Origin of the sequence: Micromonospora sp. NBRC 110038 (genome assembly GCF_020884815.1) — a bacterium.
Taxonomy (GTDB): Bacteria; Actinomycetota; Actinomycetes; order Mycobacteriales; family Micromonosporaceae; genus Micromonospora; species Micromonospora haikouensis.
In genome coordinates this window covers 348,615-404,103 of the sequence record NZ_BBOL01000002.1, presented here as the reverse complement: position 1 = coordinate 404,103, position 55,489 = coordinate 348,615, and the positions used below count along the sequence as shown (strand labels likewise).

Genomic DNA, 55,489 nt, shown 5'->3' with positions numbered 1-55,489 from the left:
GCCGTGCACGACGGACGCAAGCACGTCCCGGTGTTCGTCACCGAGGCGATGGTCGGGCACAAGCTCGGCGAGTTCGCGCTGACCCGCACCTTCAAGGGTCACGAGAAGGACGACCGGAAGAGCCGCCGGCGCTGAGCCGCGGGCATACGGATAGAGGAACAAGGGGTTACAGCGATGCCAGGAAAGGGCGACGCTCCGGTGCTTCCGGGCGCGCGGGCGGTTGCGCGGCACGTGCGCATCTCGCCGATGAAGGCGCGCCGGGTGGTCAACCTCGTCCGCGGCCTGCCCGCGAAGGAGGCGCTCACGGTGCTGCAGTTCGCGCCGCAGGCTGCGAGCGAGCAGGTGTACAAGGTGCTCGCTAGCGCGATCGCCAACGCGGAGAACAACGAGCGGCTGGACCCCGACGCGCTGCTCGTCAGCGAGGCGTTCGTCGACGAGGGCCCGACGATGAAGCGGTTCCGGCCGCGGGCGCAGGGCCGGGCGTACCGGATCCGCAAGCGCACCTGCCACATCACCGTGGCGGTCGAGGCGGTCGCGCCGGCCGCGCCGAAGAAGTCCGCGGCGAAGAAGGCCGCCCCGGCGCAGCAGCCTGCGGCCGCTGAGACGGAGAGCAAGACGGAGGGCGCCGAGTAATGGGTCAGAAGGTTCACCCCACTGGGTTCCGGCTCGGCATCTCGACCGACTGGAAGTCCCGCTGGTTCGCGGACAAGCTCTACAAGGACTACATCGGCGAGGACGTCAAGATCCGCCGGATGATGTCCAAGGGGCTCGAGCGGGCCGGCATCTCCAAGGTCGACATCGAGCGCACCCGGGACCGGGTCCGCGTCGACATCCACACCGCCCGGCCGGGCATCGTCATCGGCCGTAAGGGTGCGGAGGCCGACCGGATCCGCGGCGAGCTGGAGAAGCTCACCGGCAAGCAGGTGCAGCTGAACATCATCGAGGTGAAGAACCCCGAGTCGGACGCGCAGCTGGTCGCCCAGGGCGTCGCCGAGCAGCTCTCCAGCCGGGTCAGCTTCCGTCGGGCGATGCGCAAGGCGATGCAGTCGGCGATGAAGAACCCGGTCTGCAAGGGCATCCGGGTGCAGGTCTCGGGTCGCCTCGGCGGCGCCGAGATGAGCCGGACCGAGTTCTACCGCGAGGGCCGGGTTCCGCTGCACACGCTGCGGGCCAACATCGAGTACGGCTTCTTCGAGGCCCGTACCACCTTCGGCCGGATCGGCGTGAAGGTCTGGATCTACAAGGGTGACGCGGTGCCGGGTCGGGAGGCTCCGGCCGAGGCTCCGTCGCGCCCGCGCCGTGAGCGCGGCGACCGCCCCGAGCGGCCGCGCCGTGGTCGGTCCGGTTCGTCCGGCACGACCGCCGGTGGCACCGAGGCCGGCCGGGCTGCCGCGACCACGATCGCGCAGCAGGCCGAGACGCCGAGTGGCGAGCCGGTGGACGCGTCCGCCGTCGCCGCCGCGGCAGAAACGCAGCAGGAGGGCTGACAGATGCTGATGCCGCGCAAGCCCCCGAAGGGCTTCCGCAAGCCGCACCACCCGGACCGCCACGGCGCGTCCAAGGGTGGCAACCGCGTGGTGTTCGGCGAGTTCGGGATCCAGGCTCTCGAGCCGGCGTACGTGACGAACCGGCAGATCGAGTCGGCGCGTATCGCGATGACCCGTCACATCAAGCGTGGCGGTAAGGTCTGGATCTCGATCTTCCCGGACCAGGCCCTGACCAAGAAGCCGGCCGAGACCCGGATGGGTTCCGGCAAGGGCTCGCCCGAGTGGTGGGTCGCCAACGTCAAGCCGGGGCGGATCCTGTTCGAGATGTCCTTCCCCAACGAGCAGATCGCGCGAGAGGCGATGCGTCGCGCGATCCACAAGCTCCCGATGAAGTGCCGCATTGTTACGCGCGAAGTGGGTGAATCCTGATGGCAGCGGGCGTTAAGGCCTCCGAGCTGCGTGAGCTCTCCGAGGAGGAGCTGGTCACGAAGCTGCGCGAGGCCAAGGCGGAGCTGTTCAACCTCCGCGTGCAGGCCGCAACCGGTCAGCTGGACAACAACCGGCGGCTGCAGGTCATCCGTCGGGAGATCGCCCGGATCTACACGATCATGCGTGAGCGCGAGCTGGGTCTCTCTGCCGCGCCGACTGAGGTGACTGCGTCATGAGTGAGAACACCGCCACCACCGCCGCCGCGCGGGCCCGCCGCAAGGTGCGCGAGGGCCTCGTGGTCAGCGACAAGATGGAAAAGACCGTCGTCGTCGAGGTCGAGGACCGGGTCAAGCACGCGCTGTACGGCAAGATCATGCGTCGTACCAGCAAGCTGAAGGTGCACGACGAGCAGAACGCCGCCGGCATCGGCGACCGGGTCCTGATCATGGAGACCCGGCCGCTGTCCGCCACCAAGCGGTGGCGGCTCGTGGAGATCCTGGAAAAGGCCAAGTAGCGAAGGCTCGAGCTCGCCCGGCGTCAGTCGGGCGCAGGTTCCGCCAGGCTCCGGCCGCGGCAGGCGGCCGGAGAACCGGCAGACATAGGAGATAGACGTGATTCAGCAGGAGTCGCGACTGCGCGTCGCCGACAACACGGGTGCCCGGGAGATCCTGTGCATCCGGGTTCTCGGTGGCTCCGGTCGGCGCTACGCGAGCATCGGCGACGTCATCGTGGCCACGGTCAAGGACGCGATCCCGGGTGCCGGTGTGAAGAAGGGCGACGTCGTCAAGGCCGTCGTCGTCCGCACCGCCAAGGAGAAGCGGCGGCCGGACGGCTCGTACATCCGCTTCGACGAGAACGCCGCCGTCATCATCAAGGACGGTGGGGACCCGCGCGGTACCCGTATCTTCGGCCCGGTGGGTCGGGAGCTGCGGGACAAGCGGTTCATGAAGATCATTTCCCTCGCGCCGGAGGTGTTGTGACCGTGAAGGTCAAGAAGGGCGACACGGTCGTCGTCATCGCCGGCAAGGACAAGGGTGCCAAGGGCAAGGTCATCGCGGCCTACCCGCGGCAGGACAAGGTCCTGGTCGAGGGCGTGAACCGGGTCAAGAAGCACACCCGCATCAGCACCACCCAGCGTGGCGCCAAGACCGGCGGCATCGTCACCCAGGAGGCGCCGATCCACGTCTCCAACGTGATGGTCGTGGACTCCGACGGTAACCCGACCCGCGTCGGGTACCGGATCGACGACAACGGCCAGAAGGTCCGCATCGCGCGTAGCACCGGTAAGGACCTGTGATGACCACGGCTACCGAAACCAAGACCATGCCGCGCCTCAAGGAGCGGTACCGCAACGAGATCGTGGCCAAGCTGCAGGAGCAGCACAACTTCGGCAACCCCATGCAGGTGCCGCGGTTGGTCAAGATCGTCGTGAACATGGGTGTCGGCGAGGCCGCCCGGGACGCCAAGCTGATCGACGGCGCCGTGCGGGACCTGGCCACCATCACCGGCCAGAAGCCGCAGGTGCGGCGGGCGACCAAGTCCATCGCGCAGTTCAAGCTCCGCGAGGGCATGCCGATCGGCGCGAAGGTCACCCTCCGCGGCGACCGGATGTGGGAGTTCCTGGACCGCCTGCTCTCCATCGCGCTGCCGCGTATCCGCGACTTCCGCGGGCTGGACGGGCGCAAGCTCGACGGGCACGGCAACTACACGTTCGGCCTGACCGAGCAGTCGGTGTTCCACGAGATCGACCAGGACAAGATCGATCGCCAGCGGGGCATGGACATCACGGTGGTCACGACCGCCACGACCGACGACGAGGGCCGGGCGCTGCTCAAGCTCCTGGGCTTCCCGTTCAAGGAGAACTGAGATGGCCAAGAAGGCGCTGATCCTCAAGGCGGCCGCGAAGCCGAAGTTCTCGGTTCGCGCGTACACCCGCTGCCAGCGGTGCGGGCGTCCGAAGGCGGTCTACCGCAAGTTCGGTCTCTGCCGGGTCTGCATCCGGGAGATGGCCCACCGCGGTGAGCTGCCGGGCGTGTCCAAGGCTTCCTGGTAAGGGCGACCGCGCCCCGGCTGCCGGCCGGGGCCCCCTTGCACCGATCATGTATTGCTCTTCGCCGTAGGCCCGGGGCTGACCGCCCCGGGAACCCCGGCGAGAAAGGCTGACGAAATCCATGACGATGACCGACCCGATCGCAGACATGCTCACGCGTCTGCGTAACGCCAACCAGGCGTACCACGACCGGGTGACGATGCCCTACTCCAAGATCAAGGCGAACATCGCCGAGGTCCTGATGTCCGAGGGCTACATCGCCACCTGGTCGGTCGAGGAGCCCGAGGAGGGCGCCGTCGGCAAGCGACTGGTCGTCGAGCTGAAGTACGGCCAGAACCGCGAGCGGAGCCTGGCCGGCATCAAGCGCGTGTCCAAGCCCGGTCTCCGGGTGTACGCCAAGTCGGACGGGCTCCCGCGGGTGCTCGGCGGGCTGGGCGTGGCGATCATTTCGACGTCCCAGGGGCTGCTCACCGACCGGCAGGCCCGCAAGCGGAGCGTTGGCGGGGAAGTCCTCGCCTTCGTCTGGTAACGGGAGACAGGTAGAAATGTCGCGTATTGGACGTAAGTCGATCCCGGTGCCTGCCGGCGTCGACATCACGATCGACGGCCAGGCCGTCAAGGTCAAGGGCCCGAAGGGCGAGCTCACGCACGTGCTCGCCGAGCCGATCACCGCGGAGCGGGCCGAGGACGGTCAGCTTCAGGTCAACCGGCCGAACGACGAGCGCAAGGCCAAGGAACTGCACGGCCTGAGCCGGACCCTGATCGCCAACATGATCGTCGGCGTGACCGAGGGCCACCGCAAGAGCCTGGAGATCGCCGGCACCGGTTACCGGGTCACGGCCAAGGGCAAGGACCTGGAGTTCGCGCTCGGGTTCTCGCACCCGGTGCTGGTCCCCGCGCCGGACGGCATCACCTTCACGGTGGAGAAGCCGACCGTCTTCCACGTGGCCGGCATCGACAAGCAGCTCGTCGGTGAGGTCGCCGCCAACATCCGGAAGATCCGCCCGCCGGAGCCCTACAAGGGCAAGGGCGTGAAGTACCAGGGCGAGGTCATCCGCCGCAAGGCCGGAAAGGCAGGTAAGAAGTGAGCGCCACGCTGCTCAAGCGTCGCCGCGGCGTCGCCGCCAAGCGCGCCGTCGGCCGTGCGCGTCGACACTTCCGGGTCCGCAAGAACGTCAGCGGCACCCCCGAGCGTCCCCGCCTGGTCGTCACCCGGTCGCTGCGTCACATCGTCGCGCAGGTCGTCGACGACACCAAGGGCCACACCCTGGCGTCGGCCTCGACCCTCGACGCGTCGGTGCGCGGCACCGAGGGCGACAAGAGCGCCCTGGCCGGCAAGGTCGGCGCCCTGCTCGCCGAGCGGGCCAAGGCCGCCGGCGTCTCGAAGGTCGTCTTCGACCGCGGTGGCAACCGGTACGCGGGGCGGGTCGCCGCGCTTGCCGACGCCGCCCGCGAAGCCGGGCTCGAGTTCTAGAAACCCCGTCACGAGAGAGAAGGAAGGCTGCTGATGCCAGGTCAACAGCGCCGTGGCGGCGGGTCCGGTGGCAACGAGGGTGGTCGCCGCGACAACCGCCGTGAGGGCGGCCGCGGAAACGCGCCCGTCGAGAAGACCCCGCACCTTGAGCGGGTCGTCGCGATCAACCGCGTCGCCAAGGTCGTGAAGGGTGGTCGTCGCTTCAGCTTCACCGCCCTGGTGATCGTCGGCGACGGCGACGGCACCGTCGGTGTGGGCTACGGAAAGGCCAAGGAGGTGCCCGCGGCGATCGCCAAGGGCGTCGAGGAGGCCAAGAAGCACTTCTTCAAGGTGCCGCGGATCGCTTCCTCGATCCCGCACCCGGTGACGGGTGAGGCCGCCGCCGGCGTGGTGCTGCTCAAGCCGGCCTCCGCCGGTACGGGCGTCATCGCCGGTGGTCCGGTGCGTGCCGTGCTGGAGTGCGCGGGCATCCACGACGTGCTCTCCAAGAGCCTCGGCTCGTCCAACCCGATCAACATCGTGCACGCCACGGTGGCGGCGCTGAAGGGGCTGGAGTCCCCGGAGGCCGTCGCGGCCCGTCGCGGCCTGCCGGTCGAGGACGTCGCGCCGGCCGCGATGCTCGCGTCGCGGGCGGGGGTGGCGTCCTGATGGCTCGCCTGAAGGTCACCCAGCTCCGGTCCGAGATCGGTGCCAAGCGCAACCAGCGTGAGTCGCTGCGTTCGCTCGGCCTGAAGCGGATCAACGACGTGGTGGTCAAGGAGGACCGTCCCGAGATCCGGGGCATGATCTTCGCGGTCAACCACCTCGTGAAGGTCGAGGAGGTCGAGTAATGACGATCAAGGTCCACCACCTGCGCCCGGCGCCCGGTGCCAAGACCGCGAAGACCCGCGTGGGTCGCGGTGAGGGCTCCAAGGGCAAGACCGCCGGCCGCGGTACCAAGGGTTCCAAGGCCCGCAAGAACATCTCGGCGGCGTTCGAGGGTGGGCAGATGCCCATCCACATGCGCCTGCCGAAGGTGAAGGGCTTCAAGAACAAGTTCAAGGTGGTCTTCCAGGTGGTCAACCTGGACAAGCTCGCCGAGCTGTTCCCGAACGGCGGTCAGGTCGGCCCGCAGGAGCTGGTCGAGGCCGGCGCGGTCCGCAAGGGTCACCCGGTCAAGGTGCTCGGCACCGGCGACCTGAACGGCGTGTCTCTCCAGGTGTCGGCGCAGGCGTTCAGCGCGTCGGCCAAGGAGAAGATCACCGCCGCCGGTGGCTCGGTCACCGAGCTGTAAGGCAGTGTCCGTGGCGCCCGCTCAGTTCTTCGTGACTGGGCGGGCGCCTCGGTCTACCCCGGGCGTCTCCACCGGGTAATATCGGATTCGATTTATGTAGCCGGGCACACCTGCCCGGACCGGGACGGGGCTGTTAGGCTCCCATCCCAGCTATGGATATCGGGCGCTCGCCCGGCACCCACCCCGATCCGCCAGGGACCACCACCGGCGGCCCGCCTCGCGCAGGAGGAAGAAGTTGCTGTCCGCCTTTCTCAGTGCGTTCCGTACGCCTGACCTGCGCAAGAAGCTGCTGTTCACGGTAGGCATCATTGCCGTCTACCGGCTCGGCGCCACCCTGCCCAGCCCTGGTGTCTCGTACGGCAACGTCCAGAAGTGCCTCGACACCATCGGCAGCGCGAACACCGGGGTGCTGAACCTGCTGGACCTCTTCTCCGGCGGGGCGCTGCTGCAGCTCTCGGTCTTCGCGCTGGGCATCATGCCCTACATCACAGCGTCGATCATCCTGCAGCTGCTCACCGTGGTCATCCCGCGGCTGGAGCAGCTCCGCAAGGAGGGCCAGGCCGGCCAGGCGAAGATCACGCAGTACACCCGCTACCTGACGCTCGGCCTGGGCATCCTCCAGTCGTCGGCGTTCGTGGCGCTGGCCCGCTCGGGGCAGCTGTTCAACAACCAGTGCGACCAGTTCCCGATCGTGCCCAAGGGCACCGGCATCCCGGACTGGCTGACGCTGACGATCCTGGTCATGACGATGACCGCCGGCACCGGCGTGGTGATGTGGCTCGGCGAGCTGATCACCGACCGGGGCGTCGGCAACGGCATGTCGGTGCTGATCTTCACCTCGATCGCGGCCCGCCTCCCCAGCGAGGGCTGGCGGATCAAGACCCAGCAGGGCTGGTGGAAGTTCTTCCTGGTGCTGGCGCTGGTCCTGGTGGTCATCACCGCGGTGACGTTCATCGAGCAGGCGCAGCGCCGGATCCCGGTGCAGTACGCCAAGCGGATGATCGGCCGGCGGATGTACGGCGGCACCTCGACCTACATCCCGCTGAAGGTCAACCAGGCGGGTGTCATCCCGGTCATCTTCGGCTCGTCGCTGCTCTACCTGCCGCAGCTGGCGCTCCAGTTCTTCGACCAGACGAACCCGGGCAAGACCCAGGCCTGGATCCAGAACAACGTGGTCGACCCGTCGAGCCCGCTGCACATCGCGATCTACTTCCTGCTGATCATCTTCTTCACGTACTTCTACGTGTCGATCACGTTCAACCCGACCGAGGTCGCGGACAACATGAAGAAGTACGGCGGCTTCGTGCCGGGCATCCGCCCCGGCAAGCCGACCGCCGACTACCTCGACTTCATCCTCAGCCGGATCACCCTGCCGGGCGCGCTCTACCTGGGCATCGTCTCGATCCTGCCGAACTTCTTCTTCATCTGGCTGAACAGCGAGCAGTTCCAGAACTTCCCGTTCGGCGGCACCGCTGTGCTCATCATGGTCGGCGTCGGTCTGGAGACCGTGAAGCAGATCGAGAGCCAACTCATGCAGCGGAACTACGAAGGGTTCCTGCGGTAGATGCGACTCGTTCTGGTTGGCCCGCCGGGGGCGGGCAAGGGCACACAGGCGGAGTTCATCGCCGCTCACCTCTCGGTGCCGAAGATCTCGACCGGTGACATCTTCCGGGCGAACGTCTCGCAGGGCACGCCGTTGGGTGTCGAGGCGAAGCGCTACATGGACGCGGGCAAGCTGGTCCCGGACGAGGTGACCATCAACATGGTCCGGGACCGGCTCGCCGAGCCGGACGCCTCGGAGGGCTTCCTGCTCGACGGCTTCCCGCGCACCACGCCGCAGGCCGCCGCGCTGGACAAGCTCCTCGCTGACCTGGGCACCGCACTGGACCTGGTGCTGGAGCTGGTCGTCGACGACGACGAGGTGATCCGGCGGCTGTCGGGCCGGCGCACCTGCCGGGGCTGCGGCAAGATCTGGCACGTCGAGTTCGACGCGACCACCCGGGACGGCATCTGCGACCGCTGCGGCGCCGAGCTGTTCCAGCGCGACGACGACAAGCCCGAGACCATCGCCGCCCGGCTGCGCGAGTACGCGGACAAGACCGCGCCGCTGGTCGACTACTACGGCGCCCAGGGCAAGCTGGTGGGCATCGACGCCACCGGCCCGGTGGAGGACGTCACCGTCCGCGCCATCGACGCCCTGCGCTCGTACGGCGGCTGACGAACGGTCGCACCGCGGCTGACGGAAGGTCGTCCGGCGACTGGCGGACGCCGGGGTCCCGGCGGATAGAGTGCGAACAGCGGGGTACGTGCGACGTGCCCCGCTGCTCCGCGCGACGAAAGGTAACGGCCCCATGCGTCGTCCCCAGCTGGACATCCAGCTGAAGACCCCCGACCAGATCGAGAAGATGCGCGCCGCCGGCCTCGTGGTGGCCGAGGCGCTGCGTCGGATGCGGGAGGCGGTGGCCCCCGGGGTCAGCACCGCCGACCTGGACGCGATCGCCGAGTCGACCATCCGGGAGGCGGGGGCGGTCCCGTCGTTCAAGGGCTACCACGGCTTCCCGGCCTCGATCTGCTCGTCGGTCAACGAGCAGGTGGTGCACGCGATCCCGTCGCCCGCCCAGGTGCTCCGGGAGGGCGACCTGATCTCGATCGACTGCGGCGCGGTGCTCGACGGCTGGCACGGCGACGCCGCGATCACGGTCGGCGTGGGGGAGGTCGACCCGGCGCTGCTGAAGATGGCCGCGGTGGCCGAGGACGCGATGTGGGCCGGGATCGCGGCGGCGGCGCGCGGGGCGGCCAACGGTCGCGGCCGGCTCACCGACATCTCGCACGCGGTGGAGAACGCGGTCCGCCGGGGCGGTCGGTACGGCATCGTCGACGGGTACGGCGGGCACGGCATCGGCACCGAGATGCACCAGGATCCGCACGTGCTCAACCACGGCCGGCCCGGCAAGGGCCCCCGACTGGTGCACGGCATGGCGCTGGCCATCGAGCCGATGATCACGATGGGCTCGCCCCGCACGGTCGAGCTGGCCGACGGCTGGACCGTCGTCACCCGGGACGGTTCGATGGCGGTGCACGTCGAGCACTCGATGGCGCTGCTCCCGGACGGGGTCTGGGTGCTGACCGCGTTCGACGGCGGCCGGGGGCGCCTGGGTGATCTGGTGACCGCCCGCCAGCCCGCCGACTCGCCGGCGATCTGACCGTCGGGTGGCCCCTCCGGTCGGCGAGAGGGGTGACCCCCGTCACTCCCGGCCCCGGGCGGGGCGGGAAGTAATCCGGCCGGGTGACCTGACGGGTGGCCGGTTTGGCGGCGGCGCGCAGGCGGGCGTACACTTTCTGATCGGCGCACAGCGTCCACTCCGGCATGCCCACCCTGCGCTTCGGTGGGGCCGGAGCCGCGGCTGGCGCGGGCACCCGACAACCGTCGGGGCCCGTGTAAGACGTTGTGGGCCGTCCGGAGTAACCGACGTCAGGACAGCGGAGGACATGCCGAAAAAAGACGGAGCCATCGAGATCGAGGGTCGGGTCATCGAGCCCCTGCCGAACGCCATGTTCCGGGTGGAGCTCGCGAACGGTCACAAGGTGCTGGCTCACATCAGTGGCAAGATGCGGCAGCACTACATCCGCATCCTGCCGGAGGACCGCGTCGTCGTCGAACTCTCGCCGTACGACCTGACCCGCGGGCGCATCGTCTACCGCTACAAGTAAGCGACCTGACGACGGCCGGGTAGTCCCCGTGTCCGTCCTCGACGTCCGGCGTCGCGCGTCGTCGCGCCTCCGGGCCAGATGGGAAGTAAGGCAACCGTGAAGGTCAAGCCGAGCGTCAAGAGGATCTGCAACAAGTGCCGGGTCATCCGCCGGCACGGCCGGGTCATGGTCATCTGCAGCGACCCGCGCCACAAGCAGCGCCAGGGCTGATCCAGCCCGACCGACCGTGAATCCACGGCCGGTCGGTCCGGTCCCGGCGTCGCAGATCCAGCCAACACATCATCAGCTCGTCCCAGCCGCGAGCGGTGCGCATCGCGTACCCCTGCGTGGTTGACCCCCGGTCGGAGGCCGGGGCCCGCTCGGGCAGCGGTCGTTCCTCCCGGCGCCACGGCGCCGGTCGGACGACCGGAGCGGGGTGGGGCGGGTGCAGACCTCCGCCAGGAAACCACAAGGAGTACGCCCGCACATGGCTCGTCTAGTCGGCGTGGACCTCCCCCGCGAGAAGCGGATGGAGATCGCGCTCACCTACATCTTCGGGGTCGGCCGCACCCGTGCCCTGGAGACGCTCGCCGCGACCGGTATCTCTCCGGACAAGCGCGCTCGGGACCTCACGGACGAGGAGCTGGTCCAGCTCCGCGACCACATCGAGGGCAACTACAAGGTTGAAGGCGACCTGCGCCGCGAGGTCGCCGCTGACATCCGCCGCAAGGTCGAGATCGGCTGCTACGCCGGTATCCGCCACCGCCGTGGTCTCCCGGTGCGTGGCCAGCGGACGCGGACCAACGCCCGCACCCGCAAGGGCCCGAAGCGGACCGTCGCCGGCAAGAAGAAGCCCGGCAAGAAGTAATTAGGAGCGCACAGACTTATGCCACCGAAGGCTCGTGCCGGAGCCGCCGTCAAGAAGGTCCGGCGCAAGGAACGCAAGAACGTCGCCCACGGGCAGGCGCACATCAAGAGCACCTTCAACAACACCATCGTGTCCATCACGGACCCGACCGGTGCGGTCATCTCCTGGGCCTCGGCCGGCCAGGTGGGCTTCAAGGGCTCCCGCAAGTCGACCCCGTTCGCCGCGCAGCTGGCCGCCGAGGCCGCCGCGCGTCGGGCGATGGAGCACGGCATGCGCAAGGTCGACGTGTTCGTCAAGGGCCCCGGCTCCGGCCGGGAGACCGCCATCCGTTCGCTGCAGGCCGTCGGGCTGGAGGTCGGTCAGATCTCCGACGTGACCCCGCAGCCGCACAACGGGTGCCGTCCGCCGAAGCGTCGCCGGGTCTGAGAGGTTAGAGAGAGATGGCTCGTTACACCGGTGCTGACTGCCGCCGTTGCCGGCGGGAGAAGATGAAGCTGTTCCTCAAGGGCAGCAAGTGCGATGGCCCGAAGTGCCCGTTCGAGTCCCGGCCGTTCCCGCCCGGGCAGCACGGCCGCGGCCGCACGAAGGAGACGGAGTACCTGCTCCAGCTCCGTGAGAAGCAGAAGGCCCGCCGCGTGTACGGCGTGCTGGAGAAGCAGTTCCGCGGTTACTACGAGGAGGCCGTGGCCAAGCAGGCCAAGACCGGTGAGGTCCTCCTGCAGATCCTCGAGTCGCGGCTGGACAACGTGGTCTACCGGGCCGGCTACGCCAAGTCCCGGGACATGGCCCGCCAGCTGGTCAAGCACGGTCACTTCACGGTGAACGGCAAGAAGGTCGACATCCCGTCGTACCGCGTCAAGGAGCACGACATCATCGAGGTCCGGGGCAAGAGCAAGGAGCTCACCCCGTTCATCGTGGCGCAGGCCGAGGCCGGCTCCAAGACGGTTCCGGCGTGGCTGGAGGCCATCCCGAGCCAGATGAAGGTGCTCGTGCACTCGCTCCCGGCCCGCCAGGTGATCGACACCCAGGTCCAGGAGCAGCTGATCGTCGAGCTCTACTCCAAGTAGTCGGGCTCGTTGCGGTGGTCCGCCCTGCGGGGCGGGCCACCGGAACGGTTTGTGTCGCGGACGTCAAATAGCGGGCGTCCCGGAAGAGAAGAGAAGACATGCTCATCAGCCAGCGACCGTCTCTGTCCGAAGAGTCGATCAACGAGACCCGCTCCCGGTTCACCATCGAGCCGCTGGAGCCGGGCTTCGGGTACACCCTGGGCAACTCGCTGCGGCGCACGCTGCTGTCGTCGATCCCGGGTGCGGCGGTCACCTCCATCAAGATCGACGGCGTGCTGCACGAGTTCACCACGATCCCCGGTGTCAAGGAGGACGTGGTCGAGCTCGTCATGAACATCAAGGAGCTGTGCGTCAGCTCCGAGCACGACGAGCCGGTCAGCATGTACCTGCGCAAGCAGGGCCCGGGCGACGTGACGGCGGGCGACATCCAGCCCCCGGCCGGCGTCTCGGTGCACAACCCGGACCTGAAGCTCGCCACCCTCAACGGCAAGGGCCGGCTCGACATGGAGCTGACCGTCGAGCGGGGTCGCGGCTACGTGACGGCGGCGCAGAACAAGCAGGCCGGCGCCGAGATCGGCCGGATCCCGGTCGACTCGATCTACTCGCCGGTGCTGAAGGTGACGTACCGCGTCGAGGCGACCCGGGTCGAGCAGCGGACCGACTTCGACCGGCTGATCATCGACGTCGAGACCAAGCCGTCGATGGGCCCGCGCACCGCGCTGGCCTCCGCCGGTTCGACGCTGGTGGAGCTCTTCGGGCTGGCCCGGGAGCTGGACGAGACCGCCGAGGGCATCGACATCGGGCCGTCCCCGCAGGACGCCCAGCTGGCGGCGGACCTGGCCCTGCCGATCGAGGAGCTGGACCTGACCGTCCGCTCCTACAACTGCCTCAAGCGCGAGGGCATCAACTCCGTCGGTGAGCTGATCGGGCGCACCGAGGCCGACCTCCTCGACATCCGCAACTTCGGCCAGAAGTCGATCGACGAGGTCAAGATGAAGCTGGCCGGGATGGGTCTGGGGCTGAAGGACTCGGCCCCGAACTTCGACCCGGCGCACGTCGTGGACGCCTTCGGTGAGGCCGACTACGACACCGACGACTACCGCGAGACCGAGCAGCTCTAGTCCCCGCTGCCGCCACACCTGAGGAGCACCAAGCATGCCCACGCCCACCAAGGGCCCCCGCCTCGGCGGCAGCCCCGCGCACGAGCGGCTGATGCTGGCCAACCTGGCCACCGCGCTGTTCCAGCACGGCAAGATCCAGACCACCGAGACGAAGGCCCGGCGGCTGCGTCCGCTGGCCGAGCAGCTCATCACCAAGGCCAAGCGGGGCGACCTCGCCTCCCGGCGGCGGGTGCTGGGCGTCGTCAAGGACAAGGACGTGGTCTACGCCCTGTTCGACCAGATCGCGCCCCGGTACGCGAACCGTCCGGGTGGCTACACCCGGATCGTGAAGACCGGCCCGCGCAAGGGTGACGCCGCTCCGATGGCGATCATCGAGCTGGTCGAGGAGCTTCAGGTCGCCGAGCCGAAGGCGAACAAGAAGACCGCGACCCGCAAGGCCGCGCAGCAGGACAAGGTCGAGGCGCTCGCCCCGGCCGAGGAGACCCCGGCGTCGGCCCAGGCCGACCAGGACTCCGAGGCGCCGGTGTCGGCGTCCGGTGACACCGCCGCCGCCCGCGAGGACAGCGACGAGGCCGCCGAGGGCACCGAGAACAAGGCCTGAGCAACGGCAGCACCGTCGGGCCCGGCATCCCTTCCTGGGGTGCCGGGCCCGACCCGTGAGGAGGTACGAGGTGGACGAGCGGGTCCGGCTGCGGCTGGCGGTCGCGTACGACGGGACCGGTTTCTCCGGTTGGGCGGCCCAGCCGACCCGGCGGACGGTGGCCGGCGTGCTCGCCGAGACCCTGGACCTGGTCCTCGGCGCGGGCGTGGCGACGGGGCTGACCGTGGCCGGGCGGACCGACGCCGGGGTGCACGCCACCGGCCAGGTCTGCCACCTCGACCTGCCGGCGGCCGTGTGGGCCGGGCACGAGGGGCGGCTGCTGCGCCGGCTGGCCCGGCTGCTCCCCACCGACGTGCGGGTGCGGGCGATGACGCCGGTGCCGGCGGACTTCGACGCCCGGTTCTCGGCGACCTTCCGGCGCTACGAGTACCGGGTGACCGACGCGCCCTTCGGCGCCGAGCCGCTGCGCCGGCACGAGGTGCTGGCCTGGCCGAGGCCGCTCGACCTCGACCTGCTCAACGCCGCGGCGGCGGGGCTGGTGGGGGAGCACGACTTCGCCGCGTACTGCCGGCGCAAGGAGCACGCCACCACCCTGCGCGAGGTGACCCGGCTGGACTGGCGGCGCGACCCGGACGGCCTGCTGGTCGCCACCGTCCAGGCCGACGCGTTCTGCCAGGCGATGGTGCGCAGCCTGGTCGGGGCGATGCTGGTGGCGGGGGACGGGCGGCGTCCGGTGCAGTGGCCGGGCAGCCTGTTGACCCGGCGGGAGCGGTCCAGCGAGGTGACGGTGGCCCCGGCGCACGGGCTCACGCTGGTCGCCGTCGGCTATCCCGACGACCCCGCCGAGTACGCCCGCCGCGCCGAGGCGACCCGCCGGCTCCGCGTGCCCACGGGCGGGCCCGCCGTCGAGGGCTGAGAGCCGTCCCGGCCGTTCCCGCCGTCGCCTCAGTCGTTCTCGCTGTCGCTGTCGTCCTCGTCGCTGCCGCTCGGGGTGGTCGTCGGCTGGCCGGCGCTGCCGCCGGTGGCCCGGCGCTCCAGCACCCCCTTGGTGAGGTGCGTCTCGATCAGGTCGAAGAGGATCTCGCGTACCGCCGGGTCGGCGGCCTTGACCGGTTCGCCGTCGGCGCGGACCACGAGGCAGTACGCGAGGTAGTGGCCGCGTACCTGCCAGCCGACCCGGGCGGGGGCCTCGGTCAGCGCCTCGGTGTCGTCCCCGGCCGGCAGGCCGCGGAACCGGCCCTCCCGCTCGTCGAGCAGTTGCCGCAGCCGGTCCCGGACGCGCTGGGCGGTGGCCTTGTCGGTCAGGTTGAACAGCCCGGCGGTGAGCAGGTGGTCCCCGTCGGGGGAGCGCAGGCTCGCCCGGACCACCTGGTTGCAGCCGAGCGTGGCGAGCAGGTCCGCCACCTCGCCGCTGGCGGCGACCGCGCAGCTGCCGCTGGACTGGGTCTTGAGCACCTCGTACGGGTCCGCGCCGTCGCCGACCGTGACCTGCCGGCCGGGGAAGACCTCCTTGACCGTCAGGGGAGCGGAGTCGGTGTCCCGCGAGTCGATGTCCTGCCGTTCGGTCTGGGACGGCGACGGGGCGGCGGCGGCCGGCGGGCTCGGCGCGACCTGGGGGTCGGTGGCCCGGTTGGCCAGCAGCGCGGCGCCGCCGAGGCCGCAGAGGGCGAACAGCGCCAGGACCGCCGCCCCGCCGAACACCACCTGCCAGAGCCGGGCGCGGTGGCGGCCGGTGTCCCGGGCGCGCCGGGACCGGGGGAGGTGCAGCGGCTGCGTGGTGGCGTACCCGCCGGCCGGCGGGGCGGGGCGGGGCGCGGCCGGTGGCGGCGGTGCGAAGGCCGACGCCGGGGGCGGGGCGGCCGCGGGCAGCGCGATCCGGCTGGTCCGGGGCAGTGACGGCGTCGGGAAGCGGGACGGCGCGGGCCCGGTACGGGCGGGCGGGCGGTTCCAGGCCACCGACAGGTCCGACCCCGGCCCGGGGTGCCCCTCGAAAGCGTCCTCATCGGACTCGTACCGATACACCATGCGACCCAGAGTAGGGGCTATTGTCCCTTTAGGGGGTAATACCCGGAAACTGCGGCGGGTCCGCCGGGCCGCCCCGGCGGGCGCGCGGCCGGGCCGCCGCCCCGGACCCCGCCCGGCGGGCAGCGACGCCAGTGCGAGAATGCCGGGCGTGACCGGCGACCACTACTTCTCCGCTGAACCCGGAACCGCCGCCCGCCACCGGGAGGTCGAGTTCACCGTCGCCGGGCGCGACTACACGCTGACCTCGGCCGGCGGCGTCTTCTCCGCCGACCGCCTCGACCCCGGCACCGCCGTGCTGCTGCGCAAGGCCGACCTGCCGGCCCCCGACGCCGCCGGGAACCTGCTGGACCTGGGCTGCGGCTTCGGCCCGATCGCCTGCGTGCTGGCCGGCAGCGCCCCGGCCGCCACCGTCTGGGCCGTCGACGTCAACGAGCGGGCCCGGGCGCTCACCGCCGCCAACGCCGAGCGGGTCGGCGCGGCCGACCGGGTCCGGGTCGCCGCCCCCGACGCCGTGCCGGACGACGTGACGTTCGCCCAGCTCTGGTCCAACCCGCCCATCCGGATCGGCAAGGAGGGCCTGCACGAGCTGCTGCTGCGCTGGCTGCCCCGGCTCGCCCCCGACGGCGTGGCCTGGCTGGTGGTCGCCCGTCACCTCGGCGGCGACTCGCTGCACCGCTGGCTGACCGAGCAGGGCTGGCAGGTGGGCCGGCACGCCAGCCAGAAGGGCTACCGGGTGCTGCGGGTCACCCGCTGACCGGGCGGCCCGACGGCCCGGCGGCCTCCCCGGCATCCGGCTCGTCGACCGCCCGGTAACCGGCTCGCCGACCGGCCGGTAATCGGCTGTCGCCGGGCCGGCCCGCTCAGGCAGGATGCCGGCGTGGGATATGTGGACGTGGCAGCCGTGGGGCACATCCTCCCCGACGGCCGGGAGCTCTTCACCGACGTGTCGTTCCGGGTCGGCGAGGGCGCCAAGGTGGCCCTGGTCGGGCCGAACGGCGCGGGCAAGACGACGCTGCTGCGGATGGTCGCCGGCGACCTGCCCGTGCGCAGCGGCGGGATCGCCCGCTCCGGCGGGCTCGGCGTGATGCGCCAGTTCATCGGCATGATCGGCGACGATTCCACCCTCGCCGACCTGGCCCTGTCGCTCGCCCCGCCGGCGCTGCGCGACGCCGGCCGCCGGCTCACCGAGACCGAGGCCGCCATGCGGGCGGCCGAGCTGCGCGGCAAGTTCGGCAACGCCGCCGCCAAGGCCCAGCTCGCGTACGCGGATGCGCTCGCCGCCTGGGGCGAGGCCGGCGGGTACGACGCCGAGGTCGTCTTCGACACCGTCGCGACGATCGTCCTCGACGTGCCCTGGGACGCGGCCCGGGAGCGCCCGGTGCGTACCCTCTCCGGCGGCCAGCAGAAGCGGTTCGCCCTCGAACTGCTGCTGCGCGGCCCCGACGAGGTGCTGCTGCTCGACGAGCCGGACAACTTCCTCGACGTGCCGGGCAAACGGTGGCTGGAGGACCGGCTGCGCGAGTCGGCCAAGTCGGTGCTCTACGTCTCGCACGACCGGGAGCTGCTGGCCCGCACCGCCGACCGGGTGGTCGCCGTCGAGGGCGGCAGCGCCTGGGTCCACCCGGGCGGCTTCGCGAGCTGGCACGAGGCGAGGGTGGCCCGGCACGCCCGCCTCGACGAGCTGCGCCGCCGCTGGGACGAGGAGCACCAGAAGCTGCGCGACCTGGTGCTGATGTACAAGCAGAAGGCCGCGTACAACGACGGGTTGGCGTCGCGGTACCAGGCTGCGCAGACCCGGCTGCGCAAGTTCGAGGAGGCCGGGCCGCCGCCCGTACCGCCGAAGGACCAGGACATCCGGATGCGACTGACCGGCGGGCGGACCGGCAAGCGCGCGGTGATCGCCGAGCAGCTGGAGCTGGACGGCCTGACCTACCCGTTCGACCTGGAGATCTGGTTCGGCGACCGGGTCGCGGTGCTCGGGGCCAACGGCACCGGCAAGTCGCACTTCCTGCGGCTGCTGGCCCGGGGCGGCACCGACCCGGACCCGGCCAACGGCCCGGTCGACGGGGCCGCCGCGCTGGCCCCGGTGGCGCACGACGGGGTGGTCCGGCTCGGCGCGCGGGTCCGGCCCGGCCACTTCTCGCAGACCCACGACCGGCCCGAGCTGATGCAGAAGACCCTGGTCGAGGTGCTGTGGCGCGGCGACGACCACCGGGCCGGGATGGACCGGCACGCGGCGATGGCGGCGCTGAGCCGGTACGAGCTGGCCGGGCAGGGCGACCAGCGCTTCGGCACCCTCTCCGGCGGCCAGCAGGCCCGTTTCCTGGTGCTGCTGCTGGAGCTGTCCGGGGCGACGCTGCTGCTGCTCGACGAGCCGACCGACAACCTGGACCTGGCCAGCGCGGAGGCGCTGGAGGCCGGCCTGGCGGCGTTCGCGGGCACGGTGATCGCGGTGACCCACGACCGCTGGTTCACCCGCTCCTTCGACCGCTTCGTGTTGTTCGGCAAGGACGGCGAGGTGACCGAGACCCCGGAGCCGGTCTGGGACGTGTGAGCAGGGGTAAGGGAGGCCCCTGTCAACGCATAACGGTCTAGAAGGGGCCCTTCCCTACCTCTGGCATAGGGTTGGGCGCGTGACTGAGATGACGTACCGCCGGCTGGGCGACTCCGGGCTCGTGGTGTCCGTGGTCGGCATCGGCTGCAACAACTTCGGCCGCAAGCTCGACCTCGACGGCACCCGGGCGGTGGTCGACGCGGCGCTCGACGCCGGCATCACCCTGTTCGACACCGCCGACATCTACGGCGAGCCGCAGGGCGCCTCCGAGGAGCTGCTCGGTCAGGCGCTCAAGGGCCGCCGCGACGAGGTGGTGCTGGCCACCAAGTTCGGCATGGACATGCACGGGGCCAACGGGGCGGACTTCGGCGCCCGGGGCTCCCGGCGCTACATCGCCCGCGCGGTCGAGGCGTCGCTGCGGCGGCTCGGCACCGACCACATCGACCTGTACCAGATGCACGAGCCCGACCCGGGCACCCCGATCGACGAGACGCTCGCCGCCCTCGACGACCTGGTGCGCGCCGGCAAGGTGCGCTACCTGGGCAACTCCAACTTCGCCGGCTGGCAGATCGCCGACGCCGACTGGGTCGCCTCGTCCAACGGGCACACCCGGTTCGTCAGCGCGCAGAACCACTACTCGCTGCTGGAGCGGGGCGTCGAGGCCGAGGTCATCCCCGCCTGCGAGCGCTTCGGCCTCGGTATGCTGCCGTTCTTCCCGCTGGCGAACGGCCTGCTCACCGGCAAGTACCAGCGCGGGGAGGCCGCCCCGGCCGGCAGCCGGCTCTCCGGCGGCGGCCGGTACGCCGAGCGCCTCGCCGCGGCCCGCTGGGACACCATCGAGGCGATCGGGGCGTACGCCGCCGAGCGGGGGCTCACCATGCTCCAGGTGGCCATCGGCGGGCTGGCCGCCCGGCCCGCGGTGACCTCGGTCATCGCCGGGGCCACCACCCCGGAACAGGTGCGCGCCAACGCAGGTGCCGGCGCGTGGCAGCCCGACGACGACGACCTGGCCGCGCTCGACGCCATCCTCTGAGCCCGGTCGAGAAACGGCGGCGAAACGACGCCAGTCGAGGAACGACGAGGGGCGAAACGACGAGGGACGCCGGGGCAACTCGCCCCCGGCGTCCCTCGTCCGGCTTCCGGCCCGGTCAGGCAGCCGGCCCCCCAGGCCCGGCCGGCCGACGCCGCCGCACGAGCAGCAGCGGCACCGCCGCCAGCAGCGCGACGGCGACGAGCCCGCCGGCCGCGTACGTCCACCAGCCGCCCCCCGACCGGTCCCGCGCGTCCGGGGCGGACTGCACGGCGACGGGCCGTGGCGCGGGCGGCGTCTGCGCGGGGCGGGCCTGCACCGTCGCGGTCGCCGACGTCTTGTACGGGGCCGGCGCGGTGACCGTCACCCGCCAGCGGCCGGGGGAGAGCAGCGGGCCGCTGGAGTAGAAGCCCTGCCCCTCCCCGGCCATTTCGAGCTGCACCGGACCGGCCGTCCGGTCGCCCTCGCCCTTGGCGGTGAGGGTCAACCGCACCGGCTGGTCCAGTCGGTGGCCGTCGGAGTAGACGGCCAGCACGGTGACCCCGCCGGCCCCGTCGCCGCCCACCGACAGCTTGAGCTTTCCGCCGTGCGCCGCCGCCGGGCCCGCCGGCAGCGCCACCAGGCACGCCGCGACGAGCGCGGCGGCGAGGATCCTGAGGGTACGCATCACCCGTGCTCCACTCGTTCGGTTCGGGTGGGGCCGCCCCCGCCGTCGTGGTGCACGGCGGGAGCGGCCCCGTCTTCCGTTACAGCGAACCGCCCTCGGCGATCCGGGTGGGGTCGGCGCCGAGGCGGCCCGCCCCGTCCACCGACTTGTTGTCGTTCGCCTTGACGCCGGCCTTGGTGGCCGCGCCACCGAGCCGCACGATCATGGCGTCGGCGTCGCGGACCAGCACGTCCCGGACGTCCGTGTCGGTCACCAGGGCGGCATCGGTGGCCAACGCCTTGAAGGCGGTCAACTGCTGCACCGCCCGCTTGTCGTTGCCCGCCGCCTCGGAGGCCCGCACCGCGTCCAGCTTGTTGGACAGCTGACGGTGCGCCTTGGTGGAGAGTCGTCCGGTCGCCTTGAACCGGTCCAGCAGGTTCTGCATGTCCCGGAACGAGGTGGTGACGTAGAACCGGACCGTCGAGGAGGTGGAGTTGCCCGCCTTGTCGGTCGCGGTCACCGTCAGCTCGTGCTGGCCGAGCGGCAGCTCGTACAGCGCCTGGAGGGTGCCGCTGGCGTACGTCGTGCCGTCCAACTTGCCGGAGGTCGTCTTGATGCCGGAGGTCGGGTCGACCGCCTGCCACGAGATCCGGACGTCCTGGCTGTCACCGTAGAGCTGGCCGTCGGCGATGCCGGAGACCAGCAGCGTCGGCTTGGTGCCGTCGATCTTGACGACCGCCGACTTCAGCGACTCGACGTTGCCGGCGGCGTCGGTGGCCCGGTACAGCAGCTCGTGCGTGCCGTCCCCGGTCACCTCGACCGGCGTGGTGTACGCCGTCCAGGCGCCACCGTCGAGCGACCACTCCAGCTTCTTGACCCCGGAACCGGCGTCGGTGGAGGTGATCACCACCGGAACCGTGCCGGCGTGCCAGCCGTCGTCGTTCGCCGGGGCGAACGCGGCCGAGCTGACCGGCGCGGTGCCGTCGATCTTGACGTTGACCTTCTTGGCGGTCTCCACGTTGCCGGCCTTGTCGGTCGACCGGAACCGCACCTCGTGCGACCCGTCACCGGTGACCTGCACCGGCTCGGTGTACGCGGTCCACGTGGTGGCACCGTCGAGCTGGTACTCGGTGGAGGCCACCCCGCTGCCGCCGGCCTCGTCGGCCGCCGCGAGCGTGACCGTGACCGGCGCGGTGTGCCAGCCCTCGGTCGGGGTGCCGGAGACCGTGGCGGTGGTCACCGGCGCGGCCGTGTCGGCCACCTTGGTGGAGAGCCGGAAGTAGTCGAACGACGCGGTCTTCGACGTGGCCGCGTTGGCCCCGAGCGTGAACAGACCGATCTTCGGGGTGGCCCCGACGGCGGTGTTGCTCACCGTGCCGAGCGTCGTCCACTCCTGCCCGTCAGCCGAGTACGACCCGGTGAAGTCGTTCCCGGTGCGCGCCACCCGCAGGTGCCACACCCCCGAGGTCAGGTTGGTGACCTCCGGCTGCGGGTTCTGCACGGTACCGCCGACCTCGCTGCGGAACTCGATCCGCCGGGAGACCGTCTGACCGGCCTGGTTGTCCACGATGAAGTCGAACTTGACGTAGTTGTCGTCGTCGGCGTGGACGATCAGACCCGCCTGCTGGTACTGCTCGGCCAGCAGGCTGCCGTCGACCTTCGTCTCCAGGGTCCAGTCGCCGCTGGGCGCGGTCTGGAGGATGAAGTTCGTCGGCCCGGTGTTGCCGGTGCCGTAGATGTCACCCTTCGGCACGTCGATCTGCAGCGCGCCACCGGTCACCCGGTAGGTGGCCGCGTCCTCCCGCAGGATCGCGTTCCAGCGGCACTTGTCGAGCGCGGTGCCACCGAACTCGTCCGACGGGTCGACCGGGCCGGCCGGCTCGTCCGGCGTGACCTGGAAGAAGTCGAACGCCGCGTCCACCACCGGGGCGGTGGTGCCGCCGTTGAGGGCGAACAGGCCGATCCGGGGGTTGGTGATCCCGGCGAGCGCGGCGGACCGGCCGACCGGGGTGAACGTCGTCCCGTCGGCGGACATGCCCGCCGTCAGGTTGGTGCCGTCGCTGGTCAGCCGCAGCCAGATGGAGTCACCGGCGGGCGCAGCGGTGGCGTCCGCCCCCTCGTTGCGGGGCGAACCGGCGGTCTCCCGGATGAACTCCACCCGGCGGGACCCGCTGTAGAGCAGGTCCAGCTTGGCGTAGTTGTCGTCGTCGCCGTAGATCAGCAGGCCGGCCTGCTGGTAGTTGGCGGTGACGGGCAGGGTGACCTTCGTGGTGGCCTGCCAGGCCCCGCTGGGCGCGGGCTGGAGGACCAGGTTGGTGGCGCCGTTGGTCGTGCCGTACAGGTCACCGGAGGCGGTGGGCAGCCGCAGCGACCCGCCGGAGACCGAGTAGAGCTGGTTCTCCCGGACCACGGTCCAGCGGTTCTTGTCCAGGCTGGTGCCGAGGAAGTCGTCCGAACGCGCCCCGAAGCAGGACGTGTTCGCCGCCTCCACCTTCACCGGGACGGTCACGTACGCCTTCGCGCCCCGGGCGTCGGTCACCGTCAGGGTGGCGGTGAAGGTGCCCGGCACGGTGTACGTGTGGGTGGCGTCGAGGGTCGACGCCGTCTTGCCGTCGCCGAAGTCCCAGGCGTACGTCAGCGGGGTGTCGCCCTCGGCGTCGGTGGCCGTGCCGTCGAAGGTGACGGTGACCGGCGCGGTGCCGGTGGTCGGCGTCGCCGTGGCGCTGACCTGCGGCGGCGCGTTCTCGGTGACGCCGCGGCCGATGAAGTCCATCCAGTTGACGTTGAACAGCGAACCGGTGCCGCCGGCCGGGTCCTTGGCGAGGAAGTACAGCGTGCCCTCAGCCGGGCCGGTGACCGGGGCGGTCACGTCGACGAACTGCTGCCAGCCGCCGGTGCCCGGCACGTTCGCGGTCGCGACCAGCGGGCCGTCGACGGTGCCCGAGCGGACCTCGATCCGCCCGCCCTGGACCGACGAGGCCGCCCGGAAGCGGATCGAGTCGATCCCGGTCAGGCTGGCCGGGGCGAGCGACCACCAGTCACCGTCCTCGATGAAGCCGATGTTCTGGTTGCCGCCGGCGGTGTCGGTGGTGGTCTCCTTCTGCACGCCCGGGTCGCCGCCGCCGGTGCTGCCGGGGGCCCGGCCGGTGGCGGTGAAGTACTCGGCCTGCTTGCGCTTGGGCTGGAGCTGCTCGATCGCCCGGCCGGTCAGCGAGCCGGCACCGCCGGCGCCGCCCTTGTCGGTGTACGTCGCCTCGAAGACGCCGAAGACGTTCGCCTCCGCGCCGTGGCCGGAGGCCAGCGAGGTCTGCACGGTGCCGGTGCAGCCGGTGTGCTGCTCCAGCGGGTGGGCGTGCTCGTCGTGGCCGAGCAGCACCTGGAGCTGGACCCGGTCACAGTCGATGGTGCCGTCCTCCGGGTCGGTCACCTTGATCGTGTACTTGATCTGGTCGCCCCACTCGAAGAAACCGCCGTTCGGCGGGAACTCGATGGTCACCGTCGGGGCGGTGTTGCCGACCGTCACCGGCACGTTCGCCACGGCGGTACGACCCGCCGGGTTGGTGACGGTGAGCTGGGCGATGTAGTCACCGGCGGTGGCGTAGGTGTGCGTCGGGTTCGCCTCGGTGGAGGTCTGCCCGTCGCCGAACTTCCAGGAGTAGGTCAGCGTGCCGCCGTCGGGGTCGCGGGAACCGGCGCTGGAGAAGTTCACGGTCAGCGGCGCTGGCCCGGAGGTGGGGTCGGCGCTGGCCTGGGCGATCGGGGCCCGGGAACCGGCGGTGTAGTCGATCCGGTAGACCCCGGAGTTGTCGTTGTTGCCGCCGAAGCCGCTGCCCCACTCGATCAGGTAGAGCGCGCCGTCCGGCCCGAACTCGAAGTCCATCGGGCGGACCATGGTCATGCCGGTGAGCAGCTGGTTGATGTCGATCAGCGACTTGCCGTCCTGGCTGACCTGCATCGTGTACATCTTCGACTGGTTCCACTCACCGAGGAGCGCCTTGCCGTCGTAGTACGCCGGCCACTTGCGGTCCGACGTGCTGTCGGCGTCGTACCGGTAGACCGGGCCGCCCATCGGGGCGCCGCCGCCGCCGATCTCGGGGAAGCGCGGGTCACCCGCGTAGCCGTAGTCCACGGTCGCCGGGATGGCCGGCGGCAGGTTGGTCAGGCCGGTGTTGTTCGGCGAGTCGTTCACCGGCGCGGCGCAGTTGAACTTCGCCCCGCTCGGCCCGTTCGGGAAGGTGTAGTCGTTGTACGCCTTGTTGTTGCCGGTGCAGTACGGCCAGCCGTAGTTGCCGGCGGTGGCGACGATGTTCCACTCCACCAGGCCCTCGGGGCCGCGGTCCGGGTTGGCCGAGTTGGCGTCCGGTCCGTAGTCGGCGACGTAGAGGGTGTCGGTCTTCTGGTCGACGCCGATCCGGAACGGGTTACGGAAGCCCATGCCGAAGATCTCGGGGCGGGTCTTCGCGGTGCCCGGCGCGAACAGGTTCCCCGTGGGGATCGTGTAGGTGCCGTCGTCCTCCGGGTGGATCCGGATCACCTTGCCGCGCAGGTCGTTGGTGTTGCCGGCGCTGCGCTGCGCGTCGTAGTCCTGCCGGCCGGCCCGCTCGTCGATCGGCGTGAAGGCGTTCGACTCGAACGGGTTGGTGTTGTCGCCGGTGGCCAGGTACAGGTTGCCCTTCGAGTCGAAGGTCATGCTGCCGCCCGCGTGGCAGCAGGTGTTGCGCTGCGTGTCGACCTGGAGGACGATCTTCTCGGTGGCCTTGTCGATGGCGTCACCGTTGACGGTGAACCGGGACAGGTAGTTGCGGGGGCCGCCACCGGCCGGCGCGTAGTAGAGGTAGATCCACTTGTTGGTGGCGAAGTCCGGGTCGAGGCGGAGGCCGAGCAGGCCGTCCTCGTTGCCGGTGAAGACGTCCAGCTTGGTCGCGGTGACCGTGTTGCTGGTGTCCGGCTTGATGATCTGCACCCGGCCGTCACGCTCGGCGTAGAACACCCGACCGTCCGGAGCGATGTCCAGCTCCATCGGGTTGTTGGTGTTGCTGTCCAGCGTCACCTTGTCGAAGTTCGAGGTCTTCGAGGCGCCGCAGTCGGCCTTCTCCACGCCCGCGGCGGTGCGGATGCCGCCGAGCAGGTGGGTGAGGAACTCGGGCTCCTGGTACGACTGCTGGGTGTGGCCGCCACCGGTGTACCAGGCCCGGCCGCCGTCGTAGTCCTGGCACCAGGCGGTGGGGTGGTCGGCGCCCATCGCGCCGCTGCCCGGGGTGTAGGACTTCTCGTCCAGGCTGGCCAGGACGTGCACGTTGGAGCGCGGGTTGGTCCGGAAGTTGTACCACTCGTCGAACCGGGACCACTTGTCCGGCAGCGTGGCCGTGGACGGGTGGGCGTGGTCCTCGACCTTGACGGTGGCCTGCTGGTTGGCGGGGTGGTTGTTGAAGTACGCGCCGACCAGCTTGCCGTACCAGGGCCAGTCGTACTCGGTGTCCGAGGCCGCGTGGACGCCGGCGTAGCCGCCGCCGGCCTTGATGTAGCGCTCGAACGCGGCCTGCTGGTCGGCGTTGAGGACGTCACCGGTGGTCGACAGCCAGATCACGGCCTGGTACTTCGCGAGGTTGGCGTCGTTGAACGCGGCGCCGTCCTCGGTCGTGTCGACGGTGAAGCCGTTGTCGGTCCCGAGCTTCTGGATCGCGGCGATGCCGGCCGGGATCGCGTCGTGCCGGAAGGCGGCGGTCTTGGAGAAGACGAGCACCGAGAACGGGTCGGTGGCGGCTGCCGCTACGGGGGCCGCCAGGGGCGCCGCCTGCGCGGCGGCCGGTGCGGCCTGCGCGGGGGTGCCGGCGACCAGGCCGGTGGCGACGAGGGACAGGCTGAGAAGTGAGGAACTGAGGATGCCGCGAGGTATGCGGCGGCGGCGGGATGGAGACACTCCATGCTCCTTTTGTCCGAGCTGGACAGTGGTGGGCTCGGGGACGACTTCGCCGCAGACCGTCCCCGGTCGGTGCGGTGCCTGGGTCAGACCAGGGCCCAGGCACCTTGTAACGTCGGTGCGGGCCCAGGCCCGCACCTGTCGGACCGGTACGCGAGGGGGTCGCGTACCGCTGGTCGGTGCGCGGCCACGCCAGGGCCGCTCACCGGTCGGATCGGGGTGCGCGGCCACGCCAGGGCCGCGTACCGGTAGGTCGGTGCGGGCCACGCCGAGGCCACGCGCCGAAATATGTCGATCGGTTGAACAAATTAGCGCCGCTGGACTCGTTTCCGGCAAGGCGTCGGCGTGTAACGATTCGGTATCGGCGATCGACCTATCCGGCGCATGCGGAGGAATGGGGAGAAGCGGCTCGCCGGCCGGCTGACCGTGGTCTGGACCACCGGTCGGATCCCTTGGCGGATCAGCCGATTCGTCGTACGGTGACACGGACGTAACCCACGGGAGCCCGGTGTACCGGGCTGAGAGGGGGGCTGGAGCCCCCGACCGTCGAACCTGATCCGGGTAATGCCGGCGCAGGGAGGAGAGTTGCCGTGCCGTCCCTTGGGCGACTGCATCTGATCACCGACACCCGGCCGGGGCGGGACCCGCTCGCCGTGCTTCGCGCCGCCCTGCCGGTGGCCCGCGCCGAGCTGGTCGTCCAGGTCCGCGTCACCGACGACGCCACCGACCGCGAGGCGTACGACCTGGCCCGGCGGGCGGTCGCCCTCTGCGCCCCGTACGGGGCGATGTGCCTGGTCAACGACCGGCTGCACGTGGCGCTCGCGGTCGGCGCCGCAGGCGGCCACGTCGGCGCGGACGACCTGCCGGTCGCGGCGGCCCGCCGGGTCCTCGGCCCCACCGCCGTGCTCGGCGCGACCGCCCGCGCACCCGGGCCGGCCGCCGAGGCGGTGGCCGGCGGGGCGAGCTACCTCGGCGTCGGCCCCTGCCACGCCACCGACACCAAGGCGGGCCTGCCGGACCCGATCGGCCCCGAGGGGGTACGCGCCGTGGCCGGGGCCGTGGCGGTGCCGGTGATCGCCATCGGCGGGGTGACCGCCGCAGCGGTGCCGGCGCTGCGCGCCGCCGGGGCGTACGGGGTGGCGGTGGTCGGGGCGCTCTCCGCCGCCGCCGATCCCGCACGGGCCACCGCCGAGCTGCTCGGGGCGCTGACGTGCTAGCCCGCGCCGAGGTGCCAGCCCGCGCCGACGGGTTAGGAAGGGACCCTTCCTATGCAGAAGGCGTTGACCGGGGGCCCTTCCTTACCGACGTGGCGGTGGTGGGGGGCGGGGCCGTCGGGCTGGCGGTCGCGTGGCGGTGCGCGGCGCGCGGGCTGCGCGTCACCGTGCACGACCCGGCCCCCGGGTCGGGCGCGTCCCACGTCGCGGCCGGGATGCTGTCGCCGGTCGCCGAGGCCTACTTCGGCGAGCGGGAGCTGACCGGGCTGCTGGTCGCCTCGGCCGCCCGCTGGCCCGCGTTCGCCGCCGAGCTGACCGCCGCCAGCGGCGTCGACCTCGGATACCGCACCGAGGGCACCCTCGTCGTCGGGCTCACCGGCGACGACCTGGCCGAGGCACAGCGGCTGTGGTCGTACCAGCGGGACCTGGGGCTGCCCATCAGCCCGCTGCGCCCGTCGGAGCTGCGCGACCGCGAACCGGCGCTCGCCACCCGGGTGCGCGGCGGCGCGGTCGCCCCCGGCGACCACCAGGTCGACCCCCGGCGGCTGGTCACGGCGCTGCGCACCGCCGCCGAGCGGGCCGGCGCGACCCTCGTCACCGGCGCGGTGCGGGCGCTGTCCGACCTGGACGCCCGGGTCACCGTCGTCGCCGCCGGCTGCGGGGCCGCCGCGCTCACCGGGCTGCCGGTCCGGCCCGTCAAGGGCCAGATCCTGCGGCTGCGCGCGCCCGACGGCGGTCCGCCGGGCTTCCGGCACGTCGTCCGGGGGTACGCCGACGGCGAACCCGTCTACCTGGTGCCCCGCGAGGACGGGGAGGTGGTGGTCGGCGCGACCGTCGAGGAACGCGCCGACACCGACGTCACCGCCGGGGCGGTGCTGCGGCTGCTCCGCGCCGCCGTGGATCTCGTCCCCGAGCTGGCCGAGTACGAGCTGGTCGAGGCGACCGCCGGGCTGCGCCCCGGCACCCCCGACAACGCCCCGATCATCGGGCCGCTGCCCGGCCGGCCCGGCGTGCTCGTCGCCACCGGCCACCACCGGCACGGCATCGTGCTCACCCCGCTCACCGCCGACCTCGTCACCGAGCTGGTCGTCGCCGAGCCCACGGCCCCCGCGACGGCGGACCCGCTGCTCGCCCCCTGCACCCCCGAGCGGTTCGCCGGCCAGCGCCGGCCCGGCTGACCGCCGTCACCCCGACCGACCCGACCGATCCGCGCGACCGGTCCGCGTCACCGGTCCGCGTCACCGGTCCGACCGCGCCGCCGCCGACCCGGCCGATCGCGTCCGGCCCGGCGCATCCCGTCCCGGTGGCGGGCCGAGGACGCATCCGAGGAGGAGCACCCACATGGAACTGACGGTGAACGGCACCGGGCGTACGCTGCCCGCCGGCGCGACCGTGGCCGACGCGGTCGGCCTGGTCACCGACCAGCGGCGCGGCCTCGCCGTCGCGGTCAACGGCGAGGTCGTGCCGCGCGGCGGCTGGCCGGCGACCCCGCTGCGCGACGGCGACCACGTCGAGGTGCTCAGCGCCGCCCAGGGCGGGTGACGACATGTCCCACGAGGGCTCCTCGTTCGAGCTGGGCGGCGTGACGTTCGGGTCCCGGCTCATCCTCGGCACCGGCGGCGCGGCCAGCCTGCACGCGCTGGAGCAGGCGATCCGGGCCTCCGGCACCGAGCTGGTGACGCTCGCGCTGCGCCGCGTCGACACCGCCCCCGGCATGGGCGGCGGGCTGCTCGACCTGCTGGACCGGTGCGGGGTGCGGCTGCTGCCGAACACGGCCGGCTGCTACACGGCCGGCGAGGCGGTGAAGGTGGCCCACCTGGCCCGCGAGGCGTTCGACACGGACTGGGTGAAGCTGGAGGTGATCGGCGACGAGCGCACGCTGCTGCCCGACGGGGTGGAGCTGCTGCGCGCCGCCGAGACCCTGGTCGCGGACGGGTTCACCGTGCTGCCGTACACGTCGGACGACCCGATCCTGGCCCGGCGGCTCGCCGACGTCGGCTGCGCGGCGGTGATGCCGGCGGGCGCGCCGATCGGCTCCGGACTGGGCGTGAACAACCCGCACCACATCCGACTGATCCGGCAGAGCGTCGACGTGCCGGTGATCCTCGACGCGGGGATCGGCACGGCGTCCGACGCGGCGCTGGCCATGGAGCTGGGCTGCGACGCCGTGCTGCTGGCCAGCGCCGTCACCCGCGCCGCCGACCCGGTCGCCATGGCGAGCGCCATGCGGTACGCGGTCGAGGCGGGCCGCCTGGCCCACGGGGCGGGCCGCATCCCGCGCCGCTTCCACGCGCTGGCCTCCACCCCCGACGAGGGAAGGCCAGCCCTATGACCCCGCCCCCCACCCCGCCTCTTGCGGATCTTGGAAGGAAATGGCCCCTCCAGGGGCCGGAATCTTCCAAGATCTTGCCGCCGACGCCCTGCGGCGTCGTCCTGCTCGCCGATCGGGGAGGGGACGCCACGGGAGGGAGCGCGCCGGGGGCGCTCGTGCGGGTGGTGGTGGGTGCCGTGGCCGGGGGAGTGCGCTGGGTGGTGCTGCGGGAGAAGGACCTGCCCCGCGCCGAGCGGGCCGCGCTCGCCGCGCACCTGCGCCCGATCCTCGCCGAGGCCGGCGGCACCCTGGTCGTGGCGGGCCCCGACCCGCTCGGCGGCGACGCCGTGCACCTTCCGGCCGCCGGCCCGTACCCGCCGCCGCGCCCCGGCCCCGCCGGTCGTCCCCGCCCGTGGCTCGTCGGCCGCTCCTGCCACGACGCGGCCGAGCTGGCGCGACTGACCACCGAGGACTACGCGACCCTCTCCCCGGTGTATCCGAGCAGGTCGAAGCCCGGCTACGGCCCGCCCCTCGGGCCGCGGCGGCTCGGCGAGCTGATCCGGTTCAGCCCCGTGCCGGTCCTCGCCCTCGGCGGCATCGAGACCCCGGAGCAGGTGCGCGCCTGCCTGGCGGCGGGCGCGGCGGGGGTGGCGGTGCAGGGCGCGATCATGCGCGCCCCGGACCCGGCCGAGGCAGCCGCCACGCTGACGACCGCCTGGGCCGAGGCGCGAGCCGGCCAATCGTGCGCGGAGACGCCCCAGCCCTCAACCGGGACCACCGCCGCAGCCCCGGTGGACCGAGCGAGCGAGGCGACCAAGTGACCCCGACGACCGTGCTCACCATCGCCGGCTCCGACTCCGGCGGGGGCGCCGGCATCCAGGCCGACCTCAAGGTCTTCGCGGCGCTCGGCGCGTACGGCACCAGCGTCCTCACGGCCGTCACCGCACAGAACACCCGGGGCGTGGACGCCGTCCTGCCGCTGCCGCCGCGCACCGTCACCGAGCAGCTCGACAGCGTGCTCGGCGACTTCCGGGTGCGGGCGGTGAAGACCGGGATGCTCGGCAACCCGGCCGTCGCCGACGCGGTCGCCGACGCCGCGCGGGCGGGACGCCTGCCGCACCTCGTCGTCGACCCGGTGCTCGTCGCCACCAGCGGGCACCGGCTCGGCGTGGTCGAGGCGGTCGAGCGGCTGCTGCCGTACGCCGAGGTGGCGACGCCGAACTGCGCGGAGGCCGCCGCCCTCACCGGACGCCCGGTGACCACGGTCGAGGAGATGGTGGCCGCCGCCGAGGCCCTCGCCGCCGGCGGCCCGGCGCACGTGGTGGTCACCGGCGGCGACGTGGACGCGGCCGGTGAGTCGGTGGACGTGCTGGTCGGCGGCGGGGCGACCACGCTGCTGCGCGCCCGGCGGGTGCGCACCCGGCACAGCCACGGCACCGGCTGCTCGTTCTCGGCGGCGATCGCCGTGCGGCTGGCGGCCGGGGATCCGGTGCCGGCGGCGGTCGCGGCCGCCAAGGAGTACGTCACCCGCGCGCTGACCGGCGCACGGGACTGGGAACTGGGCGCGGGACGCGGCCCGCTGGACCACTTCGGCTGGTCCTGACCACCACCTGGGAGGCAGTCATGCAGGCACGACGCAAGGTCTACGTCGAGGGGGCCCGGCCGGACGTCCGGGTGCCGTTCGCCGAGGTCGACCTGACCGGCGACAACCCGCCGGTCCGGCTCTACGACACCTCCGGCCCCGGCTCCGACCCCGAGGTGGGGCTGCCGCCGCTGCGTGGGCCGTGGATCGCCGAGCGCGGCGACGTCGCGCCGGTGCGGGGGGCGGGCACGCCGCTCGCGGGCGCGGACGGGAAGCGCCCGACGCAGCTCGCGTACGCGCGGGCCGGGGTCGTCACCCCGGAGATGGAGTTCGTGGCGATCCGGGAGGGGATGGCCCCGGAGTTCGTCCGCGACGAGATCGCCGCCGGCCGGGCGGTGCTCCCGCTCAACGTCAACCACCCGGAGTGCGAGCCGGCGATCATCGGCAAGGCGTTCCTGGTGAAGGTCAACGCCAACATCGGCACCTCGGCGGTCACCTCCTCGGTGGCCGAGGAGGTGGAGAAGCTGACCTGGGCCACCCGGTGGGGCGCGGACACCGTGATGGACCTGTCCACGGGCAAGCGGATCCACGAGACCCGCGAGGCGATCGTGCGCAACTCGCCGGTGCCGATCGGGACGGTGCCGATCTACCAGGCCCTGGAGAAGATCGGCGGCGACCCGGTGAAGCTGAGCTGGGAGGTGTTCCGCGAGACGGTGATCGAGCAGGCCGAGCAGGGCGTCGACTACATGACGGTGCACGCCGGGGTGCTGCTGCCGTACGTGCCGCTGGCCGTGGACCGGGTGACCGGGATCGTCTCCCGGGGCGGGTCGATCATGGCGGCCTGGTGCCTGGCGCACCACGAGGAGAACTTCCTCTACACCAACTTCCGCGAGCTGTGCGCGATCCTCGCGCGGTACGACGTGACGTTCTCCCTCGGCGACGGGCTGCGCCCCGGCTCCATCGCCGACGCCAACGACGAGGCCCAGTTCGCCGAGCTGCGCACCCTCGGCGAGCTGACGAGGATCGCCTGGGAGTACGACGTGCAGGTGATGATCGAGGGCCCCGGCCACGTGCCGATGCACAAGATCAAGGAGAACGTGGACCTCCAGCAGGAGTGGTGCCACGAGGCCCCGTTCTACACCCTCGGCCCGCTGACCACCGACATCGCCCCCGCGTACGACCACATCACGTCGGCGATCGGCGCGGCGATGATCGGCATGTTCGGCACCGCGATGCTCTGCTACGTCACGCCCAAGGAGCACCTCGGCCTGCCCGACCGGGACGACGTGAAGGCCGGCGTGATCGCGTACAAGATCGCGGCGCACGCGGCGGACCTGGCCAAGGGCCACCCCGGCGCGCAGGCGTGGGACGACGCGCTGTCGAAGGCGCGGTTCGAGTTCCGCTGGTCCGACCAGTTCAACCTCTCGCTGGACCCGGAGACGGCGCGGTCGTACCACGACGCGACCCTGCCGGCCGAGCCGGCGAAGACCGCGCACTTCTGCTCGATGTGCGGCCCGAAGTTCTGCTCCATGAAGATCACCCAGGAGCTGAAGGAGTACGCGGCGCGCGGCATGCAGGACAAGTCGGCGGAGTTCCTCTCCTCCGGCGGGCGGGTGTACCTGCCGCTGGCCTGACCCCGGCCCGCCCGCGCCCTGCCGGGCTGGCCTTGCCGGGCCTGGCCTTGCCTGGCCTGCGATCGGAGCCATGTCGGCGACGTGGGGGTATCCCGTCGAGGCTTACCCCGCCACGTCGCCGACATGGCGGCGGGGTCAGTCCCGGTGGTGCCGGCCGGAGGGGCGCAGCGAGCGCCGGTCGGCGTCCGTCGACCCACCGTCCTCGCCCGACACGGGGCGGGCGAGACCGGTGACCCAGTCGACGTACTCCTCGTCCTGCGCCGGCAGCGGTTCCGGGTCGTGGCGGTCGTCCCGCTCGGCCGCCGGGCCCACGTCGTCTCCCGCCCGCGTCCGGCCGCGCCGGAAGAGGGGCCGCAGGAGCCGGGACCGGCCGGCGGGCGCGTCCTCCGGAGGCGTACCGGCCGCTGCGGGGAGGGCGGCACCGGGCTCGCCGGCCGGGGCCGGTCCCGTCCCGTCGGCGGGGGCAACGCCTGTCGTCCTCGCCGCGGCCTGCCAGAGCCCGCCCGGTTCACCCGGTTCGCTGCGTGGAAGCGGCGTCTCGCCGACCACGTGGCGCTCGGGCGCCGGCCTGGCGAACCGCCGGGCGGCGTTGCCGAACGCGTCCCAGCTCGCCGCCTGGTCGAGGTCGGGCAGGGGCAGCCGGGGGCGGGGCCGCAGGGCCGGCTCGGCGGCCTGGCCGGTCAGGGCCGGGTCGATCAGTCCGCCGGTCGAAACCGGGTCGATCAGTCCGCTGGTCAGGGCCGGGTCGGCGGCCTCGCCGGTCCCGCTCACGCTGGTGGCCTCGCCCGCCGATGCGGCGGGGACCTCACCTGCGGCGGCGACCTCGCCGGCCTGGGCGGGGCCGGCGGCCCCGCCGGCTTCGGCGAAGGCGGTGGGCCCACCGGCCTGGGTGAAGGTGGTGGGCCCACCGGCCTGGGCGGGGGTGGCGGGCTCCCCGCCCGGGGTGGCATCGACGCCCCCGCCGCTCGGGGTCGGACCGGTCGCCTCGCCGGTCCCGGCCGCGTCGGTGGGCTTGGCCGCGTCGGTGGGCTTGGCCGCGTCGGTGGGTCGGGCGGCGGTCGTGCCGGAGGCCATCGGCCACTCCCAGTGGGCGGGGGGAGCGCCCGCCGGACCGTCGACCCCGACCCGGTCCCGGCCCTCGTCGCCCCGACTGCGGGGGCCTCCGCTGCGGGCGGCGTCGCCGGTGCGGTCGTCCGGCAGCGGGTCGCCGATGGTCGCCGGGACCCGGCGGGCCGTGGTCGCGCCCGGTTGGGCGGCCAGGTCGGCCGGGCCGTCGGGCCCGTCGGCGTCGCCGGCCACCGGCGGGGTGGGCCCGGTCGGCAGCGGCCGGAGGATGTCCGTCGGCTCGATCGCGCCCTGCTGCCCGCCTGCGCGGGGCGAGCCGGGCAGGCCGACGCCGCGTCCCCTGGTCAGGCCGGCGGCGCGCATCCCGGACAGGGCCGCGCGGAGCGTCCCGGGCGGGCGGGCACCGAGCGCTCCGGTCAGGGGCGCACCCCCGGCCCCGGACAGGTCGGCCGTCGGCACGCCGGCCGCCGGATCGACGCCGCCGGCCGGCCCGTCGGCCAGCGTATCGGCGCTGGCGGAGCGGGCGAGGAGGGGCCAGCGGGCCAGGGCGGCGGCCGTGGCGCCGAGCAGGCCGGTGGCGACCGCGAGCAGGGCACCGTAGTAGGGCGCGAGCTGGTACCGGTCGGCCGAGTCGCCGGGGCCGGCGGTCAGGTAGGCGAAGGCGACCAGCACGGGGCCCGCCGCCCCGGTCGCGCCGGCGATCAGCGGCGGGTGCCCACGTCGGCGGGCCAGCGCGCCGGAGGCCGCGCCCGCGAGCAGGGCCACCAACGGCAGGACGATGGTGGCCAGCCCCTGCGCCGCGTCGGCGGCGAGCCAGCCCGGCTCGAACACCCCCAGGCGTACGGTCGGCAGCGGGCCGGTGCCGACGAGGGCCGGCAGGGCCGAGACCAGGGCGACGAACCAGACCGTGCCGGCGACCGCCGCGACGTTCCAGCCCAGCGGCGGGCGCAGCAGCACGGCGAGCGCCGCGCCGGCGCCGACCACCGCGCCGAGGGTCGCGCAGATGCCCATCGCCCAGACCGGGTCCACGCTGTTGAGCTGGGTGGCCCGGGCCGGCTGCATGCACAGCGGCGCGACGACGGTCGCGCCCAGGGCCGCCGCGCCGGCCAGGGCGAGCCGCCCGGTCGTGGTGCCGGTGACCCAGTCGGCGCTGACGAGCCGCTCGGTTACCACCGCGCCGACCACGGCGGCGAGCGCCGCGCACCAGCCCACCCAGACGAGCTGGGCGGGCCACCGGTTGACGGTGGCGTCGGTGAAGTCGCCGGCGATCCGCACGATGCCGAAGCCGTACGCGACGCCGAGCTGGCCGGCCCCGGCCAGCATGCTCACCCCGAGCGCGGTGGACAGCGGCTTGCCCCACGTCCGAAAGGCCATGTCGGGCACGTTACGGCCCGGTGCGCCCGATCGCCACCTTGGCACCGCGCGGCGCGCCCGACGCGCCCGGCCTGGGACTACTTGAGCTCGACCAGCCGCGCCAGGTACGTCGTATCCCCGACATTGGTGAGCATGTGGACGGCACCCGGGTCGCGGTAGACGACCCCGCCGGTCGGCTCGTCCGCGTCGATGGTGGTGCCGTCGATCGTCTGCACCACGTTCTTCGCGCCCTGGACGGCGATCACCAGGTACGGGTGGTCGTGCCGGTGCAGCGGCTGCCGCTCGCCCGGCTCCAGCCGGATGTGCCACACCCGCACCCGGTCGTTCTCGTAGACGATCTCCTGGCCCACCGGGCCCAGCTCGGTTCCGTCGATCACGTCGGTCATGCGGTCAGCCTCCAGTGGCGGGAGCGTCGGCGTGCCTGAGGTGCGGGAGCACCTCGGCGGCGACGAGCTCCAGGTGGTCGAGGTCGGCGAGGTCGGTCAGCCGCAGGTGCACCCGGGTCGCCCCGACGGCGGCGAACTCGCCGATCCGGTCGACGAGCCGGGCGGGCGAGCCGACCACCGCTTCCTCCGGCGGCAGGGCGCTCTTGGCGTGCAACGGCGCGGCCCGCAGCCGCGCCTCGGCGTCGGTGCGCCCGATCGCCACCGCGATGGCGGCGGAGAGGACGAGCGGTGCCCGCCCCGACGCCGGGCGGCCGTGCCGGTCGCACGCCTCGACCACCCGCTCGTACGCGGCGGCGGTCTCGGCGACGCTCTTGAACGGCACGTTGAACTCGTCGGCGTACCGGGCGGCCAGTTCGGGCGTGCGCCTGGGGCCGCTCCCGCCGACGATCACCGGTGGGCCGGGCCGCTGGACCGGCTTGGGCAGGGCGGGCGCGTCGACCAGGCGGTAGTGCTCGCCGGTGAAGCTGTACGTCTCGCCGACGGGGGTGCGCCACAGGCCGGTGATTACTTCGAGCTGCTCGGCGAGCCGGTCGAAGCGCTCGCCGACGGCGGGGAACGGGATGCCGTACGAGGTGTGCTCCCGCTCGTACCACCCGGCGCCGATGCCCAGCTCGACCCGGCCGCCGCTCATCTGGTCGACCTGGGCGACCATGACGGCGAGCGGCCCGGGGAGCCGGAAGGTGGCCGAGGTGACGAGGGTGCCGAGCCGGATCCGGGTGGTCTCCCGGGCCAGCGCGGCGAGGGTGAGCCAGGCGTCGGTGGGGCCGGGCAGGCCGGGCTCGGTGCCCAGGAACTGGTAGTGGTCGGCCCGCAGGAACCCCTCGAAGCCGCCCGCCTCGACGGCCCGGGCGAAGCGCAGCTGGTCGTCGTAGGTGGCGCCCCGGTGCGGCTCGGTGAAGACGCTGACCCGCATGGTCACCGCCCCTCCGCGCCGGCCCCGGTGGCGGCGGGCGCGGCGGGGGCGTCGCGTTCCATCAGCAGCTCGTGCAGCTCGGCGCTGACCCGGGCGACGTCGGCGAGGTGGGCGTTGCGGCCGAGGGTCCGGGGCCGGGGGATGTCGACCTCGACGATCGCGCGGATCCGGCCCGGCCGAGGGCTGAGCACGACCACCCGGTCGGCGAGCAGCACCGCCTCGTCGATGGAGTGGGTGACGAAGACGACGGTGGCCCCGCTGGTCATGTGCACCCGCTGGAGCTCACCGGAGAGCTCCTCGCGGGTGAGCGCGTCCAGGGCGGAGAACGGCTCGTCCATGAGCATCACCCGGGGGTCGCCGATCAGCGACCGGCACAGCGAGACGCGCTGCTGCATGCCGCCGGACAGCTCGTGCGGCAGCCGCTTCTCGAACCCGGCGAGCCCGGCCAGGTCGAGCAGCTCCCGGGCGCGCTCGCGGTGCCCGGCCCGCTTCCAGCCGAAGATCTCCACGGGCAGCAGCACGTTGTCCAGCACCGACCGCCAGGGCAGCAGGGCGGGGCGCTGGAACAGCATGGCGATGTCGCGGCGGGGGCGGGTGATGGGCGTGCCGGCGACGGTGATCTCCCCGGCGGTGGCCGGCAGCAGGCCGGCGATCATCCGCAGCAGGGTGGACTTGCCGCAGCCCGAGCGCCCGAGCACGGCGACGAATTCGCCCTCGGCGACGTCGAGGTCGATGCCCCGCAGCGCCTCGACCCGGCCGGCCCGGCCGTCGAAGGTGCGGGACACGCCGGACAGTCGGATCATCGCCGGTGTCCTCCCTGAGTGGACCATCAGGATCGCAGCTAGGGTAGCCCGCCGCCGTCCGGAGGCAACGGTCCGGGGTGGAGATCAGTTCGTTTCCGTTCCGAAACACACACTCCTCGCTACACCGGCAGGTCTCTTGCGTAGTCTGTGCCGGCGAAGAGTCCCCTCACGACGATGGCGTCGGCTCCCCCCTCTGTCGACGCCGTTGCTCTCGACGACCCGCCCGGAGGCGCATCGCCCCTGGTCGGAAAGGACATGGTGCACAGATGAACAGGCTGACCCGCACGGTCGCCGCGGCCCTCCTGGCCTCCGCCCTCACCCTGGTGTCCGCGTGCAGCAGCGACTCGGACGCGTCCGACGCCAAGGGTGGAGACGGCAAGTCACTGGAGAAAGTGACGTACCTCACTTCCTTTGGCAACTTCGGGCGGGACTCCTACGCCTGGGTGGCGAAGGAGAAGGGCTTCTTCAAGGAAGCCGGCTTCGACGTCGAGATCAAGCCCGGTCAGGGTACGGGCGCGGTGATCCAGACCATCGTCGGCGGTCAGGCCGACTTCGGCCCCATCGACCTCACCGGTGGTCTGCTCCAGCTCGGCAACGGCCAGGCCAAGGACTTCGTCGCCGTCGCGGCGATCCAGCAGCGCACCATGGCGGCCATCGTGACGGTCGAGGGCAAGAACATCGCCTCGCCGAAGGACCTGGAGGGCAAGAAGCTCGCCGACGCTCCGGCGTCCGTGGTCCGCAACCTCTTCCCGACGTACGCCCGGCTCGCCGGCGTGGACGTCAACAAGGTGACCTGGGTCAACGGCGAGCCGCAGACCCTGATGGGCACCCTCGCCTCCGGCTCCGTCGACGGCATCGGCCAGTTCGTCGTGGGCCAGCCGACGGTCGAGGCGGTCACCAAGAAGAAGGCCGTCCTGCTGCCCTACAGCAACGTGATGCAGGACCTCTACGGCAACGTGCTGATCACCTCCAGCAAGATCGCCAAGGAGAAGCCGGAGATGGTCAAGCGGTTCAGCGCCGCGCTGATCAAGGGTCTGGAGTACTCCCTGGCGAACCCGCAGGAGGCCGCCGAGATGTTGAAGAAGAACGTCGACGCCACCAACCCGGCGGCGGCCGCCGCCGAGCTCCAGCTGATGGCCGGGTACGTCCGCTCCAACAACTCCGGCACCAAGATCGGCACGCTGGACAGCGGCCGGGTCGCCAAGAGCATCGCGATCCTCCAGGGCGCGGGCTCGCTCAAGCAGAACCTCACCCCCGACCAGATCATCGACTTCAACCTCGTGCCGCAGTCCTGACCGGTCCGACAAGTCAGCAGGGGTACGTCCCGCCGGCCTCCGGCGGGACGTACCCCCGTTCCGTTCCCGGCCGCCGCGCCGGATGGATGAGGAGAACAAGATGACCGACCTCCGGTCGCCGGAACCGGCGCTCGCGGGCCCGCCCGTCGACCAGCGCCGCCCCGCCGTGGGGCGCGGCGCCCTCGGCGTCGGCGCGCGGGCCGGCGCGAACGGCCTGCTGCTGCCCGGCGCGGGCCTGCTGGTCGCGTTCGCGGTGTGGTGGCTCACCGCCCGGCTGGAGCTGGTGCACCCCGCCGCGCTGCCCACCCCCGGCTCGGTGCTGTCGGCGTTCACCGACAAGCCGGACCGGATGCTGGAGCACACGCTCGACACCATGCTGGAGATCCTGATCGGCTTCGCGCTCTCCGCCGTGGCCGGCGTCCTGCTCGGGCTGTCGCTGGCCGCCTCGCGCACCGTCGAGCGGATGTTCACCCCGCTGCTGGTCGCGGTCAACGCGGTCCCGAAGATCACCCTGGGGCCGCTGCTCGTGGTGGCGCTCGGCTGGGGTCAGAAGCCGATCCTGACCATGGTCTTCCTGCTCTGCTTCTTCCCGATCGTGCTCTCCACCGCGACCGGGCTGACCACCACACCGTCCGACCTGGCCGAGCTGGTCCGCTCCCTGAACGCCTCCTGGTGGCAGGCGTTCCGCAAGGTGCGCTTCCCGGCCGCGCTGCCGCAGATCTTCGTCGGCCTGAAGGTGGCGATGCCGCTGGCCGCCATCGGCGCGGTGATCGGGGAGTTCCAGGCCGGCGAGAGCGGCCTCGGGTACGTCATCACCCAGTATGCCGGCATCGGCGACACCGCGACCGCCTGGGCGGCGATCATGCTGGTGGCGCTGGTCAGCATCCTGCTCTACTCGGCGCTGGTGTTCGTGGAGCGCCTGGCCCTGCCCTGGGTGCGGGCGACCACCTCGTCGAGGTGAGACGACGATGGGCCTGCCGGTCGACCGGCAGGCCCATCGTCGTCGTGCGTGCCGTCAGCCGGCGAGCCGCCAGCGGCCGCCCCGGGCGACCAGCGTCGTGAGGGCCTGCGGCATCAGCCCCGAGTGGTTGTCCGGCGTCATCCGGATCGGGCCGGAGAGGCCGTCCATCTGGGACGTCTCCAGCACGTTGCGCAGCCCGTCGCGGCCGGCCTTGCCGGGCGCGCCGCCGGCCCGCAGCTCGGCGTCGGCGATGAGCTGCACGGCGTCCGCGGCGAACGAGGAGAAGCCGTTGTAGCCGCCGAAGCGGGCCGTGTAGTCCTGGAACCACTGGCGGCGGGCCGCCTTGGCCGGGGTGGTGGCGATGACGTCGTCGATGACCATCGTCTGGGTGAAGATCAGGGTGGCCCGCTCCGCCGACCGGGACGACGCGCCCAGGAACAGCTCCCCGGCGGCCGAGGCGTCGAAGAACAGCGAGCCGGTGAACCCGGCCGTCTGGGCCGCGCCCGCGGCGAGCATCGCCTGCTCCGGCGGGGTCCAGACCACCATCGCCTCCGGCTCCCGCGCGGCCAGCGTGGCGACCTGCTGGCTGACGTCGGTGTCGGTGGTCTTCACCGACTGGTCGCTCAGCAACTTGATGTTGGTCTTGTCGAACTCGCGCCGCAGCACGTCCAGCCCTTCCCGGCCGTAGCTGTCGTCGCTGTTGAGCACGGTCACCTTGCGGATGCCGCGGCGGCGCAGCTCCGTGGTGAGGGCGGCGGCGCTGTCGGCCGCGTTCGGGGCCAGCTTGAACAGGTACCGCCGGTCGGCGACCGGGGTGGCCACGGCGCTGGACGAGGCGAGCGCGATCGTCGGGATCTTCTTCTCGTTGATCGTACGAGCCGCGCCGACGGCGCACTCGTTGCAGCCGCCCATGATGATCGCGCTCACCTGGGAGTCGTTGCTGAAGTCACCGATGTTGCGCAGCGATTCGCTCGCGTCCGACCGGTTGTCCTTCACCTTGAGCTCGATCCTGCGGGCGCCGAGCGCGCCCGAGGCGTTCATCTGGTCGACCTTCAGTTCCAGCGCGCGCTGGTACGCCTTGCCTACCGGGGCCGCGGAGCCGGACAGCTCCAGGTCCACGGCGATCACGATCGGGCTCGTATCCTGCTCCGCCGCGCCGAACTGGCAGCCGGTGAGCGTGGTGGCCAGGACGGCCGAGGCGAGCGCCGCGATGGTCACGGAGCGGATGGGAGTCAACTCTGTCCTCCAGGTGCGGCGCGGGCAGATGCCCGGTCACCGCCGCTTGTTCCGTCCTCAGTGGAGAAACGGGATTGGTCTGCCGTACGGTGTGCGCGAAGCCTGCAAAACCTTGCCAATGCCGGGCCCTGTGGTCAAGCGCGGATGCTCCGAAGCTTTTCGGGACGGGCGTCCCACATGTTGGGGTAACCCGATGTTTGCAAACGCTTACTTTGCATAAGCGCGCGACCACTCTGGAGTCACATCCCCTGATCAGGGGCTTGGGGAAATGAAGGTATTAGTTGACCGGATCACGCGATGAGTGCCGTGCGACCGTTTCCTACCTCACCGCGGCTTCCCAAACACGATCTTCTCTGATGAAATCGCGGCCGTGCCGCGCGCGGCGCTGTCCGCTGCACCGGGCACGGGTCGGCGGTTCAGGCGTGGAAGAAACGACGGAGGCGATGTCGTGAGCACCGGACCTACGACCCTGCCCGAGAGCGGCGAGTCGAACGAGCGGAGCCGGCGACGGCTGCCCCGCCTCCGGGATGCCCGGATCCGCTCGAAGCTGGCGCTGATTCTGGTGGTGCCCGTCGCGGCGGTGATCGCGCTCGCCACCATCCGGCTCATCTCCACCGGTGAGGGCGCGCTGGAGGCGACCCAGCTGCGGTCGCTGACCGCCCTGTCGATCGACGTCTCGGCGCTGACGCAGGACCTGCACAAGGAGCGGATGGCCGCGGCCACCCTGCTGGCCCGCCCGGGGGAGAAGGGCCGGGTCGACGAGTTCAACCTGCGGGTGCGCAGCACCGACGCGCGCATCGAGGCGTACAACGCCGAGCGGGCCGGCATCGGCGAGGTCCCGGCCGACGTGCGGGACCGGCTCAAGGTCATCGACGACCACCTGAAGACGCTGAACAGCACCCGCCAGGAGGTGCTGGACCGCAAGCAGATGCCGGTGGCCGAGGCGTCGCTGCGCTACGGCGTCATCGTCACCGACCTGGTCTCCTACAACGACACGCTCGCCCAGCTGCCCGGCCAGGAGGCGCTGGCCGACAACCGCCGGGCGGTGGCCGCGTTCGCCCACGCCAAGGCCGCGGTCGCCGAGGAGCAGGCCGTCGCCTACACGGCGCTGTCCTCCGGCCGGCTCGACGAGGAGCAGTTCTCCTCCTTCGTGGCCACGCTCACCAGCCAGCAGGAGGCCCTGGTCTCCTTCTCGCTGTCGGCCGACCCGGCCCAGCGGGCCCTGGTCGACGGCACCGTCTCCGGCGACGCCGTCGTGCTCGCCGACCGGGTGGCCGCCGACCTGACCCGGTCGGTCGGGCAGACCCCGCTGGTCACCGCCGCCGACGTGTCCGCCTCCGTCGGCTCGGTCAACGACCTGATGCGGTGGGCGGAGATCCAGCTCCAGCGGCGGCTGCTCGACCAGACCGAGCAGGCCCGCGCGGACGTCATCCAGCAGGCCGTCATCGAGTCGGTGCTGGTGCTGCTGACCCTGATCATCGCGGTCACGCTGGCCGTGGTGCTGGCCCGCTCGCTCAACCACTCGCTGCGCCGGCTGCGCGAGGGCGCGCTGTCGGTGGCCAACCACGATCTCCCCGACGCGGTGCAGCGGCTGCAGAGCATCGGCAACGTCGGCGACGGCGGCGTGGAGGAGATCGTCCGGCAGGTCCGGGACCCGATCAAGCTCACCAACCGCGACGAGGTCGGCCAGGTGGCCCTGGCGTTCAACGTCGTCCACCGGGAGGCGGTCCGGGTCGCCGCCGAGCAGGCCGCGCTGCGCACCAGCGTCTCCGCGATGTTCCTCAACCTGGCCCGGCGCAGTCAGACGCTGGTCGACCGGATGATCGGCGAGCTGGACGCGATCGAGCGCGGCGAGGAGGACCCGAAGCGGCTCGCCCAGCTCTTCGAGCTGGACCACCTGGCCACCCGGATGCGCCGCAACGACGAGAACCTGCTGGTCCTCGCCGGTGCCGACTCCGCCGTGCCGCGCCGCGACGACGCCCTCCTGATCGACGTGCTGCGGGCCTCCCAGTCTGAGGTCGAGCAGTACAACCGCATCGAGTTCGGCACCGTCGACACCGACATCTCGGTCGCCGCGCACGCGGTGAACGACGTCGTCCGCCTGGTCGCCGAGCTGCTCGACAACGCCACCCGCTTCTCGCCGCCGAACACGGTGGTGGTCGCCGACGGCCGGCGGATCCGCGACTACGTGCTCATCCAGGTCGAGGACCGGGGCCTCGGCCTCACCGACGAGCAGCTCGACTCGCTCAACCGCCGGCTCTCCGCGCCGTCGACGGTGGACGTGGCCGCGTTCCGGCTGATGGGTCTGGCCGTGGTGAGCCGCCTCGCCTCCCGGTACGGCATCCGGGTGGAGCTGCGGCGCAACGTGGAGGGCGGCACCGTCGCCCAGGTGACCCTGCCCGCCTCGACCGTCGTGCTGCCGTCGCTGCGGGGACGCGAGCCGGCTCCGGCCCCGCTCACCCCGGCACGCCAGCCGGCCGCGGTGGAGCAGGCCCCGCCGAGCCCGGCCAGCTTCGGTGAGCCGGCGACCGCCGGCCGCACCGCCACCCTGACCGACCAGTGGCGCACCGCCGCGCCGACGCCGGCCCGGTGGCAGGTGCCCGGCGACGCCCGGGACGCGGCGACGGCCGCGCCGTTCGGCAGCCCGACCGTGTCCCAGCCGACGATCCCGACCGTGACACCCGTGTCGCAGCCGCCCGCCTCGCAGCCGGCCGGGCCGGCCCAGCCGGCGTACGCGCCCGGCGGTGGCGCGATCGGCAGCCCGACCGTGGCGTTCCCGGCGATCGACCCGCTGCCCCGACGGTCGCCGAACGGGGAGTCCGCCCAGCCGGCCACCCCGCTCGCCCCGGCCACCCCGACGGCGTCGTTCGCGCCGGCCGCACCGCTCGCGCCGGCGACCCCGGCGTCGTTCGCGCCGGCGGCCCCGGCGCTGCCGGGTGGCCCGGTCGCCGGGATGGCACCCTCCGCCCCTTCCGCCCCGCCCGTGCCGGCCGCACCGGCCACCCCGGTGGTCGCTCGCCCGGCCCAGCAGGCGGAGGCGCCGATCTTCCGCGAGATGGAGGCGGTATGGTTCCGCTCGCACGGTGATGACGTGACCGCGATCTTCCAGCGCCCCAACTTCGACGACGCGCCCGCCCCGGCACAGGCCACCGCCCCGCCGCGGGCTCCGCTGCCCACCCGTACCCCGGGGGCCACCGCCACGGACGGCCCAAGCGCGACGACCGCGCCGCCGGCCAGCACCATGCCGGTGGCACCGCCCCCGCAGCCGGCCGCCTCCGCGACCGGCGGGCCGGCGGCGCCCACCCCGCCGCCGGCGGTGGACCCGGAGGCGTGGCGGACCGCCGCCGACGAGGGCTGGTCCCGGGCCAGCCGGGCGGCCGAACCGCCGGCCGCCGGCACCACCCGCTCCGGCCTGCCCAAGCGGGTGCCCCAGGCCCAGCTCGTCCCCGGGGGGATCGAACCGAAGAGCGGCCGGGACCGCAGCCGGCGCACCCCCGACGAGGTACGCGGCCTGCTGTCGGCCTATCACCGCGGCGTGCAGCGGGGGCGGACGGCCGGCGGGGCGGACCAGACCAGCAATTCGACCAAGGAGACGAGCCGATGAACAGGCCAGCGGCCATGCAGGACATGGGTTGGCTGCTCACCAACTTCGCCGACAGCGTGGCGGGCATCGCCCACGTGGTGGCGGTGTCCGCGGACGGGCTGCTGCTCGCCTCGTCCCGGGACCTCCCCCCGGACCGGGCCGACCAGCTCGCCGCCATCACCTCCGGCGTGGTGAGCCTGACCGAGGGCGCGGCCCGCATGTTCAGCGCCGGCGGGGTGCTCCAGACGGTCATCGAGATGGACAGCGGATACCTGTTCCTCATGTCGATCAGCGACGGCTCGTCGATGGCGGTGCTCGCCGCCCGCAGCTGCGACGTGGGGCAGGTCGGCTACGAGATGGCGCTGCTGGTCGAGCGGGTGGGCGCCGCGCTGGTGCCGCTGCCCCGCGACGCGGTGCGCGCGTAGCGCGGCCGGGCTGCACGGACAGATGACCAGACGTCGAGCGACGACGTCGACCGGGAGGAGGTGATCGCGGATGGACCAACGACGGGAGGACCCGCGCGGCGCGCTGGTGCGTCCGTACGCGGTCACCCGGGGCCGTACCGAGCCACGCCAGGACATCGCGCTGGAGGCGGTGCTGACGGCCAGCCCGACAGCCGTCGCCGAGTCCAGGTTCGCCGGTCACGACAAGCACCGGATCGCCACGATCTGCGAGGGTCGGCCCCAGTCGCTGGCCGAGGTTGCCGCGTACACCCGGATGCCCCTGGGTGTCGCCCGGGTCATCGTCGCCGACATGGTGGCCGAGGGCCTGCTGACCCTGCATACTGCCGCTCCCGCCGAGGGATACGAGGAGCGGATGGAAATTCTTGGAAGGGTGCTAAGTGGACTTCGCAGGCTATGACCCCGCCGGGGCGCGCCGCAACCGCGGGATCACCTCCGCGAAGATCGTGGTTGCGGGCGGCTTCGGCGTGGGCAAGACGACCCTGGTCGGCGCGGTCTCGGAGATCACTCCGCTGACCACCGAGGCGGTGATGACCTCGGCCGGCGTCGGCATCGACGACCCGTCGAAGGTGCCGGGGAAGCAGACGACGACGGTCGCCATGGACTTCGGCCGGATCACCATGGCCGAGGACCTGATCCTGTACCTCTTCGGCACGCCCGGCCAGACCCGGTTCTGGTTCATGTGGGACGAGATCATCAAGGGCGCGGTGGGCGCGGCGGTGCTGGTCGACACCCGCCGGATCACCGACGCGTTCGCCCCGCTGGACTACTTCGAGAACCGCCGCCTGCCGTACGTGGTGGCGCTCAACCGGTTCGACGGGGCCCCGCAGTACGAGCTGGAGGAGGTCCGCGAGGCCCTCGCCATCTCGCCCCAGGTGCCCCTGATCATGACCGACGCCCGGCACCGCGAGCCCGTCAAGCAGGTGCTGGTGACGGTCGTCGAGCACGCGATGATGCGACTGCAGGCCGAGCACGGCCGGGGCTTCCCGACTCCGGTCGGCTGACGTCGGAAAGGCTGGCGGCGGTCCGGGTCGTCCGGACCGCCGCCAGCGCCGTCTAGCCCGGCGCGGGTCCGGTTTGTCGTTACGGGCGCGACCCTCCGCGTTCACATTCGTGGACCCACGCGCGCCTCAGCGCGCCCCGCATCCCCTTTGACCTGCGGCAACTTACCCTTCTCCAAGAGATTGACGCAGCGTGACCAGTGCACCACGGCACGCTCGACGCAGGAGGAGCACATGCGCAGAGTCACAGTGATGACCGCCGTGGTGGCGGGCGCGGTGATCGGCCTCGCCGGCCCGGCCCAGGCCGCCGGGCTGGACCCGCAGACCCGCCGCAACACCCTGACCGCGATGGAGGGCGAGGCGTACGCCCACGCCAGCTACCTCGCATACGCCCAGGAGGCGGAGCGGACGGGGCAGGACGGCATCGCCACCCTCTTCCGGGAGACGGCGGAGACCGAACGGTACGACCACTTCGCCGCCGAGGCCGAGCTGATCAACTTCGTGCACGGTAACCAGGCCAACCTGCGCGACTCGATCGCCGGTGAGGAGCACGAGGCGACCGTCGTCTACCCGTCGTACGCCGAGCAGGCCCGCCTGGACGACTGCCCCGAGGCGGCCGACCTGTTCACCGAGCTGGCCGGCGACGAGGCGACGCACGCCGCCCGGTTCCGGGTCGCGCTGGAGGCCCTGCTGAACCCCGGCGGGGGCATCGTCGTCCCCGTCGGCGAGGTGGTGCCGCCGGTGCCGATCGTCCGCAGCACGCCGGCCTGCTCGGGGCGGACCGAGGACAACCTGAAGACCACGCTGCGCGGCGAGGCGTTCGCCAACGCGAAGTACACCCTCTACGCCGAGCACGCGCGCGCCACCGGGCAGCGCAGGCTGGCCCGGCTCTGGGACAACACCGCCGGGCAGGAGCTCGGCGAGCACTTCGCGCAGACCGCCATCCTGGCCGGGCTGGTCGGCGGCGACGCCGACAACCTGCGCACCGCGATCGCGGGGGAGGAGCACGAGGCGACCACCATGTACCCGTCCTTCTCCCGGCAGGCGGCGGCGGCCGACGACGATCGCGCGGCGGCGCTGTTCGCCGAGATCGCCCACGACGAGGCCGACCACGCGTCGGCGTTCCTGCGGGCGCTGGTCGACCTCTCGCTCGGCGGCTCGGGCGGCGAAGAGGCGAAGAAGAGCGGCCGTCAGCCGACGAGCCCCAAGGCCTGACCGGGCCGGGCGCGGTGCCCCCGAAGGCGGTGCGTGCCGCCGGGGGCGCTGCGGGGGCACATGATCCCTGGCCGGTAGCGGTGCCATCGCGTCGGCGTGTCGTGTACCGGAGGCAGCCACCGTTCCCGGCCCTGGTCGGCGCACTTCGCCGCCGGCAGCCCCACCGGCCAGCCGGCCCCAGCTCAGGCCGGTCAGTCGATCCGGAGGCGGTAGCCGCGCTTCACCACCGTCTGCACCACCCGGGGGGCCTTCAGCCCGGCCCGCAGCCGGGCCACCGCCATCTCCACCGCGTGCTCGTCCGCGCCGCGCGGCAGCGTCCGCAGCAGGGCGGTGCGGGACAGCACCCGCCCCGGTGACGCGGACAGCGCCCGCAGCACCGCCATCGGCGCCGGGGCCAGCGGGCGCAGCTCCCCGTCGACCACGGCCGCGTGCCCGCGCAGGGTCAGCAGGTGCCCGGCGGCCTTGATGCTGACCGTACGCCGGGGCAGCTCGTCCACGATGGTCCGGACCAGCGCGCCCAGCCGGGCCCGGCTCGGCGCGCTCACCGGCACCCCCCGCCGCACCAGCGGCTCGGCGGTGACCGCGCCCACGCAACTGGCCAGCACGTCGCCGCGCAGCGCCTCCAGCACCGTCTCGGTGCGGTCCCCGGCGGCGCGCAGCAGCGCCTCGGCCGCCGGGGCGGAGGTGAACGTGACCGCGTCCACCAGCCGGCCCGCGACCAGGTCGATGAGCCGGTGCAGCGGCGCGGGGTCGGTCGGCGGAGCCCACCGGTAGACCGGGACCTCGATCACGGTCGCCCCGGCGTCCTCCAGCGCGCTCGTGCACTCGGGCTGCCGGTCGCCGTGCAACTGCATGGCGATCACCTGGCCGGCCACCCCGCGCCGCACCAGGTGCTCGACGACCTCCTCGCAGCTCTCCGAGTCCGGCGACCACTGGTCGTGCAGGCCGGCGGCGCGGATCGCCCCCCGCGCCTTGGGACCCCGGGCCACCACGTACGCCTGCGACAGCACGCCGCGCAGCGGCTCCGCCAGCCCCCAGCCCTCGGCCGCCTCCAGCCAGCCGCGCATCCCGATGCCGGTGTTGGCCATCAGCACGTCCGGCGGGCGGGCCAGGCACTCCCGGGTCGCCTCGCGCAGGTCCGTGTCGTCGGTCAGCGGCACGATCCGCAGGGCCGGCGCGATGACCACCCGCGCGCCGCGCCGTTGTAGCAGGGCGGCCAGCTCGTCGCGCCGGCGGTCAGCGGTGACCCCGATGGTGAAGCCGGCCAGCTCGTCGGCCATTCACCCCTCCCGTCTCAACCGCACCTCGACCAGGCCGTCCCGGCAGCGCACGTCGTGCCGGGGCACCGCCACGCCGGGCAGGTCCAGGCAGGCGCCGGTGCGCAGGTCGTACACCTGCTTGTGCAGCGGGGAGGCAACCGTCGGCGTGCCGCCGCGGCTGCCCACGATGCCCCGCGACAGCACGTACGCGCCGCCGACCGGGTCGAGGTTGTCCAGGGCGAACAGCTCGTCGCCGGTGCGGAACAGGGCGACCTGCGCCCCGTCGACCAGGGCCGCCACGCCCCGCTCCGGCTCCAGCTTCTCCAGCGGGCAGACCGGGCTCCAGCCCTGCGTGTCCGCCGCCGGGCGGCGCGTGTACGTGTCCGTCGCGATGCTCATCGCCGTACCTCCGGAAGGCCGAGGGTGACCGGTTGCCGGCGGCGGGCGGGCGCCTCGCCGTCGGGTGCCGCGACCGGCCGGGCCCGGCCGGCGGGCACGGGCTGGCCGCGTTCGACGGCGAAGGTGATCGACGGGTCCGGCACGTCGGGCGCGTTGACGAACGACGTGAACCGGCGCAGCCGCTCCGGGTCGTCGAGCACGTCGCGCCACTCGTCCGAGTACGCCGCCACGTGCCGGGCCATCTCCGCCTCCAGCTCGGCGCAGAGGCCCAGCGAGTCGTCCACGATGACCGCGCGCAGGTGGTCGAGCCCGCCCTCCATCGCCTCGATCCAGGCGGCGGTGCGCTGCAACCGGTCCGCCGTGCGGATGTAGTACATGAGGAACCGGTCGATCAGCGGGATCAGCTCCGCCGTGGACAGGTCGGTGGCGAACAGGTCGGCGTGCCGGGGCCGGAAGCCGCCGTTGCCGCCGACGTAGAGGTTCCAGCCGGTGTCGGTGGCGATGATGCCGAAGTCCTTGCTGCGGGCCTCGGCGCACTCCCGGGCGCAGCCCGACACCGCCGACTTGAGCTTGTGCGGGGCGCGCAGCCCCCGGTAGCGCAGCTCCAGGGCCACGGCCAGGCCGACGGAGTCCTGCACCCCGTACCGGCACCAGGTCTCGCCGACGCACGACTTCACCGTGCGCAGCGCCTTGCCGTACGCGTGGCCCGACTCGAAGCCCGCGTCCACCAGCCGCCGCCAGATCTGCGGGAGCTGGTCGACCCGCGCCCCGAACAGGTCGATGCGCTGCCCGCCGGTGATCTTCGTGTAGAGCTTGAACTCCTGCGCCACCTGACCGATGACGATCAGCTTCTCCGGGGTGATCTCGCCGCCGGGGATCCGGGGCACCACCGAGTAGCTGCCGTCGCGTTGCAGGTTCGCCAGGTACGCGTCGTTGGTGTCCTGCAACGACGCCCGCTCGCCGTCGAGCACGTGCCCGGTGCCCAGCGACGCGAGGATCGAGGCGACCACCGGCTTGCAGATGTCGCAGCCCCGGCCCCGCCCGTGCTCGGCGATCAGCCGAGAGAAGGTGCGGATGCCGCGCACCCGCACCACGTCGAACAGCTCCTGCCGGCTCAGGTCGAAGTGCTCGCACAGCGCCGTGGACTGCTTCACCCCCGCCGCGTCGAGGAGCTGCTTGAGCATCGGCACGCATGACCCGCAGCTCGTCCCGGCCCGGGTGCACGCCTTCAGCGCCGGCACGTCCGCGCAGCCGCCGGCGATCGCCGCGTCGATGTCGTCGCGGGTCACCGCGTTGCACGAGCAGACCTGCGCGCTGCCGGGCAGCGCCCCGGCCCCGGCCGCCGCCCCGCCGGCCGGGGCCAGCAGCGCCAGCGGCGCGGCCGGCAGCGGCCCGCCGACGCTGGCCCGCAGCGTCGGGTAGGCGCTCGCGTCCCCGACCAGCACGCCGCCGAGCAGCGTCTTCGCGTCGTCGGAGAGGACCAGCTTCGCGTACGACCGGGTCGCCGGGTCGGTGAACGTCACGTCCAGGCTGCCGTCGGTGGTGCCGTGGGCGTCGCCGAACGACGCCACGTCCACCCCGAGCAGCTTCAGCTTCGTCGCGGTGTCCGCGCCGGGGAACGTCGCCGCGCCGCCCAGCAGCCGGTCGGCCACCACCTCCGCCGTGGCGTACCCGGGGGCGACCAGGCCGTGGCAGACCCCGTCGACGGCAGCGCACTCGCCGACCGCCCAGATCCGCTCGTCACCCGTGCGGCACGTCGCGTCGACCAGCACCCCGCCGCGCGGGCCCAGCTCCAGGCCGGCCGCGCGGGCCAGGTCGTCGCGGGGCCGGATGCCGGCCGCCACCACCACCAGCTCGGCGTCGACCGTGCGGCCGTCGGACAGCTCCAGCGCGGCCACCGCGCCGTCCGCGCCGGGCCGCAGCGCGGTGGTCGCCACCCCGAGGTGGGTGGTGACCCCCAGCTCCTCGACGTAGCGGCGCAGCATCGCCCCGCCGGCCTCGTCGACCTGCACCGGCATCAGCCGGGGCGCGAACTCGACCACGTGGGTGGCCAGGCCGAGCAGGCGCAGCGCGTTCGCCGCCTCCAGGCCGAGCAGCCCGCCGCCGATCACCGCGCCGACGCGCCGGCCCCGGGCGTGCTCCCGGATCGACTCCAGGTCGTCGAGCGTGCGGTAGACGAACACCCCGGGCAGGTCCCGGCCCGCCACCGGCGGCACGAACGGGTACGACCCGGTCGCCAGCACGACCGCGTCGTACGGATGCTCGCCGGCCGCCGTGACCACCACCCGCCGCTGGCGGTCGATGGCGGTGGCCGGCTCGCCGAGGCGCAGCTCCACCCCGTCGTCGGGGGTGTGCAGGTTCAGCTCCTCGGCGGACACCCCGTCGAAGAACGCCGACAGCCGCACCCGGTCGTACGCGGGCCGGCGCTCCTCGGCGAGCACCGTGACCTGCCAGCGGCGGTCGGTGTCCCGGGCGCGCAGCGCCTCGGTGAACCGCTGCCCCACCATGCCGTTGCCGATGACGACCACCCTGCCGCCGGTGGCGGCGTCGCCTCCGGCGGTGCCCGGCCCTGTCGTGTCGCCGTTCATCACGCCACCTCCACGCGGTCGTGTCGCGCCCTCGGGCTGTCGTCGTCGGTCGGGTCCGCCGGTTCGTCGGCCGCCGGGTCGACCTCGGCGAGCCAGCCGACGATGCCGGCGAGGGCGTCGCGGCACCCGCCGCAGCCGGTGCCGGCCCGGGTCGCCGCCGACATCGCCGCGACCGTCCGGGCCCCGGCCCGCCAGCAGGCCACCAGCGCGCCCTTGCTGACGTCGTTGCACTGGCACACGGTCGCCGCGTCCGGCATCAGCGCCGGTGACGCGGCCGGGGCGGCCGGCGCGCCGCCGAGCGCCCGGCCCAGCAGCAGCGCCCGCCGGTCCGACGGCACCGGAGCGCCCCGGTCGAACAGCTGCACCACCGTGCCGACGGCCGGGTTGTCGCCGAGCAGGATCGCCCCGGTCAGCCGCTCGTCGCGGATGCGCAGCCGGGCGTACGTGCCCCGGGCCGGGTCGGCGAAGGTCAGCTCCTCGACCGGCCCGTCGCCGGCCCGGTCGCCCCCGGCGGCGGTGTCGCCCATCGCGGCGAGGTCGATCCCGGCCGCCTTGAGCCGGGTCACCGCCGGCCGGGGCCGGTACGCCGCGTGCGCGTCCGCGCCGCTGAGCAGCTGCGCCACCACCCGGGCCTGCGCCCAGGCCGGCGCGACCAGCCCGCTGGGCGTGCCGTCGTGCTGGGCGCAGTCGCCGATCGCCGAGACGTGCGGGTCGCTGGTGTGCAGCCGGTCGTCGACCACGACGCCCCGCTGCACCGCCAGCCCCGCCGCGGCGGCGAGGGCGGTGTCGGGGCGCACCCCGCAGGAGAGCACCAGCAGGTCGGCGGCGAGCGACGAGCCGTCGGACAGGTCGAGCCGGACGCCGTCGGCGTCGGCGGCGAGCCCCGTCGCGGACGCGCCGAGGTGGGCGCGTACGCCGAGGTCGGCGAGCGTGCCGGCGAGCACCGCGCCGGCCGTCGGGTCGAGCTGCCGCTCCATCAGGTGCCCGTTCGGGTGGACCACCGTGACGTCCAGCCCCCGGGCGGCGAGCCCCCGGGCCGCCTCCAGCCCGAGCAGGCCGCCGCCGAGCACCAGCGCGCGGCGCGCGCCCCGGGACAGGGCCAGGATGCGTCGGCAGTCGTCGAGGGTGCGGAAGACGGCCACCCGGTCCGGCAGGCGCGCCGGGTCCAGCCCCGGCAGCGGCGGCACCACGGCCCGGCTGCCGGTGGCGAGCACCAGGTGGTCGTACCCGATGCGCTCGCCGTCGCCGGTGCGCACGTCGCGGGCGGCCCGGTCGATCGCGGTCACCGCGACCCCGGTGCGCACGTCCACGCCGTGCCCGGCGGCCTCGGTCAGCTCCACGTCCGGCTCGTCGACCTTTCCGGCCAGCAGGGTGGAGAGCATGATCCGGTTGTACGCCCGGTGCGGCTCCGCCCCGAGCACGGTGACCTTGCGGTCCCCGGGGCGGGCGTGCAGCTCGGCGGCGAGCCGCGCGCCCGCCATCCCGTAGCCCACGATCACGACGGCGGTCATGGCTGAGCCCTCTCCACCCGGACGGCGCAGATCTTGAACTCAGGCATCCCGGAGACCGGGTCGACGGCGTCGTTGGTGACCGAGTTCGCCCGCGCGGCCCCGCCCCAGTGGAACGGCGCGAAGACCGTGTCGGGGCGGATCGTCGGGGTGAGCCGGGCCGGGGCGCGCAGCTCGCCGCGCCGCGAGGTGACGCGTACCTCCTCGCCGTCGCCGACGCCGAGCCGGGCGGCCAGGTCCGGGTGCAGCTCGACGAACGCCCCCGGCGCGGCCCGGCGCAGCGCCGCCACCCGGCGGGTCTGCGCGCCGGACTGGTACTGGGCGAGCACCCGGCCGGTGGTCAGTCGCAGCGGATACTCGGCGCACACCTCCTCGGCGGCCGGCCGGTGGTCGACGGCGCGGAAGCGGGCCCGCCCGTCGGGGGTGGGGAACGCGTCGGCGAACAGCCGTGGGGTGTCCGGCGCGTCCGGATCCGGGCAGGGCCAGAACACCCCGCCGGTGGCGTCGATCCGGTCGTAGCTGACCCCGGCGTAGTCGGCGACCCCGCCGGCCGAGGCCCGGCGCAGCTCGCCGAAGACCTCCGCCGGGTCGTCGCCGAAGCCCGCCTTCGCGCCGAGCCGGTCGGCCAGGTCGGCGATGATCGCCAGGTCGGTCCGCACGCCCGCCGGGGGCGTACGCACCGCGCGGCGGCGCAGCACCCGGCCCTCCAGGTTGGTCATCGTGCCGTCCTCCTCGGCCCACTGGGCGGTGGGCAGCACCACGTCGGCCAGCTCGGCGGTCTCCGAGCGCACCAGGTCGGCGACGACCAGCAGGTCCAGGTCGCGCAGCCGGCCCTCGACCCGGGCCGCGCGGGGCGCGGACACCACCGGGTTGGAGCCGAACACCAGCAGCGCCTTCGGGCCCGCCGGGGTGCCGAGGGAATCCAGGAGCTGGTACGCGGGCACGCCCGGCCCGGGCAGCTCGTCGGCGCTCACCCCCCACACCCCGGCGACGTGCGCGCGGGCCGCCGGGTCGGTGATGCTGCGGTAGCCGGGAAGCTGGTCGGCCTTCTGGCCGTGCTCCCGCCCGCCCTGGCCGTTGCCCTGGCCGGTGAGGCAGCCGTAGCCGGAGCCGGGCCGGCCGGGCAGGCCCAGCGCCAGCGCGAGGTTGATGAACGCGGTGACCGTGTCGACGCCCTTGGCGTGCTGCTCGGCCCCCCGGGCGGTGAGGATGATCGCGCTGCCCGCCGTGGCCAGGGCCCGCGCGGTGGCCTCCAGGTCGGCCACCGGCACGCCGGTCAGCCGCTCCACCTCGGCCGGCCAGTAGCCGGCCACCGTCCGCCGTACCTCGTCGAAGCCCGTGGTGCGCTCGGCGACGTACGCCCGGTCGACGTAGCCCTCGGTGAGCGCGATGTGCAGCAGCGCGTTGGCCAGCGCGAGGTCGGTGCCGGGCACCGGTTGCAGGTGCAGGTCGGCCTGCCGGGCGGTGGCGGTGGCCCGGGGGTCCACCACGATCAGCGTCCCGCCGGCGGCCTGCTGGTCGGCGACGTGGCGCATCAGCGGCGGCATCGTCTCGGCCGGGTTCGCGCCCACCATCAGCAGGGTGCGGGCCCGGCCCAGGTCGGCCAGCGGGAACGGCAGCCCCCGGTCGACGCCGAACGCGCGGTTGCCGGCCGCCGCTGCCGACGACATGCACCAGCGCCCGTTGTAGTCGACGTGCCGGGTCCGCAGCGCCACCCGCGCGAACTTGCCCAGCGCGTACGCCTTCTCGTTGGTCAGCCCGCCGCCGCCGAAGACGGCGACCGCGTCGCGGCCGTGCCGGTCCTGGACGGCGCGCACGCCCCCGGCGACCCGCTCCATCGCCTCGGCCCAGGACGCCGGGCGCAGCTGCCCGGTGCCGGCGTCGCGCACCAGCGGGGTGGTCAGGCGGTCGGGGTGGTCGAGCAGCTCGGCGGCCGTCCAGCCCTTCTGGCAGAGGCCGCCACGGTTGGTGGGGAAGTCCCGGGGGAGGACCTCGACCCGCCCACCGGTCTCGCGCAGCGTCATGCCGCACTGGAGGGCGCAGTACGGGCAGTGCGTCGCCGCCTCCCGGGGGGAGTCCCCCGGGGCAGTCGCCGGTCGTGCACCGTCTGTCATGTCGGCAAAGCGTGCCGCCGGGCGGTTTCGGGTCAGCGTCCCGTTTGTTTCGGTCCTGTCAAGAGCACCTCACACCGCACAGGAGAAACCCGCCGGACCTCCTGTTCGATCATCCAGGGCTGCCGGATCAAGGGGAGCGGGCGCCCCTTCTCGTGCCACATAGGGAGCTGAGTCATCTACGCCATCACGGCCGACGGATGATCCTCGCCGGTCGCCGGTCGCCGGTCGCCGGTCGCCGGTCGCCGGTCGCCGGTCGCCGGTCGCCGGTCGCCGGTCGCCGGTCGCCGGTCGC

The 55,489-nt window shown here is 73.0% G+C and carries 57 protein-coding genes and 1 riboswitch (1 of these 58 running past the window's edge); of the genes, 44 read left to right on the top strand and 13 right to left on the bottom strand.

Annotated features, from left to right (window positions below):
• The 27 genes from rpsS to truA form a co-directional block, all read left to right on the top strand.
• A protein-coding gene (gene rpsS / locus LPU61_RS09485; protein ID WP_007073032.1) for a 30S ribosomal protein S19 crosses the window boundary here: on the top strand, positions 1-135 show its end. Its footprint begins 147 nt before the window's first position; 135 of the gene's 282 nt are visible here — the last part of the coding sequence; its start codon lies off the left edge, out of view; the stop codon is at positions 133-135.
• A 39-nt stretch (positions 136-174) separates the two neighbouring features.
• Entirely contained in the window at positions 175-633 is a 459-nt protein-coding gene (gene rplV, locus LPU61_RS09480) for a 50S ribosomal protein L22 (protein ID WP_043965515.1), read from the top strand.
• Positions 633-1,487 (top strand): 30S ribosomal protein S3, encoded by an 855-nt coding sequence (rpsC, locus tag LPU61_RS09475; protein WP_043965517.1) that lies wholly within the window; start codon positions 633-635, stop codon positions 1,485-1,487. Before rplV ends, rpsC begins: the two co-directional genes overlap by 1 nt.
• Before the next feature lie 3 nt (positions 1,488-1,490).
• Positions 1,491-1,916 carry a 50S ribosomal protein L16 gene (gene rplP, locus LPU61_RS09470; RefSeq protein WP_043965519.1) on the top strand — a complete coding sequence of 142 codons (426 nt, stop codon included), beginning with the start codon at positions 1,491-1,493 and terminating at the stop codon, positions 1,914-1,916.
• Positions 1,916-2,152 (top strand): 50S ribosomal protein L29, encoded by a 237-nt coding sequence (gene rpmC / locus LPU61_RS09465; protein ID WP_007073028.1) that lies wholly within the window; start codon positions 1,916-1,918, stop codon positions 2,150-2,152. Before rplP ends, rpmC begins: the two co-directional genes overlap by 1 nt.
• Positions 2,149-2,430, top strand: coding sequence for a 30S ribosomal protein S17 (gene rpsQ / locus LPU61_RS09460; protein WP_043965522.1), 282 nt, complete (start codon positions 2,149-2,151; stop codon positions 2,428-2,430). The genes rpmC and rpsQ overlap by 4 nt, the downstream gene beginning before the upstream one ends.
• Positions 2,431-2,527: 97 nt before the next feature.
• Complete coding sequence (gene rplN / locus LPU61_RS09455) at positions 2,528-2,896, top strand: 50S ribosomal protein L14 (protein WP_007073026.1); 369 nt, start codon at positions 2,528-2,530, stop codon at positions 2,894-2,896.
• Positions 2,893-3,213, top strand: a complete 321-nt coding sequence (gene rplX, locus LPU61_RS09450) for a 50S ribosomal protein L24 (protein ID WP_007073025.1) — start codon at positions 2,893-2,895, stop codon at positions 3,211-3,213. Before rplN ends, rplX begins: the two co-directional genes overlap by 4 nt.
• On the top strand, positions 3,213-3,782 hold the full coding sequence (rplE, locus tag LPU61_RS09445; protein WP_043965524.1) for a 50S ribosomal protein L5: 570 nt from the start codon (positions 3,213-3,215) through the stop codon (positions 3,780-3,782). Before rplX ends, rplE begins: the two co-directional genes overlap by 1 nt.
• A gap of 1 nt (position 3,783) precedes the next feature.
• Complete coding sequence (locus tag LPU61_RS09440) at positions 3,784-3,969, top strand: type Z 30S ribosomal protein S14 (RefSeq protein WP_007073023.1); 186 nt, start codon at positions 3,784-3,786, stop codon at positions 3,967-3,969.
• Positions 3,970-4,087: 118 nt separating this feature from the next.
• Complete coding sequence (gene rpsH, locus LPU61_RS09435) at positions 4,088-4,495, top strand: 30S ribosomal protein S8 (protein ID WP_043965527.1); 408 nt, start codon at positions 4,088-4,090, stop codon at positions 4,493-4,495.
• Between the two features lie 16 nt (positions 4,496-4,511).
• A complete protein-coding gene (gene rplF / locus LPU61_RS09430) occupies positions 4,512-5,054 on the top strand; it encodes a 50S ribosomal protein L6 (RefSeq protein ID WP_043965528.1) in 543 nt (180 codons plus the stop codon).
• Between the two features lie 8 nt (positions 5,055-5,062).
• Complete coding sequence (gene rplR, locus LPU61_RS09425) at positions 5,063-5,440, top strand: 50S ribosomal protein L18 (RefSeq protein WP_176734116.1); 378 nt, start codon at positions 5,063-5,065, stop codon at positions 5,438-5,440.
• Positions 5,441-5,473: 33 nt separating this feature from the next.
• Entirely contained in the window at positions 5,474-6,088 is a 615-nt protein-coding gene (rpsE, locus tag LPU61_RS09420) for a 30S ribosomal protein S5 (protein ID WP_007073019.1), read from the top strand.
• On the top strand, positions 6,088-6,270 hold the full coding sequence (gene rpmD / locus LPU61_RS09415) for a 50S ribosomal protein L30 (RefSeq protein ID WP_043965530.1): 183 nt from the start codon (positions 6,088-6,090) through the stop codon (positions 6,268-6,270). The genes rpsE and rpmD overlap by 1 nt, the downstream gene beginning before the upstream one ends.
• Positions 6,270-6,713 (top strand): 50S ribosomal protein L15, encoded by a 444-nt coding sequence (gene rplO / locus LPU61_RS09410; protein WP_043965531.1) that lies wholly within the window; start codon positions 6,270-6,272, stop codon positions 6,711-6,713. Before rpmD ends, rplO begins: the two co-directional genes overlap by 1 nt.
• Positions 6,714-6,948: 235 nt before the next feature.
• Entirely contained in the window at positions 6,949-8,277 is a 1,329-nt protein-coding gene (gene secY / locus LPU61_RS09405; protein WP_043965532.1) for a preprotein translocase subunit SecY, read from the top strand.
• Positions 8,278-8,931, top strand: a complete 654-nt coding sequence (locus tag LPU61_RS09400; protein ID WP_043965534.1) for an adenylate kinase — start codon at positions 8,278-8,280, stop codon at positions 8,929-8,931.
• Between the two features lie 133 nt (positions 8,932-9,064).
• Positions 9,065-9,916, top strand: a complete 852-nt coding sequence (map, locus tag LPU61_RS09395) for a type I methionyl aminopeptidase (RefSeq protein ID WP_043965536.1) — start codon at positions 9,065-9,067, stop codon at positions 9,914-9,916.
• Positions 9,917-10,202: 286 nt separating this feature from the next.
• Positions 10,203-10,424, top strand: coding sequence for a translation initiation factor IF-1 (gene infA / locus LPU61_RS09390; RefSeq protein WP_007073013.1), 222 nt, complete (start codon positions 10,203-10,205; stop codon positions 10,422-10,424).
• Between the two features lie 96 nt (positions 10,425-10,520).
• A complete protein-coding gene (gene rpmJ, locus LPU61_RS09385; RefSeq protein ID WP_043965539.1) occupies positions 10,521-10,634 on the top strand; it encodes a 50S ribosomal protein L36 in 114 nt (37 codons plus the stop codon).
• Positions 10,635-10,890: 256 nt separating this feature from the next.
• Positions 10,891-11,271, top strand: a complete 381-nt coding sequence (gene rpsM, locus LPU61_RS09380) for a 30S ribosomal protein S13 (RefSeq protein WP_043965541.1) — start codon at positions 10,891-10,893, stop codon at positions 11,269-11,271.
• 18 nt (positions 11,272-11,289) lie between these two features.
• On the top strand, positions 11,290-11,697 hold the full coding sequence (gene rpsK, locus LPU61_RS09375) for a 30S ribosomal protein S11 (protein WP_007073011.1): 408 nt from the start codon (positions 11,290-11,292) through the stop codon (positions 11,695-11,697).
• Between the two features lie 14 nt (positions 11,698-11,711).
• Positions 11,712-12,338 carry a 30S ribosomal protein S4 gene (rpsD, locus tag LPU61_RS09370; protein WP_043965544.1) on the top strand — a complete coding sequence of 209 codons (627 nt, stop codon included), beginning with the start codon at positions 11,712-11,714 and terminating at the stop codon, positions 12,336-12,338.
• Positions 12,339-12,436: 98 nt separating this feature from the next.
• Entirely contained in the window at positions 12,437-13,459 is a 1,023-nt protein-coding gene (locus LPU61_RS09365; RefSeq protein ID WP_007073009.1) for a DNA-directed RNA polymerase subunit alpha, read from the top strand.
• A 34-nt stretch (positions 13,460-13,493) separates the two neighbouring features.
• Positions 13,494-14,060: a 50S ribosomal protein L17 gene (gene rplQ, locus LPU61_RS09360; protein ID WP_043965547.1), complete on the top strand. Its 567-nt coding sequence runs from the start codon at positions 13,494-13,496 to the stop codon at positions 14,058-14,060.
• 70 nt (positions 14,061-14,130) lie between these two features.
• On the top strand, positions 14,131-14,976 hold the full coding sequence (truA, locus tag LPU61_RS09355) for a tRNA pseudouridine(38-40) synthase TruA (protein ID WP_043965549.1): 846 nt from the start codon (positions 14,131-14,133) through the stop codon (positions 14,974-14,976).
• 29 nt (positions 14,977-15,005) lie between these two features.
• Here truA and LPU61_RS09350 read toward each other — a convergent pair whose 3' ends face one another.
• Positions 15,006-16,085: a hypothetical protein gene (locus LPU61_RS09350; protein WP_043965551.1), complete on the bottom strand. Its 1,080-nt coding sequence runs from the start codon at positions 16,083-16,085 to the stop codon at positions 15,006-15,008.
• 148 nt (positions 16,086-16,233) lie between these two features.
• On the opposite strand from LPU61_RS09350, the gene LPU61_RS09345 reads away from it, so the two are divergent.
• The 3 genes from LPU61_RS09345 (at position 16,234) to LPU61_RS09335 (ending at position 19,672) form a co-directional block, all read left to right on the top strand.
• A complete protein-coding gene (locus tag LPU61_RS09345) occupies positions 16,234-16,839 on the top strand; it encodes a class I SAM-dependent methyltransferase (RefSeq protein ID WP_043966513.1) in 606 nt (201 codons plus the stop codon).
• Between the two features lie 123 nt (positions 16,840-16,962).
• Positions 16,963-18,639, top strand: coding sequence for an ABC-F family ATP-binding cassette domain-containing protein (locus LPU61_RS09340; protein WP_229404713.1), 1,677 nt, complete (start codon positions 16,963-16,965; stop codon positions 18,637-18,639).
• Between the two features lie 88 nt (positions 18,640-18,727).
• Complete coding sequence (locus LPU61_RS09335; protein ID WP_229404916.1) at positions 18,728-19,672, top strand: aldo/keto reductase; 945 nt, start codon at positions 18,728-18,730, stop codon at positions 19,670-19,672.
• A 115-nt stretch (positions 19,673-19,787) separates the two neighbouring features.
• On the opposite strand, the gene LPU61_RS09330 is transcribed toward LPU61_RS09335, so the two are convergent.
• Both LPU61_RS09330 and LPU61_RS09325 read right to left on the bottom strand, forming a co-directional pair.
• Positions 19,788-20,336 (bottom strand): hypothetical protein, encoded by a 549-nt coding sequence (locus LPU61_RS09330; RefSeq protein ID WP_043965557.1) that lies wholly within the window; start codon positions 20,334-20,336, stop codon positions 19,788-19,790.
• 79 nt (positions 20,337-20,415) lie between these two features.
• Positions 20,416-26,235, bottom strand: a complete 5,820-nt coding sequence (locus LPU61_RS09325) for a ThuA domain-containing protein (protein ID WP_229404712.1) — start codon at positions 26,233-26,235, stop codon at positions 20,416-20,418.
• A 488-nt stretch (positions 26,236-26,723) separates the two neighbouring features.
• A riboswitch (TPP riboswitch) is annotated at positions 26,724-26,831 on the top strand.
• On the opposite strand from LPU61_RS09325, the gene thiE reads away from it, so the two are divergent.
• The 7 genes from thiE to thiC all read left to right on the top strand — a co-directional run bounded on the left by thiE (position 26,826) and on the right by thiC (position 32,976).
• The gene (gene thiE, locus LPU61_RS09320; RefSeq protein ID WP_043965561.1) at positions 26,826-27,452 is read left to right on the top strand and encodes a thiamine phosphate synthase; all 627 of its coding nucleotides are present in this window, start codon (positions 26,826-26,828) and stop codon (positions 27,450-27,452) included. It overlaps the preceding riboswitch by 6 nt.
• 89 nt (positions 27,453-27,541) lie before the next feature.
• Positions 27,542-28,627, top strand: a complete 1,086-nt coding sequence (gene thiO / locus LPU61_RS09315) for a glycine oxidase ThiO (RefSeq protein ID WP_043965563.1) — start codon at positions 27,542-27,544, stop codon at positions 28,625-28,627.
• 163 nt (positions 28,628-28,790) lie between these two features.
• Positions 28,791-28,991, top strand: a complete 201-nt coding sequence (gene thiS, locus LPU61_RS09310) for a sulfur carrier protein ThiS (protein ID WP_077938310.1) — start codon at positions 28,791-28,793, stop codon at positions 28,989-28,991.
• 4 nt (positions 28,992-28,995) lie between these two features.
• Positions 28,996-29,781 (top strand): thiazole synthase, encoded by a 786-nt coding sequence (locus LPU61_RS09305; RefSeq protein ID WP_043965567.1) that lies wholly within the window; start codon positions 28,996-28,998, stop codon positions 29,779-29,781.
• A complete protein-coding gene (locus LPU61_RS09300; protein ID WP_374199634.1) occupies positions 29,778-30,581 on the top strand; it encodes a thiamine phosphate synthase in 804 nt (267 codons plus the stop codon). The genes LPU61_RS09305 and LPU61_RS09300 overlap by 4 nt, the downstream gene beginning before the upstream one ends.
• Complete coding sequence (gene thiD, locus LPU61_RS09295; RefSeq protein WP_043965569.1) at positions 30,578-31,363, top strand: bifunctional hydroxymethylpyrimidine kinase/phosphomethylpyrimidine kinase; 786 nt, start codon at positions 30,578-30,580, stop codon at positions 31,361-31,363. Before LPU61_RS09300 ends, thiD begins: the two co-directional genes overlap by 4 nt.
• A 20-nt stretch (positions 31,364-31,383) precedes the next feature.
• Entirely contained in the window at positions 31,384-32,976 is a 1,593-nt protein-coding gene (gene thiC / locus LPU61_RS09290; protein ID WP_229404711.1) for a phosphomethylpyrimidine synthase ThiC, read from the top strand.
• Positions 32,977-33,111: 135 nt separating this feature from the next.
• Here the strand turns inward: thiC and LPU61_RS31585 are convergent, their stop codons facing one another.
• The 4 genes from LPU61_RS31585 to LPU61_RS09265 all read right to left on the bottom strand — a co-directional run bounded on the left by LPU61_RS31585 (position 33,112) and on the right by LPU61_RS09265 (position 37,577).
• A complete protein-coding gene (locus LPU61_RS31585; RefSeq protein ID WP_305071893.1) occupies positions 33,112-35,415 on the bottom strand; it encodes a hypothetical protein in 2,304 nt (767 codons plus the stop codon).
• A gap of 77 nt (positions 35,416-35,492) precedes the next feature.
• Positions 35,493-35,801: a cupin gene (locus LPU61_RS09275; protein ID WP_043965575.1), complete on the bottom strand. Its 309-nt coding sequence runs from the start codon at positions 35,799-35,801 to the stop codon at positions 35,493-35,495.
• 4 nt (positions 35,802-35,805) lie between these two features.
• The gene (locus tag LPU61_RS09270) at positions 35,806-36,774 is read right to left on the bottom strand and encodes an LLM class F420-dependent oxidoreductase (protein ID WP_229404914.1); all 969 of its coding nucleotides are present in this window, start codon (positions 36,772-36,774) and stop codon (positions 35,806-35,808) included.
• Positions 36,775-36,776: 2 nt separating this feature from the next.
• Complete coding sequence (locus tag LPU61_RS09265) at positions 36,777-37,577, bottom strand: ABC transporter ATP-binding protein (RefSeq protein WP_043965579.1); 801 nt, start codon at positions 37,575-37,577, stop codon at positions 36,777-36,779.
• A 266-nt stretch (positions 37,578-37,843) separates the two neighbouring features.
• Between LPU61_RS09265 and LPU61_RS09260 the strand changes: the two genes are divergently transcribed.
• Positions 37,844-38,872 (top strand): ABC transporter substrate-binding protein, encoded by a 1,029-nt coding sequence (locus LPU61_RS09260; RefSeq protein WP_043965581.1) that lies wholly within the window; start codon positions 37,844-37,846, stop codon positions 38,870-38,872.
• A gap of 100 nt (positions 38,873-38,972) precedes the next feature.
• Entirely contained in the window at positions 38,973-39,833 is an 861-nt protein-coding gene (locus LPU61_RS09255; RefSeq protein ID WP_229404710.1) for an ABC transporter permease, read from the top strand.
• A gap of 54 nt (positions 39,834-39,887) precedes the next feature.
• On the opposite strand, the gene LPU61_RS09250 is transcribed toward LPU61_RS09255, so the two are convergent.
• Entirely contained in the window at positions 39,888-41,069 is a 1,182-nt protein-coding gene (locus tag LPU61_RS09250) for an ABC transporter substrate-binding protein (protein WP_043965583.1), read from the bottom strand.
• Positions 41,070-41,517: 448 nt separating this feature from the next.
• Here LPU61_RS09250 and LPU61_RS09245 point away from each other — a divergent pair, with 448 nt between their 5' ends.
• The 5 genes from LPU61_RS09245 (at position 41,518) to LPU61_RS09225 (ending at position 47,329) form a co-directional block, all read left to right on the top strand.
• Complete coding sequence (locus LPU61_RS09245) at positions 41,518-44,673, top strand: sensor histidine kinase (RefSeq protein ID WP_229404709.1); 3,156 nt, start codon at positions 41,518-41,520, stop codon at positions 44,671-44,673.
• Positions 44,670-45,077 carry a roadblock/LC7 domain-containing protein gene (locus tag LPU61_RS09240; protein WP_043965587.1) on the top strand — a complete coding sequence of 136 codons (408 nt, stop codon included), beginning with the start codon at positions 44,670-44,672 and terminating at the stop codon, positions 45,075-45,077. Before LPU61_RS09245 ends, LPU61_RS09240 begins: the two co-directional genes overlap by 4 nt.
• 70 nt (positions 45,078-45,147) lie before the next feature.
• On the top strand, positions 45,148-45,513 hold the full coding sequence (locus tag LPU61_RS09235) for a DUF742 domain-containing protein (RefSeq protein WP_007072983.1): 366 nt from the start codon (positions 45,148-45,150) through the stop codon (positions 45,511-45,513).
• Positions 45,494-46,117 (top strand): ATP/GTP-binding protein, encoded by a 624-nt coding sequence (locus tag LPU61_RS09230; protein WP_043965589.1) that lies wholly within the window; start codon positions 45,494-45,496, stop codon positions 46,115-46,117. Before LPU61_RS09235 ends, LPU61_RS09230 begins: the two co-directional genes overlap by 20 nt.
• A gap of 231 nt (positions 46,118-46,348) precedes the next feature.
• The gene (locus LPU61_RS09225; protein ID WP_229404708.1) at positions 46,349-47,329 is read left to right on the top strand and encodes a ferritin family protein; all 981 of its coding nucleotides are present in this window, start codon (positions 46,349-46,351) and stop codon (positions 47,327-47,329) included.
• 191 nt (positions 47,330-47,520) lie between these two features.
• Here LPU61_RS09225 and LPU61_RS09220 read toward each other — a convergent pair whose 3' ends face one another.
• From LPU61_RS09220 to LPU61_RS09200, 5 genes are read right to left on the bottom strand one after another with little or no spacing between them, the layout of a single operon-like run.
• The gene (locus LPU61_RS09220; protein WP_229404707.1) at positions 47,521-48,609 is read right to left on the bottom strand and encodes a uroporphyrinogen-III synthase; all 1,089 of its coding nucleotides are present in this window, start codon (positions 48,607-48,609) and stop codon (positions 47,521-47,523) included.
• On the bottom strand, positions 48,610-48,987 hold the full coding sequence (gene nirD / locus LPU61_RS09215; protein WP_043965593.1) for a nitrite reductase small subunit NirD: 378 nt from the start codon (positions 48,985-48,987) through the stop codon (positions 48,610-48,612). It abuts the gene before it with no gap.
• Positions 48,984-51,575 carry a nitrite reductase large subunit NirB gene (nirB, locus tag LPU61_RS09210; protein WP_043965596.1) on the bottom strand — a complete coding sequence of 864 codons (2,592 nt, stop codon included), beginning with the start codon at positions 51,573-51,575 and terminating at the stop codon, positions 48,984-48,986. Before nirB ends, nirD begins: the two co-directional genes overlap by 4 nt.
• The gene (locus tag LPU61_RS09205; RefSeq protein WP_229404706.1) at positions 51,575-53,086 is read right to left on the bottom strand and encodes an FAD-dependent oxidoreductase; all 1,512 of its coding nucleotides are present in this window, start codon (positions 53,084-53,086) and stop codon (positions 51,575-51,577) included. Before LPU61_RS09205 ends, nirB begins: the two co-directional genes overlap by 1 nt.
• Positions 53,083-55,197 carry a molybdopterin oxidoreductase family protein gene (locus tag LPU61_RS09200; RefSeq protein WP_229404705.1) on the bottom strand — a complete coding sequence of 705 codons (2,115 nt, stop codon included), beginning with the start codon at positions 55,195-55,197 and terminating at the stop codon, positions 53,083-53,085. The genes LPU61_RS09205 and LPU61_RS09200 overlap by 4 nt, the downstream gene beginning before the upstream one ends.
• Positions 55,198-55,489: the final 292 nt, after the last annotated feature.

What these genes read in the sequence shown, in the direction of transcription:
- rplV (WP_043965515.1), top strand. Translation starts at nt 175, where the DNA reads ATGCCAGGAAAGGGCGACGCTCCGGTGCTTCCGGGCGCGCGGGCGGTT.
- rpsC (WP_043965517.1), top strand. Translation starts at nt 633, where the DNA reads ATGGGTCAGAAGGTTCACCCCACTGGGTTCCGGCTCGGCATCTCGACC.
- rplP (WP_043965519.1), top strand. Translation starts at nt 1,491, where the DNA reads ATGCTGATGCCGCGCAAGCCCCCGAAGGGCTTCCGCAAGCCGCACCAC.
- rpmC (WP_007073028.1), top strand. Translation starts at nt 1,916, where the DNA reads ATGGCAGCGGGCGTTAAGGCCTCCGAGCTGCGTGAGCTCTCCGAGGAG.
- rpsQ (WP_043965522.1), top strand. Translation starts at nt 2,149, where the DNA reads ATGAGTGAGAACACCGCCACCACCGCCGCCGCGCGGGCCCGCCGCAAG.
- rplE (WP_043965524.1), top strand. Translation starts at nt 3,213, where the DNA reads ATGACCACGGCTACCGAAACCAAGACCATGCCGCGCCTCAAGGAGCGG.
- LPU61_RS09440 (WP_007073023.1), top strand. Translation starts at nt 3,784, where the DNA reads ATGGCCAAGAAGGCGCTGATCCTCAAGGCGGCCGCGAAGCCGAAGTTC.
- rpsH (WP_043965527.1), top strand. Translation starts at nt 4,088, where the DNA reads ATGACGATGACCGACCCGATCGCAGACATGCTCACGCGTCTGCGTAAC.
- rplF (WP_043965528.1), top strand. Translation starts at nt 4,512, where the DNA reads ATGTCGCGTATTGGACGTAAGTCGATCCCGGTGCCTGCCGGCGTCGAC.
- rpsE (WP_007073019.1), top strand. Translation starts at nt 5,474, where the DNA reads ATGCCAGGTCAACAGCGCCGTGGCGGCGGGTCCGGTGGCAACGAGGGT.
- rpmD (WP_043965530.1), top strand. Translation starts at nt 6,088, where the DNA reads ATGGCTCGCCTGAAGGTCACCCAGCTCCGGTCCGAGATCGGTGCCAAG.
- rplO (WP_043965531.1), top strand. Translation starts at nt 6,270, where the DNA reads ATGACGATCAAGGTCCACCACCTGCGCCCGGCGCCCGGTGCCAAGACC.
- LPU61_RS09400 (WP_043965534.1), top strand. Translation starts at nt 8,278, where the DNA reads ATGCGACTCGTTCTGGTTGGCCCGCCGGGGGCGGGCAAGGGCACACAG.
- map (WP_043965536.1), top strand. Translation starts at nt 9,065, where the DNA reads ATGCGTCGTCCCCAGCTGGACATCCAGCTGAAGACCCCCGACCAGATC.
- infA (WP_007073013.1), top strand. Translation starts at nt 10,203, where the DNA reads ATGCCGAAAAAAGACGGAGCCATCGAGATCGAGGGTCGGGTCATCGAG.
- rpsM (WP_043965541.1), top strand. Translation starts at nt 10,891, where the DNA reads ATGGCTCGTCTAGTCGGCGTGGACCTCCCCCGCGAGAAGCGGATGGAG.
- rpsK (WP_007073011.1), top strand. Translation starts at nt 11,290, where the DNA reads ATGCCACCGAAGGCTCGTGCCGGAGCCGCCGTCAAGAAGGTCCGGCGC.
- rpsD (WP_043965544.1), top strand. Translation starts at nt 11,712, where the DNA reads ATGGCTCGTTACACCGGTGCTGACTGCCGCCGTTGCCGGCGGGAGAAG.
- LPU61_RS09365 (WP_007073009.1), top strand. Translation starts at nt 12,437, where the DNA reads ATGCTCATCAGCCAGCGACCGTCTCTGTCCGAAGAGTCGATCAACGAG.
- rplQ (WP_043965547.1), top strand. Translation starts at nt 13,494, where the DNA reads ATGCCCACGCCCACCAAGGGCCCCCGCCTCGGCGGCAGCCCCGCGCAC.
- LPU61_RS09350 (WP_043965551.1), bottom strand. Translation starts at nt 16,085, where the DNA reads ATGGTGTATCGGTACGAGTCCGATGAGGACGCTTTCGAGGGGCACCCC.
- LPU61_RS09335 (WP_229404916.1), top strand. Translation starts at nt 18,728, where the DNA reads ATGACGTACCGCCGGCTGGGCGACTCCGGGCTCGTGGTGTCCGTGGTC.
- LPU61_RS09330 (WP_043965557.1), bottom strand. Translation starts at nt 20,336, where the DNA reads ATGCGTACCCTCAGGATCCTCGCCGCCGCGCTCGTCGCGGCGTGCCTG.
- thiS (WP_077938310.1), top strand. Translation starts at nt 28,791, where the DNA reads ATGGAACTGACGGTGAACGGCACCGGGCGTACGCTGCCCGCCGGCGCG.
- LPU61_RS09305 (WP_043965567.1), top strand. Translation starts at nt 28,996, where the DNA reads ATGTCCCACGAGGGCTCCTCGTTCGAGCTGGGCGGCGTGACGTTCGGG.
- LPU61_RS09300 (WP_374199634.1), top strand. Translation starts at nt 29,778, where the DNA reads ATGACCCCGCCCCCCACCCCGCCTCTTGCGGATCTTGGAAGGAAATGG.
- thiC (WP_229404711.1), top strand. Translation starts at nt 31,384, where the DNA reads ATGCAGGCACGACGCAAGGTCTACGTCGAGGGGGCCCGGCCGGACGTC.
- LPU61_RS31585 (WP_305071893.1), bottom strand. Translation starts at nt 35,415, where the DNA reads ATGGCCTTTCGGACGTGGGGCAAGCCGCTGTCCACCGCGCTCGGGGTG.
- LPU61_RS09275 (WP_043965575.1), bottom strand. Translation starts at nt 35,801, where the DNA reads ATGACCGACGTGATCGACGGAACCGAGCTGGGCCCGGTGGGCCAGGAG.
- LPU61_RS09270 (WP_229404914.1), bottom strand. Translation starts at nt 36,774, where the DNA reads ATGCGGGTCAGCGTCTTCACCGAGCCGCACCGGGGCGCCACCTACGAC.
- LPU61_RS09265 (WP_043965579.1), bottom strand. Translation starts at nt 37,577, where the DNA reads ATGATCCGACTGTCCGGCGTGTCCCGCACCTTCGACGGCCGGGCCGGC.
- LPU61_RS09260 (WP_043965581.1), top strand. Translation starts at nt 37,844, where the DNA reads ATGAACAGGCTGACCCGCACGGTCGCCGCGGCCCTCCTGGCCTCCGCC.
- LPU61_RS09255 (WP_229404710.1), top strand. Translation starts at nt 38,973, where the DNA reads ATGACCGACCTCCGGTCGCCGGAACCGGCGCTCGCGGGCCCGCCCGTC.
- LPU61_RS09240 (WP_043965587.1), top strand. Translation starts at nt 44,670, where the DNA reads ATGAACAGGCCAGCGGCCATGCAGGACATGGGTTGGCTGCTCACCAAC.
- LPU61_RS09235 (WP_007072983.1), top strand. Translation starts at nt 45,148, where the DNA reads ATGGACCAACGACGGGAGGACCCGCGCGGCGCGCTGGTGCGTCCGTAC.
- LPU61_RS09225 (WP_229404708.1), top strand. Translation starts at nt 46,349, where the DNA reads ATGCGCAGAGTCACAGTGATGACCGCCGTGGTGGCGGGCGCGGTGATC.
- LPU61_RS09220 (WP_229404707.1), bottom strand. Translation starts at nt 48,609, where the DNA reads ATGGCCGACGAGCTGGCCGGCTTCACCATCGGGGTCACCGCTGACCGC.
- nirD (WP_043965593.1), bottom strand. Translation starts at nt 48,987, where the DNA reads ATGAGCATCGCGACGGACACGTACACGCGCCGCCCGGCGGCGGACACG.
- nirB (WP_043965596.1), bottom strand. Translation starts at nt 51,575, where the DNA reads ATGAACGGCGACACGACAGGGCCGGGCACCGCCGGAGGCGACGCCGCC.
- LPU61_RS09205 (WP_229404706.1), bottom strand. Translation starts at nt 53,086, where the DNA reads ATGACCGCCGTCGTGATCGTGGGCTACGGGATGGCGGGCGCGCGGCTC.
- LPU61_RS09200 (WP_229404705.1), bottom strand. Translation starts at nt 55,197, where the DNA reads ATGACAGACGGTGCACGACCGGCGACTGCCCCGGGGGACTCCCCCCGG.